Origin of the sequence: Acidovorax sp. HMWF029 (assembly GCF_003060895.1) — a bacterium.
Taxonomy (GTDB): domain Bacteria; phylum Pseudomonadota; class Gammaproteobacteria; order Burkholderiales; family Burkholderiaceae_C; genus Acidovorax.
The window spans coordinates 1-44,444 of record NZ_QAIH01000151.1 but is presented as its reverse complement, the minus strand read 5'-3'; the positions used below and the strand labels follow the sequence as shown (position 1 = coordinate 44,444).

45 protein-coding genes are annotated in these 44,444 nt (G+C 65.7%); 27 read left to right on the top strand and 18 right to left on the bottom strand.

Annotation, left to right across the window (positions count from 1 at the left end):
• The first annotated feature begins 248 nt into the window (after window positions 1-248).
• Window positions 249-1,397: an ABC transporter substrate-binding protein gene (locus DBR12_RS10465; protein WP_108617186.1), complete on the top strand. Its 1,149-nt coding sequence runs from the start codon at window positions 249-251 to the stop codon at window positions 1,395-1,397.
• Window positions 1,398-1,445: 48 nt separating this feature from the next.
• On the opposite strand, the gene argE is transcribed toward DBR12_RS10465, so the two are convergent.
• Window positions 1,446-2,603: an acetylornithine deacetylase gene (gene argE / locus DBR12_RS10460; RefSeq protein WP_108617185.1), complete on the bottom strand. Its 1,158-nt coding sequence runs from the start codon at window positions 2,601-2,603 to the stop codon at window positions 1,446-1,448.
• Between the two features lie 77 nt (window positions 2,604-2,680).
• On the opposite strand from argE, the gene DBR12_RS10455 reads away from it, so the two are divergent.
• The 4 genes from DBR12_RS10455 to DBR12_RS10440 all read left to right on the top strand — a co-directional run bounded on the left by DBR12_RS10455 (window position 2,681) and on the right by DBR12_RS10440 (window position 8,157).
• Window positions 2,681-3,892 (top strand): M20 aminoacylase family protein, encoded by a 1,212-nt coding sequence (locus DBR12_RS10455; protein ID WP_108617184.1) that lies wholly within the window; start codon window positions 2,681-2,683, stop codon window positions 3,890-3,892.
• A 102-nt stretch (window positions 3,893-3,994) separates the two neighbouring features.
• Window positions 3,995-5,092, top strand: a complete 1,098-nt coding sequence (locus tag DBR12_RS10450) for a M14 family metallopeptidase (protein ID WP_108617183.1) — start codon at window positions 3,995-3,997, stop codon at window positions 5,090-5,092.
• Window positions 5,093-5,249: 157 nt separating this feature from the next.
• Window positions 5,250-6,305 (top strand): helix-turn-helix transcriptional regulator, encoded by a 1,056-nt coding sequence (locus tag DBR12_RS10445; RefSeq protein ID WP_108617182.1) that lies wholly within the window; start codon window positions 5,250-5,252, stop codon window positions 6,303-6,305.
• Between the two features lie 214 nt (window positions 6,306-6,519).
• On the top strand, window positions 6,520-8,157 hold the full coding sequence (locus tag DBR12_RS10440) for a tannase/feruloyl esterase family alpha/beta hydrolase (protein WP_108617181.1): 1,638 nt from the start codon (window positions 6,520-6,522) through the stop codon (window positions 8,155-8,157).
• 738 nt (window positions 8,158-8,895) lie between these two features.
• Here DBR12_RS10440 and DBR12_RS10435 read toward each other — a convergent pair.
• The gene (locus tag DBR12_RS10435) at window positions 8,896-10,530 is read right to left on the bottom strand and encodes a wax ester/triacylglycerol synthase family O-acyltransferase (RefSeq protein WP_108617180.1); all 1,635 of its coding nucleotides are present in this window, start codon (window positions 10,528-10,530) and stop codon (window positions 8,896-8,898) included.
• Window positions 10,531-10,679: 149 nt separating this feature from the next.
• Here DBR12_RS10435 and DBR12_RS10430 point away from each other — a divergent pair, with 149 nt between their 5' ends.
• The gene (locus DBR12_RS10430) at window positions 10,680-10,934 is read left to right on the top strand and encodes an acyl-CoA-binding protein (protein WP_108617179.1); all 255 of its coding nucleotides are present in this window, start codon (window positions 10,680-10,682) and stop codon (window positions 10,932-10,934) included.
• Window positions 10,935-11,002: 68 nt separating this feature from the next.
• Here DBR12_RS10430 and DBR12_RS10425 read toward each other — a convergent pair whose 3' ends face one another.
• Window positions 11,003-11,923, bottom strand: a complete 921-nt coding sequence (locus DBR12_RS10425; RefSeq protein WP_108617178.1) for a hydroxymethylglutaryl-CoA lyase — start codon at window positions 11,921-11,923, stop codon at window positions 11,003-11,005.
• A gap of 201 nt (window positions 11,924-12,124) precedes the next feature.
• Between DBR12_RS10425 and DBR12_RS10420 the strand changes: the two genes are divergently transcribed.
• Window positions 12,125-13,189, top strand: a complete 1,065-nt coding sequence (locus DBR12_RS10420) for an ornithine cyclodeaminase (protein WP_108617177.1) — start codon at window positions 12,125-12,127, stop codon at window positions 13,187-13,189.
• Window positions 13,190-13,210: 21 nt separating this feature from the next.
• Here the strand turns inward: DBR12_RS10420 and DBR12_RS10415 are convergent, their stop codons facing one another.
• The 3 genes from DBR12_RS10415 to DBR12_RS10405 are packed head-to-tail and all read right to left on the bottom strand — an operon-like array spanning window position 13,211 to window position 15,506.
• Window positions 13,211-13,915: a nitroreductase gene (locus DBR12_RS10415; RefSeq protein ID WP_108617176.1), complete on the bottom strand. Its 705-nt coding sequence runs from the start codon at window positions 13,913-13,915 to the stop codon at window positions 13,211-13,213.
• Between the two features lie 17 nt (window positions 13,916-13,932).
• Entirely contained in the window at window positions 13,933-14,340 is a 408-nt protein-coding gene (locus tag DBR12_RS10410; RefSeq protein ID WP_108617175.1) for a polyhydroxyalkanoic acid system family protein, read from the bottom strand.
• Window positions 14,341-14,351: 11 nt separating this feature from the next.
• The gene (locus DBR12_RS10405) at window positions 14,352-15,506 is read right to left on the bottom strand and encodes an aminopeptidase (RefSeq protein ID WP_108617174.1); all 1,155 of its coding nucleotides are present in this window, start codon (window positions 15,504-15,506) and stop codon (window positions 14,352-14,354) included.
• 80 nt (window positions 15,507-15,586) lie between these two features.
• Between DBR12_RS10405 and DBR12_RS10400 the strand changes: the two genes are divergently transcribed.
• A complete protein-coding gene (locus tag DBR12_RS10400; RefSeq protein WP_108617173.1) occupies window positions 15,587-16,252 on the top strand; it encodes a DNA-3-methyladenine glycosylase I in 666 nt (221 codons plus the stop codon).
• Window positions 16,253-16,272: 20 nt separating this feature from the next.
• Here the strand turns inward: DBR12_RS10400 and DBR12_RS10395 are convergent, their stop codons facing one another.
• The 5 genes from DBR12_RS10395 to phnF are packed head-to-tail and all read right to left on the bottom strand — an operon-like array spanning window position 16,273 to window position 20,062.
• Window positions 16,273-17,472, bottom strand: coding sequence for an MFS transporter (locus tag DBR12_RS10395; RefSeq protein ID WP_108617172.1), 1,200 nt, complete (start codon window positions 17,470-17,472; stop codon window positions 16,273-16,275).
• A 39-nt stretch (window positions 17,473-17,511) separates the two neighbouring features.
• Window positions 17,512-17,934 carry an arsenate reductase (glutaredoxin) gene (gene arsC, locus DBR12_RS10390; RefSeq protein WP_108617171.1) on the bottom strand — a complete coding sequence of 141 codons (423 nt, stop codon included), beginning with the start codon at window positions 17,932-17,934 and terminating at the stop codon, window positions 17,512-17,514.
• A 28-nt stretch (window positions 17,935-17,962) separates the two neighbouring features.
• Window positions 17,963-18,568 carry a phosphonate metabolism protein/1,5-bisphosphokinase (PRPP-forming) PhnN gene (gene phnN / locus DBR12_RS10385; protein WP_108617170.1) on the bottom strand — a complete coding sequence of 202 codons (606 nt, stop codon included), beginning with the start codon at window positions 18,566-18,568 and terminating at the stop codon, window positions 17,963-17,965.
• Window positions 18,565-19,293: a DUF1045 domain-containing protein gene (locus tag DBR12_RS10380; RefSeq protein ID WP_108617169.1), complete on the bottom strand. Its 729-nt coding sequence runs from the start codon at window positions 19,291-19,293 to the stop codon at window positions 18,565-18,567. The genes phnN and DBR12_RS10380 overlap by 4 nt, the downstream gene beginning before the upstream one ends.
• A complete protein-coding gene (gene phnF, locus DBR12_RS10375) occupies window positions 19,280-20,062 on the bottom strand; it encodes a phosphonate metabolism transcriptional regulator PhnF (RefSeq protein ID WP_108617168.1) in 783 nt (260 codons plus the stop codon). Before phnF ends, DBR12_RS10380 begins: the two co-directional genes overlap by 14 nt.
• A 75-nt stretch (window positions 20,063-20,137) precedes the next feature.
• Between phnF and phnG the strand changes: the two genes are divergently transcribed.
• The 12 genes from phnG (at window position 20,138) to DBR12_RS10315 (ending at window position 29,807) form a co-directional block, all read left to right on the top strand.
• Window positions 20,138-20,650 carry a phosphonate C-P lyase system protein PhnG gene (gene phnG / locus DBR12_RS10370; RefSeq protein ID WP_108617167.1) on the top strand — a complete coding sequence of 171 codons (513 nt, stop codon included), beginning with the start codon at window positions 20,138-20,140 and terminating at the stop codon, window positions 20,648-20,650.
• A complete protein-coding gene (phnH, locus tag DBR12_RS10365; protein ID WP_108617166.1) occupies window positions 20,647-21,288 on the top strand; it encodes a phosphonate C-P lyase system protein PhnH in 642 nt (213 codons plus the stop codon). Before phnG ends, phnH begins: the two co-directional genes overlap by 4 nt.
• Window positions 21,289-21,290: 2 nt before the next feature.
• The gene (locus DBR12_RS10360; RefSeq protein WP_108617165.1) at window positions 21,291-22,400 is read left to right on the top strand and encodes a carbon-phosphorus lyase complex subunit PhnI; all 1,110 of its coding nucleotides are present in this window, start codon (window positions 21,291-21,293) and stop codon (window positions 22,398-22,400) included.
• Window positions 22,397-23,317, top strand: a complete 921-nt coding sequence (locus tag DBR12_RS10355; protein WP_108617164.1) for an alpha-D-ribose 1-methylphosphonate 5-phosphate C-P-lyase PhnJ — start codon at window positions 22,397-22,399, stop codon at window positions 23,315-23,317. The genes DBR12_RS10360 and DBR12_RS10355 overlap by 4 nt, the downstream gene beginning before the upstream one ends.
• Window positions 23,314-23,775 (top strand): GNAT family N-acetyltransferase, encoded by a 462-nt coding sequence (locus tag DBR12_RS10350; RefSeq protein WP_108617163.1) that lies wholly within the window; start codon window positions 23,314-23,316, stop codon window positions 23,773-23,775. The genes DBR12_RS10355 and DBR12_RS10350 overlap by 4 nt, the downstream gene beginning before the upstream one ends.
• Window positions 23,772-24,560 carry a phosphonate C-P lyase system protein PhnK gene (phnK, locus tag DBR12_RS10345; RefSeq protein WP_108617162.1) on the top strand — a complete coding sequence of 263 codons (789 nt, stop codon included), beginning with the start codon at window positions 23,772-23,774 and terminating at the stop codon, window positions 24,558-24,560. Before DBR12_RS10350 ends, phnK begins: the two co-directional genes overlap by 4 nt.
• Window positions 24,557-25,288: a phosphonate C-P lyase system protein PhnL gene (gene phnL, locus DBR12_RS10340; protein WP_108617161.1), complete on the top strand. Its 732-nt coding sequence runs from the start codon at window positions 24,557-24,559 to the stop codon at window positions 25,286-25,288. The genes phnK and phnL overlap by 4 nt, the downstream gene beginning before the upstream one ends.
• A complete protein-coding gene (locus DBR12_RS10335; protein WP_108617160.1) occupies window positions 25,285-26,439 on the top strand; it encodes an alpha-D-ribose 1-methylphosphonate 5-triphosphate diphosphatase in 1,155 nt (384 codons plus the stop codon). The genes phnL and DBR12_RS10335 overlap by 4 nt, the downstream gene beginning before the upstream one ends.
• A gap of 122 nt (window positions 26,440-26,561) precedes the next feature.
• Window positions 26,562-27,422 carry a phosphonate ABC transporter ATP-binding protein gene (phnC, locus tag DBR12_RS10330; protein WP_108617159.1) on the top strand — a complete coding sequence of 287 codons (861 nt, stop codon included), beginning with the start codon at window positions 26,562-26,564 and terminating at the stop codon, window positions 27,420-27,422.
• A 40-nt stretch (window positions 27,423-27,462) separates the two neighbouring features.
• Complete coding sequence (phnD, locus tag DBR12_RS10325) at window positions 27,463-28,407, top strand: phosphonate ABC transporter substrate-binding protein (protein WP_108617158.1); 945 nt, start codon at window positions 27,463-27,465, stop codon at window positions 28,405-28,407.
• A 33-nt stretch (window positions 28,408-28,440) separates the two neighbouring features.
• Entirely contained in the window at window positions 28,441-29,247 is an 807-nt protein-coding gene (gene phnE, locus DBR12_RS10320) for a phosphonate ABC transporter, permease protein PhnE (RefSeq protein WP_108617157.1), read from the top strand.
• Between the two features lie 17 nt (window positions 29,248-29,264).
• Window positions 29,265-29,807, top strand: a complete 543-nt coding sequence (locus tag DBR12_RS10315; protein ID WP_108617156.1) for a phosphonate degradation HD-domain oxygenase — start codon at window positions 29,265-29,267, stop codon at window positions 29,805-29,807.
• 126 nt (window positions 29,808-29,933) lie between these two features.
• Here the strand turns inward: DBR12_RS10315 and DBR12_RS10310 are convergent, their stop codons facing one another.
• The 3 genes from DBR12_RS10310 to DBR12_RS10300 all read right to left on the bottom strand — a co-directional run bounded on the left by DBR12_RS10310 (window position 29,934) and on the right by DBR12_RS10300 (window position 32,920).
• Window positions 29,934-30,800, bottom strand: coding sequence for a VOC family protein (locus tag DBR12_RS10310; RefSeq protein ID WP_108617155.1), 867 nt, complete (start codon window positions 30,798-30,800; stop codon window positions 29,934-29,936).
• A gap of 41 nt (window positions 30,801-30,841) precedes the next feature.
• Entirely contained in the window at window positions 30,842-31,888 is a 1,047-nt protein-coding gene (locus DBR12_RS10305) for a tripartite tricarboxylate transporter substrate binding protein (protein WP_158274990.1), read from the bottom strand.
• A gap of 111 nt (window positions 31,889-31,999) precedes the next feature.
• The gene (locus tag DBR12_RS10300; protein ID WP_158274989.1) at window positions 32,000-32,920 is read right to left on the bottom strand and encodes a LysR family transcriptional regulator; all 921 of its coding nucleotides are present in this window, start codon (window positions 32,918-32,920) and stop codon (window positions 32,000-32,002) included.
• 82 nt (window positions 32,921-33,002) lie between these two features.
• Between DBR12_RS10300 and DBR12_RS10295 the strand changes: the two genes are divergently transcribed.
• From DBR12_RS10295 to DBR12_RS10270, 6 genes are read left to right on the top strand one after another with little or no spacing between them, the layout of a single operon-like run.
• The gene (locus DBR12_RS10295; protein ID WP_108617152.1) at window positions 33,003-35,171 is read left to right on the top strand and encodes a xanthine dehydrogenase family protein molybdopterin-binding subunit; all 2,169 of its coding nucleotides are present in this window, start codon (window positions 33,003-33,005) and stop codon (window positions 35,169-35,171) included.
• Between the two features lie 12 nt (window positions 35,172-35,183).
• On the top strand, window positions 35,184-36,164 hold the full coding sequence (locus DBR12_RS10290) for a dihydrodipicolinate synthase family protein (protein ID WP_108617151.1): 981 nt from the start codon (window positions 35,184-35,186) through the stop codon (window positions 36,162-36,164).
• 13 nt (window positions 36,165-36,177) lie between these two features.
• On the top strand, window positions 36,178-36,681 hold the full coding sequence (locus tag DBR12_RS10285; protein ID WP_108617150.1) for a (2Fe-2S)-binding protein: 504 nt from the start codon (window positions 36,178-36,180) through the stop codon (window positions 36,679-36,681).
• Window positions 36,678-38,105: an FAD binding domain-containing protein gene (locus DBR12_RS10280; RefSeq protein ID WP_108617149.1), complete on the top strand. Its 1,428-nt coding sequence runs from the start codon at window positions 36,678-36,680 to the stop codon at window positions 38,103-38,105. Before DBR12_RS10285 ends, DBR12_RS10280 begins: the two co-directional genes overlap by 4 nt.
• 8 nt (window positions 38,106-38,113) lie before the next feature.
• Window positions 38,114-38,722, top strand: coding sequence for a 3-hydroxyanthranilate 3,4-dioxygenase (locus tag DBR12_RS10275; RefSeq protein ID WP_108617148.1), 609 nt, complete (start codon window positions 38,114-38,116; stop codon window positions 38,720-38,722).
• On the top strand, window positions 38,719-39,546 hold the full coding sequence (locus tag DBR12_RS10270; protein ID WP_369861472.1) for an aspartate dehydrogenase: 828 nt from the start codon (window positions 38,719-38,721) through the stop codon (window positions 39,544-39,546). The genes DBR12_RS10275 and DBR12_RS10270 overlap by 4 nt, the downstream gene beginning before the upstream one ends.
• A 173-nt stretch (window positions 39,547-39,719) precedes the next feature.
• On the opposite strand, the gene DBR12_RS10265 is transcribed toward DBR12_RS10270, so the two are convergent.
• Window positions 39,720-40,178, bottom strand: a complete 459-nt coding sequence (locus DBR12_RS10265; RefSeq protein ID WP_108617190.1) for an Lrp/AsnC family transcriptional regulator — start codon at window positions 40,176-40,178, stop codon at window positions 39,720-39,722.
• A gap of 97 nt (window positions 40,179-40,275) precedes the next feature.
• Between DBR12_RS10265 and DBR12_RS10260 the strand changes: the two genes are divergently transcribed.
• A complete protein-coding gene (locus DBR12_RS10260) occupies window positions 40,276-41,244 on the top strand; it encodes an EamA family transporter (RefSeq protein WP_108617147.1) in 969 nt (322 codons plus the stop codon).
• Here the strand turns inward: DBR12_RS10260 and DBR12_RS10255 are convergent.
• From DBR12_RS10255 to DBR12_RS10245, 3 genes are all read right to left on the bottom strand, one after another.
• A complete protein-coding gene (locus DBR12_RS10255) occupies window positions 41,189-41,587 on the bottom strand; it encodes a RidA family protein (protein WP_055400021.1) in 399 nt (132 codons plus the stop codon). The genes DBR12_RS10260 and DBR12_RS10255 overlap by 56 nt on opposite strands.
• Before the next feature lie 2 nt (window positions 41,588-41,589).
• The gene (locus tag DBR12_RS10250) at window positions 41,590-43,266 is read right to left on the bottom strand and encodes an AMP-binding protein (RefSeq protein WP_108617146.1); all 1,677 of its coding nucleotides are present in this window, start codon (window positions 43,264-43,266) and stop codon (window positions 41,590-41,592) included.
• Window positions 43,267-43,270: 4 nt separating this feature from the next.
• A partial coding sequence (locus DBR12_RS10245; RefSeq protein ID WP_108617145.1) for an acyl-CoA dehydrogenase family protein occupies window positions 43,271-44,444 on the bottom strand: 1,174 nt, incomplete at its 5' end.

The following is a 44,444-nucleotide window of genomic DNA, read 5'->3' as shown; positions in this document are numbered from 1 at the left end:
GTGTTCGTCCACCGTGGTCAGCAGCGCGCAGGTGTCGGGGCAGTCGTGCGGGCAGGCGCCGCGCACCTGAATGGGGGTGGTTTGAATAGGATTGGCGGCGGAAGGCGTGGACATATGCGGGCTGATCGTTAAACTGCCATCGGGGTTGGAACCGGCGTGCATACCCTTGGAGCCGGGCCATAGAGGCTGCCTACCGGCAGCGCAGAGGGATCGCCCTCGATTCACAGCAGAGAGAGCAGGATTTCACCATGAAGCAAATGGCACTGGGGCGCAGACAGTTTTCCGTGGGCCTGGGGGCGGCTGCGCTGGGGGGCTTTCACCTGGCCAGGGCGCAGGGCGAAGGCCGCATCGTGCTGGGCCAGTCGGCGGCCTTCACCGGCCCGGCGGCACAGCTGGGCGTGCAGTTCAACCAGGGCGCCAGGCTGTTCTTCGACCAGCTCAATGCCCAGGGCGGCGTGGGCAAACGCATGGTCGAGATCCGCACGCTGGACGATGGCTACGAGCCCGACCGCTGCGCCGAGAACACCAGGAAGCTGATTGCCGACGACGTGTTTGCACTGTTTGGCTACATAGGCACCCCCACCAGCCTGGCGGCATTGCCGCTGTTCAACCAGGCCAAGGTGCCATTTTTTGGGCCCTTCACCGGGGCCGAGGCGCTGCGCCAGCCGTTCAACCGGCTCATCTTCCATGTGCGTGCCTCTTACTACGACGAAACCGCGCTCATCGTGCGCCAGCTCACCAACCTGGGGCTCAAGAAGATTGCGGTGTTCCACCAGAACGATGCCTACGGCAAGGCCGGGCTGGACGGGGTGACGAAGGCCCTCACCGAACTCAAGCTCACCCCCGTGGCCACGGCCACGGTGGAGCGCAACTCGGTGGACGTGAAGGCGGCCGTGGACAAGCTCGTGCCCGCCATGCCCGACGCCATCGTGCAGATCACGGCCTATGCCTCGGCTGCCGCGTTCGTGCGTGCGGCGCGCAAGGCGGGGTTTGGCGGCACGTTCTACAACGTGTCGTTTGTGGGCACGCAGGCGCTGGCCGACGAGCTGGGCAAGGACGGCGCCGGTGTGGTGGTGTCGCAGGTCGTGCCCTCGCCCTACCAGCCTTCGCGCCAGATCACGCGCGAGTTTCTGGAGGCCATCAAGAAAGGTGGCGACAAGGTGCAGGCCAATTACTCCAGCATGGAAGGTTACGTGGCCGCCCGTGTGTTCACCGAGGGCCTGCGCCAGGCCCAGGCCAGCGGCAAGGTCACGCGCGAGAGCTTCATCACCGGCACCGAGTCCATTGGCAGCCAGGTGATCTCGGGCTTTCCGGTGTCGTTCAGCGCCACCAGCCACGCGGCGTCGAAGTTTGTGGAGATGTCGATGCTGACCGGGGATGGCCGGGTCAGGACCTGACCCCGGTCCGGCGACTGGCGCTCGCAGGCCCCCGTCGCTCAGACGCGATCAGCCCAGCGTGCGCGTTCGTGCCAGCCCTTGCATGAACGCCTCGCAACGGCCCAATTGTTCCAGGCTCACATATTCGTCGGGCTGGTGTGCTTGCTGGATGCTGCCGGGGCCGCACACCACGGTGGAGATGCCCGCGTTCTTGAACAGGCCTGCCTCGGTACCAAAGGCCACCAGGGTGGTGCCTTTTTCGCCCGACAGCTCTTGTGCCAGGCGCGTCACCGGGTCGTCCTTGCTGCCCAGGAAGCTCGGGATTTCGCAAATCGTCTCGAACTCGAAGCCCGCTGCGGGCGCCACCTTCTTCATCGCAGGCTCCAGCGACTTGGCGTAGGCCACCACCTCGGACTGCATCTGCGCCGCGTTGGCCGTGGGCAGGTCGCGGAACTCGTAGCGGAACTCGGCGTCGCGCGGCACCACGTTGTCGGCAATGCCGCCATGGAACTGGCCCACGCTGCTGGTCGAAAACGGCACGTCAAAACCCTCGAAGCGGGGCTCGTTCTTCTCAAAGTCTTCCGCCATGTCGCGCACACGCCCCACCACGCGGGCGGCCATCTCGATGGCGTTGACCGAGTGGGGTGTGAGGGAGGAATGCGCCTCTTTGCCACGCACGCAGCACTTGTAGCGGTACACGCCCTTGTGCGCAATGGCGGGGATCATGCTGGTGGGTTCTCCCACGATACAGGCCAGGGGCTTGATGCTCGCGTCGCGCAGGTCGGCGATCAGCTCCTTCACGCCAAAGCAGCCGACCTCTTCGTCGTAGCTGAATGCCAGGTGGATGGCGAAAGGTGCTTCGCTGTTCAGGAACTGCTCGGCGTGCGACACGGCAATGCCGATGAAGGCTTTCATGTCGGCGCTGCCGCGCCCGTACAGGTTGCCTTCCTTGACCAGAGCGCTGAGAGGGTCCATGGTCCAGTCCTGGCCGTCCCACGGCACGGTGTCGGTGTGGCCTGAGAGGATCACACCCGCTGACTTGCCTTCGCCCAGCGTAGCAAAGAGGTTGGCCTTGGTCTTGTCCGCGTTGAAGGTCAGGCGGCTTTTCACGCCGAGCTTGGCCAGGTGGTCTCGGATGAAATGGATCAGTTCCAGGTTGGAGTGGTGGCTGACGGTGTTCATGCGCACCAGGGTTTGCGCAAGTTCGAGGGCGTGGGCAGAAATCATGGCGTGGCTAGCGAATAACCCGGGTTGGCACCTGTGTTGCTCCCGGGCTAGACTGTGAGATCGTAAGGACACATATCATGAACGTTATTGACTCCATCGTCACCCAGGCCGCCAGTATTGCAGCGGTGCGCCGGGACATTCACGCCCACCCCGAGCTGTGCTTTGAAGAAGTGCGCACCGCCGATGTGGTGGCGGGCAAGCTCACCGAATGGGGCATTCCCATCCACCGCGGCATGGGCACCACGGGCGTGGTGGGCATCGTGAAGGGGCGCGATGGTGGCGCCAATGGCCGTGCGATTGGCCTGCGCGCCGACATCGACGCGCTGCCCATGCAGGAGTTCAACACCTTCGCCCATGCCAGCCAACACCCGGGCAAGATGCACGCCTGTGGCCACGACGGCCATGTGGCCATGCTGCTGGCTGCAGCCCAGCACTTTGCCAAGCACCGCAATTTCGACGGCACCGTGTACCTGATCTTCCAGCCAGCGGAGGAGGGCGGCGGCGGTGCGCGCGAGATGATCAAGGACGGCCTGTTCGAGCAGTTCCCCATGGAGGCCGTGTACGGCATGCACAACTGGCCCGGCATGCCTGTGGGCCAGTTTGCCGTGAGCCCCGGCCCGGTGATGGCGTCGAGCAACGAGTTCAAGGTCACCATCCGGGGCAAGGGCAGCCATGCCGCGCTGCCGCACAACGGCATCGACCCGGTGCCGATTGCCTGCCAGATGGTGCAGGCCTTCCAGACCATCATCACCCGCAACAAGAAGCCGGTGGATGCGGGCGTAATTTCGGTCACCATGATCCACGCTGGCGAAGCCACCAACGTGGTGCCCGACAGCTGCGAGTTGCAGGGCACGGTGCGCACCTTCACGCTCGAGGTGCTGGACCTGATCGAAAAACGCATGCAGCAGATTGCCGAGCACACCTGCGCCGCCCATGACGCCGTGTGTGAATTCGAGTTTGTGCGCAACTACCCGCCTACCGTCAACTCGGCCCCCGAGGCCGAATTTGCGCGCCAGGTCATGGTCAGCATCGTGGGCGAATCCAACGTGCTGGCGCAGGAGCCCACCATGGGTGCCGAAGACTTCGCCTTCATGCTGCAGGCCAAACCTGGCGCCTACTGCTTCATCGCCAACGGCGACGGCGCCCACCGCGAGATGGGCCACGGCGGCGGCCCCTGCATGCTGCACAACCCCAGCTACGACTTCAACGACGACCTGATCCCGCTGGGCGCGACTTATTGGGTCAAGCTGGCCGAAGCCTGGCTGGCCCAGCCCGCCCGAGCCGCGTGAGCGGCTTGCTGGTGCGCTGACTACCCTGTCTTACACGCCCCGGGCGCCCATGGTGCGTCCCCGGGCTTCTTTCTTGTTGAATCTCTCCGAAAGCCCTTGTCCATGATCGGTATTGCTCACGCCTTTTCGCCCAGTTATGCGGAGGCCCGCACGAAGTTTCTGGAGGCCGCCGCCGCAGCTGGCCTGCCCATCGAATCGCACGCCCACCCGCTCAAGGGCCGTGACGGTGAAGACCTGGCGATGGATGTGGTGCGCGACGGCCCGGCGGATGCCAAAAAGCTGCTCATCGTGAGCAGCGCCTGCCATGGTGTGGAAGGCTATTGCGGCAGCGGCGTGCAGGTGTTTGCGCTGCACGATCAGGAGTGGCGGGACAAGGCGCATGCGGCGGGCGTGGCCACGCTTTACGTCCATGCACTCAACCCGTATGGCTTCTCGCATGTGCGCCGCTTCACGCACGAGAACGTGGACCTGAACCGCAACTTCCAGGACTTTTCAAAGCCCCTGCCCGTGAACACTGCCTACCGCGAGGTGCAGCCCCTGCTGCTGCCCGAGCAATGGCCCCCGGGCCCCGAGAACTTGGCCGCTGTGCAGCAGTACATCTCTACCAAGGGCGAGGCCGCGTGGCAAGCCGCCATCTCGCAGGGGCAGCACGAGTTTCCGCAAGGCATCTTCTTTGGTGGCACCGAGCCCACCTGGAGCAACCGCACGCTGCGCCAGGTGCTGCGCCAGCACGGTGCAGGCGCATCGCACATTGCCTGGATCGACCTGCACACCGGGCTGGGCCCCAGCGGCCATGGCGAACGCATCTACGCCGGCAATGACGACGCCGTGGCCGTGGCCCGTGCGCGCGCCTGGTGGGACGGCGGTGGCGCCACGCCGGTCACGTCGATCTACGACGGCTCGTCCACCTCGGCCTTCCTCACCGGGCTGATGTGGACCGCGATCTACGACGAGTGCCCCCATGCCGAGTACACCGGCATCGCCATGGAGTACGGCACTGTGCCCGTGCTCGACGTGATGAACGCCATTCGCGCGGAGCAGTGGCTTAACCTGCACCCCGAGACGCCCGCTGACAAGGCCGCACAGATCAAGGCGCAGATGCTGGCTGCCTTCTATACCGACACCGATGTGTGGAAGGGCCAGATCGTCAGCCAGGCACGGCAGTCGATGTTCCAGGCGGTGGATGGATTGGTGGGTTGAAGGGCTGAAAATCCATATATAAATGGCCGTTTCCGCGCTTCTATAAAGGATTGTTAGCTCCTTAAATCATAGTAATTGTCTACCGGGGCACGCGGTGCATGGGGCAGGTGGCTGCGACGCTGCAGCTACCATCGCCCCAAAAAAACCAGGAGACACCATGGCCTTGGCAGCCCAGGCACCCCATGCCCCCCAGGCGGCGTCAGCCGACCCGCTGCGCGCACTCAGCCGCAGCCTGCTGCGGTTGTCCGTACAGGCCCAGCAGGCACCTCCGCAAGACCTGCTGCACCAGGCGCTGCAGACGCTGCGCGGGCTAGTGCCTTTTGATTCGGCCTGGTGGGGCGAGGTGTCGGCGGGCGAGCCTGGTGGCGAGGTAGACGGCGGTTTCAGCCAGGGCGTCCATGCGCAAGGGGCGCCGCGCAACTGGCTGCACGGCAGCATCGGCTTGGCCCGGGGTTTTGCCGACGAATGGAATGCCCTGTCGGCGGTGGACGACTTTGCGCAGCAGTCCATTAGCCGGTTGGGAGAGGTGATACGCGAGCGCGATGTGGCGGGCGCGTTGCCCGAAAACCCGCAGGTGATGGCCTTCGCCGAGCGCCATGGCCTGTACCACTGCATGGCCCTCACGGCCGAGCTGCCGCACAGCGGACTGATGTTTTTTGTCTCGGTCTATCGCCCGCGCACGCGCACTGAATTCACCGATGCCGAAACCGTCCTGTTCGGCGAGTTTGTGGTGCACCTGCTTCAGCACTGGCACCACCGGCTGCAGCGGCTGCAAAACGATTCGCCCCGCCGCCCGTGGGACAGCTTTGCGCTCGCTCAGCCCACGGGCGAGCTGCTGTTTTCTGGCCTGCGGATCAGCCAGGCCTTGCGTGCGGCCTGCCCGCAGTGGACCGGCACCCGCCTGCCCGCTGCCGTGGTGCAGGCCCTGCCCGGCGCGCCCTGTACCCTGGCCTTGGGCAAAGCCTGCCGCCTGCGACTGGAGCCCTGCGGCCCGCTGGTGGCGCTGAGCATGGCTTCGGATCGCCACAAGCAGCCTCTTGCCCCGCGCGAGCTGAGCGCCGCCATGCTCTACGCCCAGGGGCAGTCGTACAAAGACATTGCCGCTACGTTGGGCCTCACACCCGCCACGGTGCGCACCTACCTGCGCACCGCCTACGCAGCCCTGGGTGTGCGTAACAAGCTGGAGCTGGTGGCCGCGCTGCGCAACACGTAGCGCGCAGTGCGTGCAGGGCACGCATTCGGCCTGCACGCCCTCATGGCGCCTGCTGCCGCGTTGGCTTGGTAGTTTCCCGCCCCCTCTGCATTTGCAGAGGCTGCAGTGGCGCCTTCTTTTTCTATCGTTCGCGTCGGAGCCAAGGGGTTTCGGCGCACACCTTGCCGCCAATCCAGGGCTCCTGAAAAAAACACCACCACAGGAGACTTTCCGCATGTTCCCGACACCTTCCTATGCCGCGCTGGCGCCCACCGATCGTGCCGCGCGCACCGCCGGGCGATGGGCCACCCGCTCCCTGAGCGGTCTGGGCACCATTGCCGCCATCGCGCTGACCGCATGCGGCGGCAACGATGCCCCCGCGCCCCTGGCCAGTAAGCCGCTGGCCGAAGCCTGCGCCGCCTACACTTCAACCGCCTTGCCCCATGGCGCCAAGATAACGCGCACCGAACTGCGCAAGGCCGAGGGCACGCTGCCTGATGTCTGCATCGTGCGCGGTCAGATCGTGTCGTCGCCCGACTCCACCATCCAGTGGGCGGTAGAGCTGCCCACGCTGGCGCAGTGGAATGGCAAGACACTCACCATCGGCGGCGGTGGGCTCGATGGCTTTATTCCCACCGATGACCCGTGGTACCAGCAATTGGTCGGCCCATCGGCCAACCCGTATGTGAAGATCAGTTCTGACTCTGGCCACCAGAGCCGGGGCTTTGAATGGGCCAAGAACGATGTGGCGCTGCGCAACCATGCGTTCGATGCCAACCACTTCGTGCTCGAAGTGGGCACGGCGATCGCGACGGAGTTCTACGGAAAGCGCCCGGTGCGGCGCTACCACATGGGCCATTCCAACGGCGGGCGATCGGGCCTGATCTCCACGCAAAAGTACCCGCAGGACTACGATGGCGTGGTGGCCATGGAGCCCGCCATCAGCCAGCAGGCGCACCAGGTCAACCTGGGGCCCAACGTGATCCAGCACATCTTCAAGAGCCGTGACAACTGGCTCAGCCCCGCCAAGGTGGCGCTGTATGCCAAGGCAGAAACGGCAGCCTGCGACGGTCTGGATGGCCTCAAGGACGGGATCATCGGCAACGTCGAGGCCTGCAATTACGTGCCCACCGACCTGCTGTGCAAAGGTGCCGACAGCGACAGCTGCCTGACGGCTGGACAGGTTGAGACCATCCGCCGTATCTACAGTGACCATAAGACCCCTGTGACTCTGTCGCGCGGTGCCGTGGGTTACCCGCGTTTTGGTCGGGGTGGCGCTGCCACATCGGACTGGGAGTCGTACATGTTCGGCCCCAGCTTCGAGGCGCGCGAATCCTTCAACCACATGGCCGTGACCGAGGCTGCGCGCGTGGTCGAGGGCAACCCCACGGCCGACATCTTGCGCCACGACCCCACCCAGTACGCCGCGCAGTACCTGCGCCTGGCGCAGATGATCGACGGCATCGACCCCGATATCTCTGCTTTTGCCGACAAGGGCGGCAAGCTGCTGATCTGGTATGGCCTGTCGGACACCTGCGTGTCGTTGTACCGCACCGCCGAGTATTTCGATACGGTGAAGCAGCGCCTGGGCGCAAGCAAGGTGCAAGGCTTTGCCCGCATGCTCACCTCGCCCTCGGTGGGGCACAACCTGGACGGCCCCGGCACCGATCCGCTGTCGATGGACCTGCTGGCCGCGTTGGATGCCTGGGTAGAAAAGGGCAACGCGCCTGACAAGTTGATCGCCACACAGTTTGCACCTGGCACCCGCACGCCCATAGCCCAGCGCCCGGTGTGCGAGTTTCCGAAATTCCCGCGCTACAACGGAACGGGCGACGTGAGCAAGGCAGAGAGCTTTACCTGCTCGGCGACCTGAATAGTCAGCCCGGGCAAGGGGGCTGTAAGGTGCGCCCCCCCTTGCCTGCGATGGTCTCGGATGACAACCCCGGCGTCCCCTCCATCTGCACTGATCTGTCCGCGCTGGTGATGTAGGGAGGCTGGGGCTGTGCAGTGTCGCGGTTGCACGCTATGGATGTGTCCCGAAAAAGTGCTTGGGGGCCCAGTAGTCCCGCTATCGGGTGATCAGACCGAGCAGGTTGGCGCGAGCGACCGCGTGCTTGCGGCTGCCACCGTGGATGGGTGTGGCTGGGACGATGGTGTCGCCTTGCCCTGCGACTGGTTCAACACGGCGACGAAGCGGTCCATGCCCGCTGCAGCGGCCAAGCTTACGGCATCATCCAGGGCCAAGCGCGCATGGCATGGGCATGTTGATTTCCACGCAGAAGTGACCCACGAAGTCGTCATCCCCTGGACCCGCTGTGGCGCATCGGTCAACTGCTCACTGACCGGGCTTTTGACGGCCTGCTCTTCAAAGCTTTGGGTATCAAGGCCATGATGAAACCAAAGTCGTGACAGCGTCAGAGATATGGCCGCAAAGAGACGTTTCTCCCGTCCCTGTGAAGCGCCGGGTTGTGGTTGAGACGTTCACAAGGGCTGCAATGATTGGCCTGTGCTTGCAGCGGGCGATGGCCGATCGATCTTCTGGTGCCGGATCGCCCCGTGTTGTGCATGCGCGGGCCCTCCGCTGAAGTCGCCGCCATCGTGGTCCGTGGGGCTATGTTCCCCAAGGCAGCATCAGCGTAAGCAGCGACAGCTGGTCGAACTCGGGCGCAAACGCGTCGATGATCTGCTGCGGCTCCGGGCACAACGTGGTGTCGGTGATCACGCCAAACTGCACGCCGCCGCCGTAGCTCAGGATGGAGACCCCCAGGCCGATGTCGCCCGACTGCGGCACCCAGAACATGCATTGCGTGACGCGCGAGCCACACAGCGTGAGCTGCTCCTTGGGGCCGGGTACGTTGGTCATCACCGCCGTGGTCTTGCGACCAAAGAGGTTGAGCAGTGCGTCCTGCGCGGGCTTGATCATCAGGCCTGCCACGGCCAGCATGGCAAACGCCAGGATGGGCTGGGTGCTGCCCTTGAGCGCGTTCATGCGCCTGCGCACTTCGTACACGCGCTCGACAGGGTTGGCCACGCCAATCGGCAGCACCAGAGGCACCAGGCCAAAGCGGTTGCCCAGTTTCCATGCCTCTTCCATGGGGCGCAGATTCACCGGGATCATGGCGCGAATCTCCTGGCCCGTGGGGTCGTCGCCTTGGCTGCGCAGGTAGCCGCCGATGGCGCCGGCCACGCAGGACAGCAGCACATCGTTGATGGAGCAGTTGAGTGCCTTGCCGATGGCCTTGACCTCCTCCAGCGGGATGGGGGGGCACCAGGCCACGCGCTTGGCGCTGCCCGGCTGGCCCTTCAGGCGCGTGGGTGAGTCGTCCGGCATGAGTGCCAGCGCGGCCGCGTCGCTCACCAGCTGGTAGGCCACACGCGCCATGTCCATGGTACCGGCCAGCCCGTGGTGCATCGCTTTTTCCGGGTCGCCCAGCATCTGCAACGACTTCGCGGCGCTGTCACCCGCCAGGTCCAGAGCCTTTACGGTGAGGCCGGTAAAGGGCTTGATGAGTGCGTCGGCAATCCAGTCCTCGGCTGTCGCACCATCCTTGCCTGCGCGGGGTTTGCGCTTGGGGGGCTCGGAGCCGCCATCGACCAGTGACATGGTTACCGATATGAGCGCTATGCCGTCGGCAATGCAGTGGTGGATGCGCACGATGAGCGCACTGCCCTTCTCTCCGTCGTCGCCCACAAAGTCTTCGATCAGGTGCATTTGCCACAGCGGTCGGCGGGTGTCGAGCGGCTGCATGGCGAGCTCGCCTACCCGATCCTGCAGTGCGCGCTGCATGCTGTGGCCTTTTTTGTGGAGTAACTTCTCGCGCAACACATGGGCAGCGATGTCAAAGTTTCGGTCCTCTACCCAGGTGGCGCCTGCCGCGTCTTCCAGCACACGCTGGCGAAAGCGCGGGTACTGCAGCAGGCGCTGCTGCACGCGCTCACACAGGGCCTCCCAGGTGATACCGGGCGAGAGGGTCCACACGCCGTTGATCATCATCAGGTTGCTGGCCGAGTCCATGCGCAGCCAGGCAGTATCGACCTTGCTCATGCGTTCGCCCGACAGGCCCAGCATGCCGGTGGCGGCGCGGCGCACGTTTTTCTGCACCACCGTGGCGGCTTTGCGGGCTGCGGGGGGCAAGGCCTGGGCGGCCTTGCGTGCAACCTTGGGTGCCTGGGCGCGCACTGTGCGCAATGGGTTCTGGTCACTGCCAGGCGCGGCTTTGCTGGGGGCTGGGATGCGGGTCACCATCAGATGTACACCTATTGTTTGATTTTTTGGGGGCTTGCCTCTATGGATTGAGCGGCCCCGGGCCATGCTCAGCCCGTAAGATACAACGCAGCAAACCGTTGCCGACACCGTTCTTTCCCTTCCCCCAACATTTCAAGGAGCACACCGACATGGCCGACCTCAACGCCACCTTCGAAGCCGCCGTGGCCAATTCCAAGAACCTGAGCGAGCGTCCCGACAACGCCACGCTGCTCAAGATCTACGCGCTGTACAAGCAGGCCACTGCAGGCGACAACACCGAGAAGAAGCCTAGCTTCTCCGACATGGTGGGCCGCGCCAAGTGGGACGCCTGGGAAAAGCTCAAGGGCACGGCCGCCGACGAGGCCAAGCAGCAGTACGTGGATCTGATCACTTCCCTGAGCTGATACGGCGGTGACCCCAAAGAAAAAGGCGACCTCGGTCGCCTTTTTCTTTGAGCCGCAGGAAGGGCTGTCTAACGTTGAACCCACCCCTTGGGCAGCCCCGCTTCGGGCGTCATTCCATAGACCGGCTCGCCCGGTAGCCCCGCCAACAGCGGCGCACGTGCAGCCATCAACAGTTCCAGGTTCACACCCGTGGTGATGCCCATGGCCTCGAACATGAACACCAGGTCTTCCGTCACCACATTGCCCGAGGCGCCCGGCGCATAGGGGCAACCGCCCAGGCCGCCCAGCGACGCATCAAACGTGCGCACCCCCACGTCGTAGGCCGCCAGGCAATTGGCCAGGCCCAGGCCCCGCGTGTTGTGCATGTGGGCGGCCCCAGCCTTGGCACCCAGTTCGGCGCGCAGGCGCGTGAACAGGCGGCGCACCTGCGCCGGGTTGGCCATGCCGGTGGTGTCCGACAAGCCCACTTCGTCCGCGCCTGCCTTGGCGCACAAACCAGCCAGCCAGATCACGTCGTCCTCGGGCACCTCGCCTTGCAGCGTGCAGCCAAAGGCGGTGGACAGTCCCACCTCCACCAGCACGCCGGGCGCCTGCGTGTCGCGCAGTTGTGCAACGGCGCGCACCTCTTCGACCATGGCCTCGCGTGTCTTGCGCACATTGGCCAGCGAATGGGCGGCACTTGCCGACACCGGCAGGGTGACCTTGTGCACCCCGGCCGCCAGCGCCGCCTCAGCGCCGCGCAGGTTGGGCGCCAGGGCCATCACGGTGATGCCGGGGTGGGTGAGGGCGTGGCGCACCACCTCGGCCACGTCGGCCATCTGGGGCAACAGGCGTGCGGGCACGAACGAGCCCACTTCGATCTCGCGCAGCCCGGCAGCTACCAGAGTGTCGATCCAGCGCAGTTTGTCGGCGGTGGGCATGGTGGCTTTCACGGACTGCAGGCCGTCGCGCGGGCCGACTTCGCTGATGAGGATTTCTGGGGGCATCATGGTGCGGGGCGAATGAAGCCGCAGAGGATAGCGCGCGAGCTGCGCCGTGCGCAGCCTTGGAGGTTTTGAACAAAGTGGCAATTTTGGCTGCCATACCGGCAAATCGCCCTGCAATACGAGGCGGTTTGGGCGATTCCTATTGTTTTTGCGCTTCGGGACACTGCCAGGAGGCGCATTCAATCGCATCCGGAGACAAACACCATGGCTGCCCCGCATCACTTTTCCACCCTGTACCTCAGCGCACCCGATGTCATCGACATGGTGCAGCGCAAAGGCGTCGAGGCTTGCCTGCGCGGCATTGCCGACTACATCCAGGCCGACTTTCTGCGCTGGGGCGCGTTCGACAAATCCGCACGTGCGGCCAGCCACTCGCGCGACGGCGTGATCGAACTCATGCCCATTGCCGATGACCAGACCTATGCGTTCAAGTACGTCAACGGCCACCCCAAGAACACGCGCAGGGGCCTGCCGACGGTGATGGCGTTTGGCGTGCTGGCCGATGTGGCCACGGGCGCGCCGCTGCTGTTGAGCGAACTCACGCTCACCACCGCCCTTCGCACCGCCGCCATGTCGGCAGTGGCAGCGCGTGCCCTGGCCCGCCCCGGTGCTCGCACCATGGCACTGATCGGCAACGGCGCACAGAGCGAATTCCAGGCGCTGGCGTTTCACCACCTGCTCGGTATAACCACCGTGCGGCTGTTCGACACCGACCCGGCTGCGACCGCCAAGTTGCAGGCCAACCTGCACGGTACGACGGGCCTGCGCACCGTGGCCTGCACCAGCACGGCCGAGGCTGTGCGCAGTGCCGACATCGTGACCACCGTGACGGCCGACAAGACCAACGCCACAATCCTCACCCCCGACATGCTCGCGCCCGGCATGCACATCAACGCGGTGGGCGGCGACTGCCCCGGCAAGACGGAGTTGCATGCCGACGTGCTGCGCCAGGCCCAGGTGTTTGTGGAATACGCACCGCAGACGCGCATCGAAGGCGACATCCAGCAGCTGCCGCCTGACTTTGCGGTGACCGAGCTGTGGGAGGTGCTGGCAGGCCGGCACGGCGGGCGCGCCAGCGATACCGCAGTGACGGTGTTCGACTCCGTGGGGTTTGCGCTGGAGGACTTTTCTGCGCTGCGCTTCTTGCGCGATACGGCCACCGGGCTGGGCGTTGGCCAACCCATCGAACTCATTCCGAAGATGTCAGACCCCAAGAACCTGTTCGGGCTGCTGGGCACGCGCAACCCTTTGCTGCGCGCTGCTGCCTGACGTCTGTCCTGTCACACCTTCTCAGTCTCGCCACACCACACTGCTGGCCGGATCAGCGCGTGTGGTGCGGAAATGGTTGGCCGGGTGCGCGGGGGCGACCATGCCAAAAGAGATGCCGCAGACGATGCTGCGGTCCTCGCCAATGCCCAGCACCTCGCGCAGCACGCTGGGGTAGGACGCAAGTGCCGCCTGCGCGATGGAGCCCACGCCCAGGCTGTGCGCGGCGAGCATGAAATTGCTCACGTAGGCGCCGCAGTCCACCGCGCCGTACACACCCAGTGCCTCGTCGCTGGTGACGATGGCCACATGGGGTGCGCCGAACATGGTGAAGTTCTGCGCCGCCTGTTGGGCCGAGGCTTCGCGGTCGCCCTTGGCAATGCCCAGGGCCTCGTACAGGCCCCAGCCGCATTCACGCCGCCGCTCCTGGTACACCCCCCGGTATTCGCGCGGCCAGGGCAGGTCGGGCGCAGGGGCGGCGGCGGCCATGTGGGCTTCCAGGGCACTGCGCAGGCGCTCCAGTGTGGCGCCGCTGGCAATGGTGAGCTGCCAGGGCTGCGCGTTGCACCACGAGGCCGTGCGCTGCGCGGTGGCCAGGATGGCTTCGATGGTGCTGCGCGGCAGTGGATCGGGCAGAAAGGCGCGACAGCTGTAGCGGGTGTGGAGCAGCGTGGAGAGGGTGTCAAACGCCGGGCTGTAGGCGGTAGCCTCGTTCGTGGGGGATGTCATGGCGGTGGCCCGGACGGCTAGGCCTTCTTGGTCTTGGCTGCGGGCTTGGCCGATGCTTTGGGGGCTGGCTTGCTGGCATCCGCGTCTGCCGCCTGTTTCTTCTTGTCGGCTGCGGGCTTCTTGGCGCCGGGGCGAGGGGCATTGAGCAGTGCGTCCAGTTGTTCGCCAATCTCGGCCTCGATGCGGTCCTTGAAGGCGCCCAGCAAAAAGCCCAGCTGGGCCTTCATCTCGAACTGGTGGGCATCCACCAGCAGCGTGCCTTTCACGCCCGTGCGGGTGAAGGTCAGCAGGTCTTCGGTGTCACCTTCTTCGTAGGTGCATTCCATATCGAACTTCTCTTCGGCTTTTTCAGCCCAGGAAAAGGCCACTTTGCGGGCCTCCTTGAAGCCCAGGTGGTGGTCGCGATGGATGTGGATGTCAGGCATGGGTTGTCTCCTTAGGGCTTCTTCTCGGAAGGTTGCAGTGCGCGCAAGGCCTCGTGGCGTTGTGGCTGGGGCTGCTGAGTCAGTTGTCGTACGGCATCATAAAACCGGGGCCAGTCGCTGCCCTCGCGTTCGAACAGAGCTTCGAACGCAGGCACCAGTTCGTCGTAGGCGGCCTGGGCGGCAAAGCTGGCGTTGTTGGCCTGAGCCACCCAGCGGTCGTACCCCGCCACCTGGGCGGTGGTGATCTGGGGTGCGGCGGCGCCCTGTGGCTGCAGCCAGCGTTCGCGCAGCGCGGCATAGTCCGCCCGAAAACGCTGCATCGCTTCGATTTTGATAGCTGTTAGCCCTTTGCCGTCGCGCGCAGAGGCCTCTTTTTGTTCATAAATGGTAGCCAGATGGGCGCGTGTGGTGCGTGTCAGGGTGCGGAAGGCGCCGCGCCGTGCCTCGCTGGTGGCATAGGCCTCGCGCGCGGCGGGGGTGGACTGCGTGGCTAGCCACTGCGCCACGCCGATGCGCTCGACCGCCGTGGCAAAGGATTCGTTGAAGAGGGTGTCGTCCTTGGCATAAACCACCTGGTGCGCCAGCTCGTGGAACAGCAGGCGCACAAAGTCGCCCTCGGGCCAGGCGATGAAGGTGGACAGCAGCGGATCGCCCCCCGCCCAGTTCATGTAGCCCAGCGTGGAGTAGGCGGGCACGCCGTATACCTCCACCTCCAGGCCCTGTGCCGCCAGCTCGGCGGCCTCGGCCTGGGCCGCAGCTTCGGTGAAGTAGCCCCGGTAGCCGATGCAGCCCGTCACCGGGAAGCACCAGGTGTGCAGTGTCAGCGAATAGGGCGGTGCGGCCACCACGTTCCACACGGCGGCGGGGCGTTTCAGGTCGGCATAGCGGCGGTAGCTGGCGTTGTCGGGCAGGCCAAGTTCGGTCACTGCAAAGGCCCGCGCGCGCTGCGCCAGCCGCAGGCGATCGCGCAGGGCGGGCGAGATGTCTGGGCGCGCTACCCAGGCGTCGATGGGCTCTGCAGCGTGCATGATCTGCAGGTGCCCGCGCAGCGATTGCCAGTAGTAGCCCAACGCGTTGGAGGGGCCTGTGGTGCTGGCGCAGCCAGCCAGGGCAAGGCAGGTGAGCAGGGTGGGCACGGCTCGCAGGCGGGTGATAGGCTGGCGCATGCGGGCAGTTTATGGGCAGATCAGGCCACGCGCTGACGAGTTGACGGACTGTCAGCAGTCTGGTCGCAGCCGTTTCTAGAATGCTGCGCATGACCGCTGAAACAACCCCCGACCTGCCTGAAGGCCTGTTCGCCGACGAAGCCGGTTGCCCACGCTGCACCTGGTGCCAGGCCACGCCGCTCTACCGCCACTACCACGATACCGAGTGGGGCTTTCCGGTGGCAGACGAGCGAAGGCTGTTCGAGAAGATCTGCCTGGAGGGCTTCCAGTCGGGCCTGAGCTGGCTCACCATCCTGAACAAGCGCGAGGGCTTCCGCGCCGCGTTCGCGAACTTCGACGCCGAGCAGGTCGCAGCCTTCGGCCCCGCCGATGTTGAGCGCCTGGTGCAGGACGCGGCCATCGTGCGCCACCGGGGCAAGATCGAATCCACCATCAACAACGCGCAGCGTGTGCTGGAGCTCAAGCGCGAGTTCGGCTCGCTGGCGCACTATGCCTGGCGCTACGAACCTGCCGCAGCCGACCGGCCCGAGCGCATCACGCGCGAAGTGGCGCGCACCCTGTCCACGTCGCCCGCGTCGATTGCCATGTCCAAGGACCTGAAAAAGCGGGGCTGGAGCTTTGTGGGCCCGACCACGGTGTATGCCTTCATGCAGGCCATGGGTCTGGTCAATGACCACCTGGAAGGCTGCCACTCGCGCCCCGCAGCGCTCGCGGCGCGCAAGGCGTTTGTGGTGCCGCGAGGCTGATCGATTGGTCGATTGATCGGTCAGTTCCGCGCCACGGGCCGCAGCAGCCACAGTGCAGCCAGCGCAGCTAGGCCCAGCAATGTGGTGAGCCAAAGGGCGGCTGCCCCGGTGCCATCCAGCAGCATGCCAAACAGCACCGGCGCAAAAGCCTGCGCCACGCGGGCAGGCACCATCATCAGGCCCTGGCGAGCGCCGTAACCCGCAGGCCCAAACAACACCAGAGGCAGCGTGCCCTTGGCAATGGTCAGGATGCCGTTGCCCGCACCATGCAGCACGGTGAACACTGCCGCCGCAGGCCCTCCCGCCACCATCAACAGGGCCGCGCCCACGGGGTGCGCGGCCGCAGCCAGCTGGGCCGACAGCAGCGGGTGCAGACGGCGCAGAAAGCCAAACTCCAGCAGCCGCGCTGCCACTTGCGCAGGCCCCACCAGCGCGGCCAGGGCCACTGCGGCCTGCAGTGATGTGCCGCTGGCCTGCAGCAGGCGCGGCAGGTGGGCCGCCATGGCGGTGCTGGTGAACCAGGTGACGGCGAAAACAAAGGATAGCAGTACGGTGGTGCGCAGTGCCTGGTCTGGAGCGGGTGATTCCGTTGTGGCTTGCGGTGCTTTGGAGGCTTGGGGTGCGGCCTCTGGTGTGGCTGGGGCATTCTTTTCGGGCGCGATGCGCGGTAGCCAGCTGTTGAGTGGCACCCCCACCAGCAGGTGCAGTGCCGCCCAGCCCGCACACGCGCTGCGCCAGCCCCACTGCGTCTCCATCCAGGCCGACAGCGGCCAGCCCACAGTGCTGGCAAACCCCGCAATCAACGTGATGCCGGTGATGGCGCCGCGCGCGCCCTGGCCATACAGCCGCACCAGCGTGGCAAACGCCGCCTCGTACAGGCCCGAACCCATGGCCACGCCCATCAGCACCCAGGCGGCAAACAGTCCCACCGGGCCCTGCGCCAGTGCCATGCCTGCGAGGCTGGCGGCAAACAGCAGGTTGGTACACACCAGCACCGGCCGGCCACCATGGCGGTCAATGGCCCGTCCAGCGAACGGCCCCAGCAGGGCCGACACGATGAGCGCCACCGAAAACGCAGCGAACACGGTGGGCGTGGCCAAGCCCAGGTCGCGCGCCATGGGCGCGGCCAGCATGGCGGGCAGGTAATAGGAGGAAGCCCAGGCCAGGGTCTGGGCTGTGCCCAGGCGCGCCACGGCCCAGCGTTGCGAGGCAGCGCTCATGCGGCGCCGTGCGCTACGGCTCCGGGGTGTGCGGTTGCCTCAGACACTCTGGCCTTGCTTGTTGACGACCACTTCGCCATCCTCTTTGGTGAAGGCGCCTTGTTGGGGCGCAGGCAGGATGTCCAGCACCTTCTCGGACGGGCGGCACAGCCGCGTGCCCAGGGGCGTGACCACGATGGGGCGGTTGATGAGGATGGGGTGCTGCAGCATCGCGTCGATGAACTGCGCGTCGGTGACGCCAGGTGCGTTCAGTTGCAATTCGCTGAAGACCGCTTCTTTGGTGCGCACGGCATTGATCACCGGCTCGCCCGTGGCGGCAATCAGCGCCACCAGCGTGGTGCGGTTGGGTGGGTTTTTGAGGTATTCAATGACCTCGGGCTCCACGCCGCTGTTGCGGATCATGGCTAGCGTGTTGCGGGACGTGCCGCATTTGGGGTTGTGATAGATGGTGATGGCGGTCATGGTGGCTATGGTGATCGCTGTGTATGTTTTACAAACAGGCAGGTTGTTGGCTTGAAAGTTTGCCACTGTGCAGCGGCCAGCCCGGCAAATGCTCTAGCGTGTTCAACAGTTGCTGGCCTGCATCGCTCAGCGTGCCATCGTTGTGCACCTCCAGGTTGGCTGCACCCGGGGGCGGTGTGTACGCCAGCGCGCGCTGCACCCGGGCCTCCACCTCATCACAGGTCTCGCGGCCCCGCGATAGCAGTCGCTGGCGCAGCACCTGGGGGCTGGCGGTAATGTGCACCGCGACGAGGTCAGGGAACAGCGCCAGTGCCTCAGGCAGGTAGGCGCGCGAGCCGTTGAGCAGCACCCAGTGGCCTTGGGCCAGCGGCGCCAGTTGCGCATGCCGCACGCCATAGCCCAGGCCGTTGGCCTCCCAGTGCAGGGCAAAGGCCTGTTCACAGCGCAACGCAACAAACGCTTCGGGCGACACACTTTCATGCGCTTCGCCGCCCGGCATGGCGGAGCGGCTGATGGTGCGCTGCGCCCAGTGCACGGGGCATGGGGTGGGCAGGTGTGCCCGCAACCACTCCAGCAAGCTGTCCTTGCCCGCACCCGAGGGGCCCATGCAATAGATCAGGCGGCCTGGTGTCATGCGCCCATCTCCAGATGGTCCAGCAGCACAAAGTCCGCGCCGGGCGTGGGCTCAGCAAACAGGGCCAGGCTGTTGAACTTGAGGGTGGGCAGGTCTGAGAAGAACTCCTGCGCGGCATCGAACACCAGGGCCTGCGTCTGGGCGTCCACCTGCGCCATGCTGCCGGTGAGCGACATGTGAAATCGGAACTCGTCCAGCACAAACGGGTAGCCCCATTGCTGCAGCAGTGCGTCCTGTCGGGCGGTGAGCCCGGCCGCGCGGCGCCGGGCGAGGTCGGCGTTGGACAAGGGTGCGGCCAAGGGCTGCAGTGCCGTCACGCAGGTGGCGGCGGTCTCCTGAATCTGTGCATTGGCGGGGTGCAACGCCGGGGGCACCAGCGCCAGGAAGTCGTCGATGCGCTGCACCTTTAGCGGCGGCAGTACGAAAGGTTCCAGCCCGCGCGCCACAGCCTGCACGGCCTGGTGCAGCGTGATCCAGTCGGTGCCGGGCGCCAGGGCAAACGGTGCCTTGAGCGTGGCGTGCCAGCCATAGCGGCGGGGCGCTGCTGTCAGGCGTTGCAGGTCGTCCGCCGTAACGCCTTCAATGGCGAGCTGCTGCAGGGGCTGAAGCAGTGCGGCGCAGCGCCCCAGCCAGTGGCTACCTGCCAGCCAGCCCAGGCTGCCAGGGTTGGGTGCGAAATAGACCGCATAGCGGTGGTGGGTGGGTGGCTTTTCAGGCGTGTTCATCGTGGTCAATGGTCAGTTTTACGCGGTCGCCCGCAAACCAGGCGCGGGCCCATTCGATGGGCGTTCCTGCCAGGTCCACGTTCAGGCTCTCTACCTGCAGCACCGGGCGCGACGTGGGCTGGCGCAGTTGTGCAGCCACTTCGGCGCTTGGCAGCTCGGCGGTGATGCGGCTTTCGCTGCGTGTGTAGTCGGCCACGCCGTGGGCAGTGAAGCCTGCGGTGATGGAGCCCGTTTCGCGCACCACGGCTGCCAGGTTCTCGAAGCGGGGCAGGGGAAAGTAGCGCTCGCTGATGTGCAGGGGCTGGCCCTCGGCGTCGCCCCGCACGCGCAGCGCCAGCAGCGGGCTGCGCGCGGGTACCTGCAACGCCTTGGCCATAGCAGCCGTGGCCCGTGTGGTCTGCGCCTGCAGCACCACCAGGCTGCCGCGCAGCCCCGCCTGCGCCAGGCCCTGCTGGTGGCGCGTGCGCTTGCCCAGCACCAGGTCCACCGCGAAGTCTTCCACATAGGTACCGCTGCCCTGCGTGATGCGCACCAGCCCCTGGCTGCACAGGCTGGCGAGCGAGCGGCGGATGGTGTGGCGGTTCACGCCGAACTGCTCGGCCAGCGCGTGTTCCGAGGGCAGGCGCTGGCCGGGCGGATAGACGCCGCTGCCAATGGCCTCGGCCAACTCGGCGGCAATGCGCGTCCAGAAGCTGTCGCGCGCGGGGCGCAAGGACGGCGCGGGCGGGGCCTGCAAGGCAGGCGATAGAGAGGTGGTGCTGGCTGTCATGAAACCTACATGCGCGCTCTTTAAGCTCGCGCCAGTTGTTCAATTTGTCTATACAACTTTCAGGGTACCACTTCCATGTTTCAAGCCTTTGACAACCCGGGGCCGGACCGCCCCCTGGCCCGCGCGCAGTGGATGGCGCTGCTGGCTCGGGCGCCGCTGGGGCTGCTCGAATCTGCCTTGCACGAGCAAGCCACGAGCCCTGCGCGCTGGCTGCGCGCGCCCGAGACCGGTCTGATGATGGTGCAGGGCCGTGCCGGTGGCACGGGCGAGCGCTTCAATCTGGGCGAGGTCTCCGTAACCCGCTGTGCGTTGCGTGTGGCGAACCCATCGGACGCCGGTGACGCCACGGTGGGCGTGGCCTATGTGCTGGGCCGCTCGCACCGCCAGGTGCAGCTAGCCGCGCTCGCCGATGCGCTGCTGCAAGACCCCGCGCAGCAACCGGTGCTGGACGCCCAACTACTGGAGCCCATCCGCGCCTACCTGCGCCACACCCAGGCCGAGCGCCAGGCACGCGCCGCCAGCACCAAGGTGGACTTTTTCACTGTGGCGCGCGAGAGCGGTTCCGACAACGAGGAGGAGGCCGAATGAGCACGACCCCTTTGGCATCTTTGGGTGCCGGATTCTCGAATGAAGCCTTTGGCAGCCAGGCAGTGTTCCGCGCCGTGCTGCAGGCGCTGTCGCACCCCGGCTGCACGGTGGCGGTAGAACACGACGCGCAGACCCCGGCTGTGGGGCATGCCGCATCGGCTGCCGTGCTGCTGGCGCTGCTCGACAGCGACTGCACTTTGTGGCTCTCGCCACGCTTGGCGGACAGTGATGTGGGGGGGTGGCTGCGCTTCCACACGGGCTGTACTTTGGTGGCCGACGCCGCGCTCGCCCGATTTGTGTGGGTGGCGCAGGGCGATTCCCTGCCTGCGCTGCACAGCCTGAACCAGGGCAGTGACATCTACCCCGACCAGTCGGCGACCTGCGTGGTGGACGTGGCGCGTAGCGCCGCAACCACTGCAGACACCCATGGGGCATGGCAGTTGCGCGGACCAGGCATCCAGGATGTGGCGGCATTGCAGGTGGACGGTTTGCCTGACGATTTTGAGGCCCAGTGGGCAGCCAACCACGCCGTGTTCCCGTGTGGTGTGGATGTGTTGTTGGGAACGGCGGGCCACATCGTGGGGTTGCCGCGCACAACGCGTGCGACGCGCGGTGTAGATGCCCTTCAGGAGGTCTGAGCATGTACGTGGCCGTCAAGGGCGGAGAAGCCGCCATTCTCAACAGCTACCAGTTGCTGGCGCGCCAGCGCCGGGGTGATACCGCACAGCCTGAACTGTCGGTGGCGCAGATCCGCCAACAGCTCAAGCTGGCGGTAGATCGCGTCATGACGGAGGGCTCTGTTTACGACCCTGAGCTCGCGGCCCTGGCCATCAAGCAGGCGTCGGGCGATCTGGTCGAAGCCATCTTTTTGCTGCGTGCCTACCGCGCTACGCTGCCGCGCCTGGGTACCACCTGCCCGCTGGACACCAGCCGCATGGCGCTGGACCGGCGCATTTCCGCCACGTTCAAGGACCTGCCGGGCGGCCAGGTGCTGGGCCCGACCTACGACTACACGCAGCGCCTGCTGGACTTCAAACTTCTGGCCGAGGGCTATGGGATGGACCAGGCCAGCACTGCCGCAGCGCCGTCCGCAACACCGCCAAGCCCTACACCGCGTGTGGTGGACCTGCTCAACCAGGAAGGGCTGATCGAAACCCGCCCTGTGCCCCCGGGTGACCCGGCGCCCATGGACCTGACCCGCGAGCCGCTGCGTTTTCCGGCCAGCCGGGCTACGCGGTTGCAGAACTTGGCGAGGGGGGACGAGGGCTTTTTGCTTGCCATGGCGTATTCCACGCAGCGCGGCTATTCGCACTCGCACCCCTTCGTGGGCGAAGTGCGCCTGGGCACGGTGGCGGTGGAGATCGAACCCGAAGAGCTGGGCTTTGCCATCGACATCGGCGACATCGAGATCACCGAGTGCGAGATGGTGAACCAGTTTGCAGGCAGCAAGAGCCAGCCACCACAGTTCACGCGCGGCTACGGGCTGGCGTTTGGCCACAGTGAGCGCAAGGCCATGGCCATGAGCCTGGTGGATCGTGCCCTGCGCGCCGATGAGTTGGGTGAGCCGGTGGAGTCTCCCGCGCAGATGCAGGAGTTTGTGCTGGGCCACAGCGACAGCCTGGAGGCATCGGGCTTCGTGCAGCACCTGAAGCTGCCGCACTACGTGGACTTTCAGTCCGAGCTGGAGCTGGTGCGCAAGATGCGCGCCACAGCGCCAGCCACCACCGCAGAACCGGGAGACGCCACATGAATGCACCTATGGAATCCGCCGTGATGGGCCTACCCGCTGACGCCGCGCCGGTGGACGGCCACTTCAACTTTGCCTACCTGGACGAGCGCACCAAGCGCATGATCCGCCGCGCCATTCTCAAGGCCGTGGCCATCCCCGGCTACCAGGTGCCGTTCGGCTCGCGCGAGATGCCACTGCCCTATGGCTGGGGCACAGGTGGCATCCAGGTCACAGCGTCCATCATCGGCCCGCAGGACTGCCTCAAGGTCATCGACCAGGGCTCGGACGACACCGTCAACGCTGTCAACATTCGCCGCTTCTTTGAGCGCACCACGGCGGTGGCCACCACCACCCGCACCAGAGAGGCCACGCTGATCCAGACGCGCCATCGAATCCCCGAGACGCCGCTGGCCGAAGGCCAGGTCATCGTCTACCAGGTGCCGGTGCCCGAGCCCATGCAACGCCTGGAGCCGCGCGAGACCGAGACCCGCACGCTGCACGGCTTGGCCGAGTACGGGCTCATGCACGTCAAGCTCTATGAAGACATCGCGCGCTACGGCCACATTGCCACTACTTACGACTACCCAGTGCTGGTCAACGGCCGGTATGTGATGGCGCCATCGCCCATCCCCAAGTTCGACAACCCCAAGATGCACATGAACCCTGCACTGCAGCTGTTTGGTGCGGGCCGAGAAAAGCGCATTTACGCCGTGCCGCCCTATACATCGGTAGAGAGTCTGGGATTTGAGGACCATCCGTTTGAGGTGCAGCGTTGGGACGCCGCGTGTGCGCTGTGCGGAGCCACCGATAGTTTTCTGGACGAGGTCATCACCGACGACCAGGGCGGGCGCATGCATGTGTGTTCCGACTCGGACTACTGCCAGGAGCGCCAGGCGCGGCAGGCCGAACCTGCGATGGTGGAAGGCGGCGCCGCATGAGCACCGTGCACATTCGCGAAGCCCAGCGTGCCGACCTGGAGAGCGTGCTGGTGCTGTACGCCGCCATTGAAGACAGCCCCGAAGATGTGCTGACCCTGGAAGAAGCGCAGGCCGTGTGGGCCCAGTTTTCCCGCTACCCCAGCTACCGCCTGTGGGTGGCCTGTGACCCTGCGCAGCGCGGCGCCGTGGTGGGCACCTATGCGCTGCTCGTCATGCACAACCTGGCGCACCGGGGCACGCCCTCGGCCATCGTGGAAGACGTGGTGGTGGCGCAGGACCAGCAGGGCCGTGGCATTGGCCGCCAGATGATGGCCCATGCGATGCAGCAGGCCCGCGAGGCCGGTTGCTACAAGCTCGCGCTCTCGTCCAACGCCCGCCGTGCGGGCGCTCATGCCTTTTATGAATCCCTGGGCTTTGCGCAGCATGGCCTGAGCTTTGTCGTCGAGACCCTCACATGAACCACCCCGAACCTACCGCGCCGCTGCTGAGCGTGCGCAATGTCAGCAAGCGCTATGGCGACCGCGTGGCGCTGCACGGCGCGTCCTTTGACCTGTGGCCTGGCGAGGTGCTGGCCGTGGTGGGCGAGTCGGGCTCCGGCAAGTCCACGCTGCTCAATGCCATTGCAGCGCGCAGCGCCCCTGACGAAGGCACGGTGCAGTTCCGCCAGCGCAGTGGTGAGCTGCAGGACATCTATGCCATGACCGAAGCCCAGCAGCGCCTGCTGGCCCGCACCGACTGGGGCTTTGTGCACCAGAACGCGGCCGACGGCTTACGCATGGATGTATCTGCCGGTGCCAACGTGGGCGAGCGTCTGATGGGATTGGGCGAGCGCCACTACGGTCGCTTGCGCGCCACGGCCATGGAATGGCTGCAGCGCGTGGAGATCGACGCTGCGCGCATCGACGATGCGCCGCGCACCTTCTCGGGCGGTATGCGTCAGCGTCTGCAGATTGCCCGCAACCTGGTCACCCAGCCGCGCCTGGTTTTCATGGATGAACCGACCTCCGGCCTCGATGTATCGGTGCAGGCGCGCCTCCTGGACCTGCTGCGGCAGCTGACGCGGCAGATGCAGCTTGCGGCCATTGTGGTCACGCACGACCTGGCAGTGGCGCGTCTGCTGGCGCACCGCATGGTGGTCATGCAGCGCGGCCGGGTGGTCGAAGCGGGCCTGACCGACCAGGTGCTCGATGACCCGCAACACCCCTACACCCAGCTTCTTGTTTCTTCGGTACTGCAGCCATGAACCCACCTTCCATTGCGCCCATTCTTCAGATGCAAGGGGTGGCCAAGCGCTTCACCTTGCACCACCAGAGCGGCATCGAACTGCCCGTGCTCGCCCGGGTGGATCTGGCCGTCCAGCCCGGTGAATGTGTGGTGCTTGACGGCCCCTCAGGCATGGGAAAAAGCACGCTGCTCAAGATGATCTACGCCAACTACCGCGCCAATGCGGGCAGCATCACCGTGCGCTCGGTCGACGGCGCCGTGGTGGACGTGACCCAGGCCACTCCGCGAACGCTGGTGCAGCTTCGGCGTGACACCGTGGGGTATGTGAGTCAGTTCCTGCGGGTCATTCCGCGCGTATCGGCCCTGGATGTGGTGGCTGAGCCGCTGGCCGAAGACGCGGGCGACGACCCTGCGGGCATCGAGGCCGCGCGCGAGGCCGCCCGCCAGTGGCTGACCCGCCTGCGCATCCCCGAGCGGCTGTGGCATCTGCCGCCCGCCACGTTCTCCGGCGGTGAGCAGCAGCGCATCAACATCGCCCGCAACATGATCAAGCCCAAGCCGCTGCTGTTGCTGGACGAGCCCACTGCATCGCTCGACGCGGCCAACACCGAGACCGTGATCACCATGATCCACGAAGCCGTGGCGCGCGGCGCAGCCCTGGTGGGCATCTTTCACGACGCGCAGGTGGGCGCCGCCGTGGCCACACGCCGCGTGAATGTGGGCGACTTTCGGGGAGCATCGGCATGACCGCGACCGTGTTCAAGAACGCCCGCATGGTGCTTCCGGGAGAAGTGGTGTTGGGAAGTCTGCATGTGGATGCTGGGCGCATCGCGTCGGTGGACGGTGGTGGCACATCGGCCCTGCGGGGCATTGACCTGGATGGTGACTACCTGCTGCCCGGATTGGTGGAAATTCACACCGACAACTTCGAGCGACACCTGATGCCGCGCCCCAAGGTGCAGTGGGCCGAGATGCCCGCATTGCTGGCGCACGACGCCGAGATTGCTGCCGCAGGCATCACCACGGTGCTGGACGCGCTGGGCGTGGGCGAGGCCGACGTGGACAGTCTGCGCGGCAGCGCCTGGAACCGCGTGCTCGACACCATCGACACCTGCACCGAGCGCAACCTGCTGCGTGCTGACCACCACCTGCATGTGCGCTGTGAGCTGCCCGCGCCCAACACCATCGATCTGTTCGAGCCGTTCCACGGCCACCCACGCTTGTCGCTGATCTCGCTGATGGACCACACCCCGGGCCAGCGCCAGTGGGAGAACATCGAGCAGGCGCGCACCTACTACACCGGCAAGAAGGGCTGGAGTGCTGAGAAGTTCGAGCGCCAGGTGGCGCATGCCGCCACGCTGCAGGCGCAGTACGCCGAGCCGCACCGCGCGTACTTTGTTCAGTATTGCCGCACGCACGGCATCTCGCTGGCGAGCCACGACGACACCACGGTGGCGCATGTGGAACAGGCCCATGCCGAAGGGGCTGCGATGTCGGAGTTCCCCACCACGCTGGCGGCTGCTCGGGCCGCGCACGAGCGCGGGCTGCTCACAGTGATGGGCGCGCCCAATGTGGTGCGCGGTGGTTCGCACTCGGGCAATGTGGCGGCATCCGATCTGGCGCGCCGGGGGCTGCTGGACATCCTCTCGTCCGACTATGTACCCGGCAGCCTGCTCAGCGCGGTGATGCGTCTGGTGCAGGAAGACATCCTGCCGCTTCCACAGGCGGTGGCCACCGTCACCCGCAACCCCGCCAAGGCGGCGGGCATGGCGGATCGGGGGGCGCTGGCCCCGAGCCTGCGTGCAGACTTGGTGCAGGTGCACATGGCCGAACTGCCCGATGGCGGCCGCCAAGCCGTGGTGCGCGGTGTTTGGCGCGAAGGTCATCGTGTGCTGTAAACGCCTGCAGATCGCTCACTGCTCTCTGATTGACATCCAAACTTCTCTCAACTGTCAAAGCACTGTCACGCGTGACAACCACACTTCGGTTGTCTAGACGACTTAACCCTCAGGAGGCTGCCATGACTGCCGCACTGCACATCCATCAACTGAACAAGCACTTCGCGAATGGCAAACACGCACTGCGCGATATCAACCTCACCGTGCAGAGCGGTGAGATGGTGGCGCTGATTGGAGCATCTGGCTCCGGCAAGTCCACCTTGCTGCGCCACGTGGCGGGCTTGGTGGTGGCGGACGCAGCCAGCGATTCGCTGATCGAGGTGGATGGCCGCTGCGTGCAACAGGGTGGGCGCATCCACAGCGACATCCGCAAGGTGCGTTCGCAGGTGGGTTTTGTGTTCCAGCAATTCAATCTGGTGGACCGGTTGCCGGTGCTGATGAATGTGCTGGTGGGCCTGCTGCATCGCACGCCCCGCTGGCGCGGCTGGCTGCGCATGTTCAAGCCGCACGAGCGCGCGCTGGCACTCGAAGCCCTGGGCCGCGTGGGCATTGCTGAGTGCCATGCACAAAGGGCCTCTACCTTGTCCGGCGGGCAGCAGCAGCGCGCGGCCATTGCGCGCACGCTGGTGCAGGGCGCCAAGGTGGTGCTGGCCGATGAACCCATTGCCTCCCTCGACCCGGAGTCCTCGCGCAAGGTCATGGACATCCTGGCTCGCATCAACCGCGAGGACCGTTGCACCGTCATTGTTTCGCTGCACCAGGTGGATGTGGCCATCAAATACTGCCCGCGTGTGGTCGCATTGCACCACGGTCAGGTGGTGTACGACGGCCCCTCGGCAGCACTCACTCCTGCACTGCTGCGCGGCCTGTATGGAGTGCACGCCGACGAGATTCTGGCGGACGCCATGCCTTTGCATCCGGTGGCAGCGCCGGTTGCTGCGCCAACCCCTCAGTGGGCACCTGCCATGGTTCGCGCTGCCTGAGCAGGCAGCGATTCATTGTTTTCCATTTCGGAGTTTCCACATGTTCAAGAAGCTGTTTACCGCTATCGCACTGGGCCTGGGTCTTTCTGGTGCCTACGCCCAGGACATCAATTTCGGCATCATCTCCACGGAGGCGACGCAGAACCTCAAAGCCGACTGGCAGCCGCTGCTGGATGACATGGCCAAGCAAACGGGCTTCAAGATCCGCGCCTTCTTTGCGCCGGACTACGCCGGCATCATTGAAGGCATGCGCTTCAACAAGGTACAGGTGGCTTGGCTGGGCAACAAGTCGGCCATGGAGGCGGTGGACCGCGCCAATGGCGAGGTGTTCGCGCAGATGGTCAACGCCGATGGCACCCAGGGCTACTACTCACACCTCATCGTGCACAAGGACAGCCCTTACAACACGCTTGACGATGTACTCAAGAATGGTAAATCGCTGAGCTTTGGCAATGGTGATCCCAACTCGACCTCGGGCTTTCTGGTGCCCGGCTACTACGCCTTTGCGCAGAACAAGGTCGATGTGAAAACGCATTTCAAGATCGTGCGCAGCGCCAACCACGAGACCAATGCCCTGGCCGTGGCCAACAAGCAGGTGGATGTAGCCACCAACAACAGCGAAAACCTCGACAAGATCAAGGAACGCCAGCCTGAGAAGTTCAAGGACATCAAGATCGTCTGGACCTCGCCGCTGATTGCGCTGGACCCTTTGGTTATGCACAAGGAAATGCCTGAGGCCACCAAAGCCAAGATCAAGGACTTTTTCTACAACTACGCCAAGACCGATGCACGCGAAAAAGAGATCGTGATGAAGATCTCCAAGCTCTCGGGCTTCAAGCCATCGACCAACGCACAGCTCATGCCCATCCGTCAGCTCGACCTGTTTGGCAAGCGCAACAGGATCGAAGCTGACACCACGCTGGCTGATGCCGACAAGAAGACCCGCCTGGCAGAAATTGACCAGCAATTGGCGTCGCTGAAGTAAGCCGCTCGTTTTTATCGCAGCCCAGGTGTCCCCATGTCTTCTGCTCTGAATCCCTCGCTGGCCACGCTGGCCAGCAGCACGGCGCCCAAACGCAGCCTTGTCTGGTACCTGTCCTGGGGCATTCTGCTCGTGTTGCTGGCGGCATCCTGGAAGGGCGCCGACATGCGCCCGCTTGACCTGCTGAGCGATTCGGGCAACATGGCCCGTTACGCTGCGGAGTTCTTTCCGCCCAATTTCTCGCAGTGGCAGCTCTATGTGCAGGAGATGCTGGTCACGCTGCAGATCGCGCTCTGGGGTACAGCCCTGGCAGTGGTTACCGCCGTGCCGCTGGCGCTGCTGGCCTCGTCCAACATCGTTCCCTGGTGGGTGTACCAGCCTGTGCGCCGCGTGCTCGACGCGTTCCGCGCCATCAACGAAATGGTGTTCGCCATGCTGTTCGTGGTGGCCGTAGGTCTGGGTCCATTTGCGGGAGTCTTGGCACTGTGGATCCACACCTCGGGCACTCTGGCCAAGCTGTTTTCCGAGGCGGTGGAGGCGATTGACCCGCAGCCCGTGGAAGGCATCCGCTCCACCGGTGCGAGTGCACTGCACGAAATCATCTACGGCGTGATTCCGCAGGTCATGCCGCTGTGGATCTCGTACACGCTGTACCGTTTTGAGGCCAACGTGCGATCGGCCTCTGTGGTGGGCATGGTGGGCGCCGGGGGCATTGGGGTGGTGCTGTGGGAAATCATCCGGGGCTTCCAATACGCCGAGACCTGTGCAGTCATGCTCATCATCGTGGTCACCGTGAGTGTCATCGACCTGGTATCGGCGCGCATCCGCAAGTCCCTGGTCTAAGTTCTGAGGAGCTCCCCATGGCCTTGAGCCTTGAAGATATCACCCACTTGCTCGCTACCCGGGGCGTGAACCAGTACGGCCGCGAGGCGGTCAGCCAGCTGGAGCATGCGCTGCAGTGCGCACAGTGGGCCGAAAAATCGGGTGAAACCCCAGCCACCGTTGTCGCTGCGCTGCTGCACGACCTGGGGCACCTGTTGGCCCCAGGGGGCGACACAGCCGAGCAGGACGACCTGCACCAATACATCGCCATTCCGTTCTTGCGCGGCCTGCTGCCCGCCGCGGTGCTGGAGCCCATCCGCCTGCATGTGGATGCCAAGCGCTACCTTTGCACCATGGAGCCAGGGTATTTGGAGACGCTGTCGCCTGCTTCGCAGCACAGCCTGGAGTTGCAGGGGGGCGCTTTTGGCCTGGTCGAATGCGCCAGATTCGTTGAGCAGGCATTTGCACAGGAAGCTATCCGCCTGCGCCGCTACGACGACCTGGCCAAGGTGCCCGGCAGGGCCACGCCGCCGCTGCCGCACTACCTGGCGCTGATGGAGCGCGTTGTCGCTGTGGGCTGAGCGAAGGATATAGCGGTGCGTCATGCGCACGCGCGTCCGTTGCTACACCCAGGCGACGATATGCAGTGAGCGCTTTAACATTGCAAGGCGAGGCCACTGCCGTTAGTGGTTGCAAGTAGGCCCGTGTCAGCGGAACTCCGCAATGTCGGGCACTGAGCCCCACATGCAGAACGAAGTGGGGTGGAACGGGAACTGGCGCGGCAGCGCATCCGGGTCGGTGACTGTGCGTACGCCGCTCGAAAACTCGTAGACCATGCCGTCCGGACCCTCGAAGTAGAGGAACATTGCGCCCGAGGTCGGGTGCTTGCCTGGGCCGAAAACCACGCGCACGCCTCGCGACTGCAGCAAATACCAGGCGCGCATCAGATCATCAATGGACGCCACCTGGTGGTTGATGTGCTGAACGCCCGCATAGCCCGAAGGGAACAGCGCAATCTTGTGATGCACCTCGTCGATGCGCAATAAGGGGGCTGTGCCGATGCGGTCGCTGACCTTGGCGTTGAGCACCGTGGTCCAGAAGCTCTCGTCGCGCGCCGGGTTGGTGCTGCGCAGCCCCACATGCGAAAAACCGGTGTTGCCTGTATCCCGCGTCGGGAAAAAGCGCACACCGCTGTGGAAGGGCGAGACCGCCAGTTCGATGGCGTTGCCGCTCGGGTCTTTGAAGCCGATGAAGGCCCGCACGCGACGCTGCTCGCACTCGTCCGCGCTGCCCTCGTGCACTGCGTGGCCCAAGCGTTCGAGCTCGCCTGCTGCGGACTGCAGCGCGTCCATGGATGCCACCTCGAAACCGGTGGTGTGGTCCGCAGGGTCACCTTCGAAGTAGACCAGCGTTTGCTCGCGCGCATCGCTGCGAAAGCCTACCGCCCTGCCGTGCCGCAGTGGCCCGTAGCGCTGTCCTTCCCGCAAGCCCAGGATGTCGCTGGCATAGCGGCAGGCGCCGTCGAGGTCACGCGTGCCCAGGCGCACGTAGCTGATGTCCTTGAGTGCAATCATCTTCTTTCCGCCTCCGTCTTGTGTGGTGCCAGCGGCGCGTGCTAGTCCAGCTTCAGTTTGGCCTCTGCGATCACGCGGCCCCATAGCTGTGTCTCCCGGGCGATGTACTCGCCGAATTCGTCGGGCTTTTGATCCAGCCGGTTGTAGCCCAGCGTGCGGTAGCGGTCGGTCAGGTCCGGCGTGTCCAGTATCTCGGTGATGTCTGTTGCAATCCTCTCGCGCAGGGGCTTGGGTGTGCTGCGAGGAGCGAACAGGCCGAACCAGGCATTGGCCACGAAGGCCTTGGCCTGTGCGGATGACGCCATGCCGGGCACTCCAGGCGCAAAGGGCGAGGGTTGCGGCGCGGCCACGCCCACGAAGCGAATACGGCCTGACTTCTCCATGGGCCCGGCACTGGCGATACTGCCGAGCGCCCATTGCACCTCGCCGGTGGCCACGGCAGCGAACAGCTGCGGGATTTCCTTGTAGGGCACATGGGTCATGCGTGTGTTGGTGGCGGCCAGGAGACGCAGCGCGCCCAGGTGCCCAGGACTGCCCAGCCCCCACGATCCATAGGTGACGCGGTCTGGCGCAGTGAGGGCGGCCTGCACGATGTCGTCGATCGATTTGAAAGGGCTGTCCTTCGCCACGGCTACGAAGAAGTCGGTTTGCAGCGTCGGGCGGATCGGGGCAAAGTCGCGCAGCGGATCGTAGGGCAGGCGGCTGTACAGGTGCACATTGGAGGTCAGCATGGTGCTGTCCAGGTGGATCAGCTCATGGCCGTCCGAGGTGGCGCTGCGCGTAGCATTGAAGGCCACTACGCCATTGCCACCGGGCTTGTTGTCGACGATGACCGGCTGGCCCCAGCGGCGCGAAAGCTGTTCGGCCACCAGTCGCAGCGAGACATCGGGCCCGCTACCGGTCGAGGCCGCAGTGGTGATCTTTACAGGCTTGGAGGGCCAGGTGTTTGCCACGGCGGGCGTTGTGTGCAGCCATGCAGCAGTGCTGGCGAGGCTCCATGCCATCACCTGGCGGCGGGACAGCGGTGATGGCGATGAAAGCGGGGTGTGTGCAGGAGTGACCAGGCAGGGGCCGCAAAGGGTTTTCATGGATCGGTTTCCTTGGTGAGGCGTTCGAAAGGGGGGCAACGCCATACTTTTGTACTGGTGCGTTGCTGTGCTGAACAGAGGCAACACCAGCAAAACCGACCGATAAACCGCCTAAATCGTGGTCTGGTCCGCGTATTTTGTGAACAGCTTCAAGAATGCTTCAGCGGCCATTGAAAATGGCCGTGCGCGGGTGCACAGCGCGACGATTTCGCGTGTCACCACCGGGTCTGTCAGCGGCACCGAGACCACGCGCTGCCCATCGGCGCGTGACAGGCTATAGGCCGGTAGCACCGAGACACCGAGGCCGGCTGCTACCAGGCCCACAGCGGTCTGGATGTTGGCTACCTCGAACGCAGGCTTGAGCCGCAGCGTGAGCTGGCCCAGGGTCTGGTCGGCCAGCCGTCGCAGGCCGGTGTTCGAGGTCAGCAGGATCAGGCTCTGGTCCGTAAGGTCGCCCCAGCTGGCCTCGCGGCGCTCGGCCAGCGGGTGGTCTGGGCTGCAGGCCAGCACCAGCGTGTCCTTGTAGAGCACCTGCGAGAGCAGGTCAGTGGAGGCCAGGTCCGCCGTGCAGATGCCGAAGTCCGATTTGCCTTCGCGCACATGCGCCACGACCTGGTCCACGGGCGCGTCCACCAGGGTCACCGTGACGTTCGGGAACTGCTCGCGAAAGCGTGCGATGACCTCGGGCACCAGACTGGCCGCTAGCAGCGGCGAGGTCACGACCGAGAGCCGCTCGCTCTTGCGCCGCTTGCTTTCTTGCAGCGTCTGCAGGCCCGAATCAAGTGCGAAGAACACATCGCGCACCGTGGGCAAGAATTGGCGGCCAGCCTCAGTCATCTCGATGCGGCGCGTGGTGCGCTCGAACAGGCGCACACCGAGTTCTTCCTCCAGCGTGCGCACAAGCATCGACAGCGCCGAGATGGTCAGGTGCATGCGTGCCGCCGCTCGGGTCATGGTGCCTTCATGCGCGACGAGCCAGAAGGCTCGCAACTGCCGCAGGCTCAGGTTGGAGGGGTTGTCCAGGAGATCCATGGCGCGATTGTGTCGCCAAACTTCAAAGTCTTTCAAAATAATGCGATTGCCCGGCGAGGGGGGCATCGGTCTAATCCGACCCATGCTGAACTGCGCTTTCCAACCCCTTCGCCGCGAAGACCCGGCCCTGCTCACGGGCCGTGGGCAGTACGCTGGCGACGTTGTGGTCGAGGGCGTTCTGCATGCGGTGTTTGTACGCTCTCCGCTGGCGCACGGCCGGTTGCGTTTCATCGCGACTGAAGCTGCCGCAGAGTCTGAGGGTGTCGTGGCGGTGCTTACCGCCGCAAACTTGCTGGGCCCGGAGGATGCAGGGCGCACGGTCCATATGCCTCCACCCAACCCGTTGCTGCCCTTGGCCAGCGTGCCGCTGATCGAGCCGCTGGCGCGCGGCGAGGTGGTCTATGTCGGCCAGCCCGTGGTTCTGGTGCTCGCCCGTTCGCTGGCCCAGGCACAGCAGGCTGCATCGTATGTGCAGATCGATATCGAGCCGCTGGTTCCCGTGCCGGACTTTGAGGGCACCAGTCCCGTGACCGAGGTGGAGCACCACTTCGAAGCTGAGGACGTGGGCACCCACGTTGTTGCCAGCGAAGCCAGCGCTGCGCTGGAGGTGCCGCGCGTGCTGGCCCTGACGATGGAGCCGCGCGGCATGCTCGCGCACTGGCACTGGCACGGGCAAGGTGGTGCCGATGCTGCAACAGGCCGCCTCACAGTCCATCTGGGAACGCAATCGCCGTCCCGGGCACAGGCTGACATTGCTGCCGCGCTGGACTGGGATGAAGCGCGCGTGCGCATCATCACCGGCAATGTGGGCGGGGCATTCGGGGCTAAGTCCTCGTTGTGCCCGGAGGATCTGGCCATCCCGCTGGCCGCGCGCCGGCTGGGTGCATCGGTGCGCTGGACATCGACGCGCTCGGACGAGTTCACGTCCGGTATGCATGGTCGTGGCGCGCGCCTGGCAGGCCGGCTGTCCGTCACGGCACAAGGGCGTTTTGCGGCGCTGCAGGCTGTGCTGCATTTCACGCTCGGTGCCTGGCTACCGTTCTCGGCCGTCGTTCCGCTGCGCAACACTGCGCGCATCTTGCCCGGGCCCTACCGTGTGGCGCGGCTCGACGTGCAGGGCCGTGCCGGCTTGGCGCACACGGCGCCAGTCACGATCTACCGCGGCGCGGGGCGGCCCGAGGCCGCGCTGCTGATGGAAACACTGGTCGAGCAGGCCGCGCGTGCAGCGGGCATCGACCCCGTGGAGTTGCGTCGGCGCAACCTGCTGGAGGCGGCGGACATGCCTTACACCACGCCCACCGGCGAGGTGTTCGACAGCGGCGACTACCGGCGTGCGCTGGAGCTGGCCTGCGAGCGCTTCGGCTACGAAGAACAGCGAGAGCGGCAGCGCCAGCGCCGTGCCGATGGCGAGGTGGTTGGCATCGGGCTGGCGCTCTATGTGGAGCCCTGTGGTGTGGGCTGGGAGTCGGCGCGCGTGGATTGGCACGCAGACGGCCGCGTGACCGTAGCCACGGGATCACCCGCGCAGGGCCAGGGCCATGGCACTACCTATGCGCGCATTGCTGCCCAGACGCTGGGCCTGGATGAGCAGGACATCACCGTGGTGTATGGTGACACGGCGCTGTGTCCGCCCGGCGTGGGCGCGCTGGCCAGCCGCAGCACTGCGATCGCAGGCAGCGCCATCGTGCAGTCCTGCCGCGATCTGCTGGCCAGGCGTGCGATGGGCGAGACATTGCCGCTGTCGTCTTCGGGTCGCTTCACAGCGGGCGAGGCTTGGAGCTACGGCTGCGTGATTGCCCGCATGGCGGTCGACCGCGACACCGGCCGCCCGACCATTGAGCAGATCACCTGGGCCGATGATGCGGGCCACATTGTTCACCCGGAGCTGGCCAAGGGCCAACTGATCGGTGGCCTGGCCCAGGGCCTGGGCCAGGCGATGCTGGAGCGCCTGGTCTATGACGGCGCAGGCCAAGTCGTGACGGGCTCGCTCATGGACTATGCAGCGCCACGCGCCGACGACATGCCGTCTGCCATCGACATCGAGAGCTTTTTCATACCCAGTCCGCACAACCTGCTGGGAGCCAAAGGCGTGGGCGAGGCCGGCTGCATCGGCGTGCCGGCTGCGTTGATGAACGCGGCGCGCGATGCGCTGGCGCCGCTGGGCGAATACCCGCTGCAGTTTCCCCTCACCGCCGAACAGTTCTGGCGTGCGATGAGCGGCCGGATGCCCTGCACCGAACCCATATCTTGAAAGGAAAACACCATGGACTACAAGAAGTCTGAAGCCAAGGAATACGCCCGCGAACATTTTGTCGGGGTCTGGGCGGCCAACCTCACCCCCTTCGACGAGGCGCTGCGCATCGACGAGAAGGCGCTGCGCCAGAATATGGACCACTGGATCCGCGACCTCAAACTCGGAGGTCTTTTCATCGCGGGCAAGCAGGCCGAGTTCTTCGCCATGTCGGTGGAGGAGCGCAAGCGCCTGATCACTCTGTCGGTCGAGGCTGCACAGGCCGCGGGCAACCGTGGTGGCATCGGCCGCTGCGGAATCATCACCTCGTGCTCGGACACCAACCTCGACGTGGTGCTCGACCTGGCGCGCTATTCGGCCCAGGCCGGTGCCGACTATGTGATCGTGCACAGCCCGGTGCTGCACTTCGGCGCCGACACGGAAGAGACGATCTACGAGTATTACCGCTATCTCTCTGAGCAGCTCGATATCGGCATCGCCATGTGGAATCACCCGGACTGCGGCTACACCATGAGCCCCGAGCTGTGCAACCGCATCGCCGACTTGCCCAACATCGTGGCCATCAAGTACAGCGCCGACCGCGCCCGCTACAAGCGCCTGACCGAACTGGCTGGCCACAAGATCCAGGTGAGCAACCCCTCCGAGGAGGACTGGCTGGAGAACATCATCGAGCTCAACTGGAAGCTCTACCTGTGCTCGACACCGCCTTTCTTGCTGCAGACCAAGGTTGACCAGCGCATGAACGAGTACACACGCCTCGCCTTTGCCGGCCAGCATGAACAAGCGCGGAAGGTACGCGACAGCCTGGAGCCTGTGCGCGCCGCGTTCCGCGCAAGCAAGCCGGCCGGCAAGCCGCAGGCGCACGGCAAGGCCTGGCAGGAACTGCTGGGCCAGCACGGCGGCCCGGTGCGCCGGCCGCTGCTGAACATGACCGAGGCCGAACTGGCCGCCACGCGTGAAGCCTTTGCGGGTTGCGGCCTGCGCCTGGCCTGATGCGCGCCGCTGTATGAGCCACTGCATCCCGATCCAGTTGCAGGTCAATGGCCATGCCTGCAGCGTGCAGGTGGAAGCCAACACCTTGCTGGTGGATTGCCTGCGGGGCCCTCTGGCCTTGCGCGGTACCCACCAGGGCTGCGACACGGCCCAGTGCGGTGCCTGCACGGTGCAGGTGGATGGCCGGGCTGTGAAGTCGTGCAATGTGCTGGCCCTGCAGGTGCAGGGCCGTGCCGTGCGCACCGTCGAGGGCCTGGCCCCGGCACCCGATCGGCTGCACCCCATGCAGCAGGCCTTTAGCCGGCACCATGCGCTGCAGTGCGGCTTCTGCACGCCGGGCTTTCTGATGCGCGCGGTGGCCCTGGCCGATGAGCCCGAGGCCGCGGAGGAGTCCATTGACCCGCACTGGGTGCGCCATTCCCTGGGTGGCAACCTGTGCCGCTGCACGGGCTACGAGGGCATCGTGAAGGCGGTTTGCGAGGGACTGGTCGCCATGCGCGGAACGGAGCCGGCATGAACAAACTGGATTTCCATCGACCCGCTTCGCTGGCCGAGGCGCTTGCGCTGATGCCTGCGTCTGGGGATGGCGGCCAGGCCTGGCTGGCTGGCGGCCAGTCGCTGCTGGCCGCGATGAAGCTGGGCATGGCCAAGCCGTCGTTGCTGGTCGATTTGCAGGATGTACCGGGCTTGTGCGACATCCGCGTGGAAACCGGGCCGGACGGTGCGCCTGCGCTCTGGATCGGCGCCATGGCCACGCACGCCAGCGTGGCTGCCAGCGAGACCGTGCGCACCTTCGTGCCCGGCTTGGCGGCCCTGGCCGGTGGCATCGCCGATGCGCAGGTGCGCGCCATGGGCACCATCGGCGGCTCGCTCGCGCACAACGACCCGGCGGCCTGCTGGCCGGCGGGCGTCCTGGCAGCGGGTGCCACCATCGTCACCTCGCAGCGCGAGATCGTGGCGGATGCCTATTTCCAGGGCCTGTACACCACGGCGCTGGAAGCAGGCGAGCTGATTGTCGGCGTGCGCTTTCCCCGGCTGCAGGGCCTGCACTACCTCAAGTTTGAGCAGCCTGCCTCGCGCTTCGCGCTGGTCGGCTTGGCCGTGGCGCATAGCGGGGCGGGCCAGGTGCGCGTGGCTGTGACCGGGCTGGGTATGGGCATCGTGCGCTGGCCCGGGGCTGAGCAAGCTCTTTGCGGGCACTTTGGCCTGCCTGCCTTGTCCGCCATCGCTCCAGAGAGCCTGCAGGCGCTGGGCGACCTGCATGCTTCGGGCGCCTACCGCTGCCACCTGGCAGGTGTACTGGTTCGGCGCTGCGTGGCCGCCCTCACGGGCGAGGCGCTGCCGCGCCCTGCGCCACTGGAACCATCGGCTGTAGGGCCGGTGCCAGCCCCACCAGACACCGAAGCAACGCCGAAAGATGGCTTCGGTGGCCGCCAGTTGCTGGCGGCGCCGCCGCCCCAGGTCTGGCAGGCGATCCTCGATGCACAGAACCTGCAGGCCAGTATTCCCGGCTGCGAAGCACTGGTGCAGCGCAGCCCCACCGCGTATGAGGCCACGGTCAAGGTCGGCCTGGGACCGCTGTCGGTGCGCTTCCAGAGCGATGTCACGCTGCGCGACCTGCAGCCGCCGCATGCGCTGACCATGGTCTTCGTGGGCCAGGCCGGCGCACTGGGCTGTGGCCAGGGAACGGCGCGTGTGCGCTTCGAGCCCACCGGCGACGGCGGCACGATGCTGCACTGGTGGGTGCAGGTGCAGCTCAGCGGGCGCTTGGCGCAGTTCGGCAACCGGCTGGTCGAGGCCAGCTCGCGCAAGCTCAGCGAAGAGTTCTTCGAGCGTTTTGGCAGGGTGCTGGGCGTGCCTGCCGGTCACCTGCCTCCTCCTTCACCGTGGCACAGGCTGCAGCGCCTGCTGGCGCGGTGGTTTTCCCTGTTTCGAAAGTGAGTATCCCCATGCCCTACCAACCGGCCGAGCTGGCCTACGACCACTACAGCCAACCCCTCAACTTCCAGCAATGGCTCGATGCCCACGGCGCGCAATTGAAGCCGCCTGTGGGTAACCAGCAGATCTGGAAGAACGCCGACCTGGTCTGCACCGTGGTCGGTGGGCCCAACGAGCGCACCGACTTCCATGACGACCCCTATGAGGAGTATTTCCATCAGTTCAAGGGCAACGCTTCGCTGCTGATCGCTGACCGTGGCCAATTCGAGCGCGTGCATCTGCGCGAGGGAGACATCTTCCTGCTACCTGCTCACGTGCGCCATTCGCCACAACGCCCAGAGCCGGGCAGCCTTTGCACGGTGGTTGAGCGCAGCCGGCCCCTGGGCTCGATCGACGCCTTTGAGTGGTATTGCGCCGCCTGTGGCAGCCTGGTAGTGCGCAGCGAGCTACAGCTTCAAAGCATCGTCGATGACCTGCCGCGCGCCTACACCGCGTTCTACGACTCCGCGCCCATCGAGCGCACCTGTGCGCATTGCGGCGAGGTGCACCCAGGCCGTGACTGGCGCAGCTGGCACGCGCGCTGCGCCGAGCGCTTTCCAAAAACGGCGGCGTTGGCATGATGCTGCCGCACGCACCATTGCTGCTCGCTGTGGTCGGCTTTGGCGCCATCGGCCAGGCCCTGGTGCAGGCGCTGGTGGGCGATGACCGTGTGCGCCTGGCGCAGGTCATCGTGTCCCCGGCCTCCATTGCGGTCGCTCAGGCGGCATGCGCGGTGCTTGCACCGGATGTTCGCGTAGCCAGCACGCTGGATCTCGGGCCGGGACACCGCCCCGATCTCGTGGTTGAATGCGCAGGCCATGCAGCGGTGTTGGCCCATGTGGTGCCCGCGCTGCAGGCTGGTGTTCCCTGCGCCATGGCCTCGGTAGGTGCTTTGCATGACACAGGCCTGCTTGCACGGCTCGAGGCGGCGACCCGTGAGGGCGGCACACGGCTGCAGCTGGTGTCCGGTGCCATCGGCGCCATCGACGCATTGGCTGCAGCGCACTACGGCGGGCTCGACGACGTGGTCTACGTAGGGCGCAAGCCACCGCTGAGCTGGGCGGGCACGCCGGCCGAGCTGGCATTCGACCTGGCGCGGTTGGCTGCGCCCCAGGTGGTCTTTCGCGGTAGCGCGCGCCAGGCGGCTGCCCAGTTTCCGAAGAACGCCAACGTGGCCGCTACGGTGTCGCTGGCCGGGCTGGGGTTGGACCGCACCCAGGTGGAGCTGGTGGCAGACCCGGGCGTGGTGCGCAATGTGCACACCGTCATCGCGCGCGGAGCCTTCGGTCGGCTTGAGCTACAGATGGAGAACCTGCCGCTCGCGGCCAACCCCAAGACCTCGGCGCTGACCGTCTACAGCTTGGTGCGCGCAGTGCGCAATGCCGTGCCGGGCATCGCCATCTGACACATCAGGTGTCCGTGGCTCTCTGTTTCGTGGTGTCGGTGACAGAGACCCCCTGGACCATGAAAGTTAATTCACATTAAGCGCTGCCCCGCCGCGCAGGGCCCCCCCCCTTCCGGTTCGCGCAGCGAGTCGCGAGAGGGGTGAAGGCGCAAATAACCCCAGAAGGCTTGGTCTCAGCCAGCCTTGTCGTTCATCCAGTTCAGGTCCAGTGGCCGGTCTTCAAACTCGGTGTTGAGCACCACGGTGCTGGTGGTGCGGGCCACGCCCGCGATGGCCTTGATCTCGTAGATCACGTCTTCCAGCGCGCGGGCATGCGTGGTGCGGATCTTGGCCAGAAAGTCGTATTCGCCCGCCACGCTGTGCAGTTCTTCCACCTGGGGCATGGCGCGCAGGCGCGGCGCCACATCGCGGCAGTGGATGCCGCCATCGTTGCGGATCGCCACAAACGCGGTGAAGTTCAGCCCCACGCGCTCCGGGTCCACGCTGATCGAAAACCGGCGGATCACGCCCTTGTCCAGCAGCTTCTTCACGCGCTCGTGCACAGCGGCGGTAGACAGCCCGACTTCAGCCCCCACGTCGGCGTACGAACGTCGGCCGTCCGCGCCCAATGCCGAAATAATTCTGGCGTCCATGTCATCTGTCTGAATATTTGCTTGCATAGCCGCTCAATTTTGGTAAAAATTCCGAAAACCTCGCGGTTTCCATAAATTATTCGGTCAGGTGAAGAATATGCCGGCAATTTTCAATGCGCAAGCCCGCACACAGCGCAAAGGGGCGGTGGCCCTGGCACTGCTGTTGGTCTACATCGTCTGGGGCACTACCTATTTCGCCATTGGTATTGCGCTGCAGAGCATGCCGCCACTGCTGATGAATGCGATCCGCTTCCTGTGTGCAGGGGGGGTGATGCTGCTGATTGCGCTGTGGCAAGGCCATGCATTGCCCACGTGGGTGCAATGGCGCAACTCGGCGGTGGTGGGTGGCTGCATGGTGTTTCTGGCCATGAATCTGATGGGTTTTGCGCAAAAGCTCGGCATCGGCTCGGGCCTGATGGCCACGGTGGTCACCACCATGCCCATGTGGTTGGCTTTGTGGTCGCGCTGGGGCGGCGAGCGCGTGCCGTTCACCAGCTGGATCGGCCTGGCGCTGGGCGTGGTGGGCGCACTGCTGCTGGCGCTGGAGAGCGATTTTTCAGCCACCTGGCTCGGTGCGCTGCTGGCCTTTGGTGCTCCGCTGTGCTGGAGCGTGGGCTCGTATGCGTCGCGCAAGCTGTCGCTACCCGCGCCCGCAATGGCATCGGCCGCGCAGTGGTTTGCGGGGGGCGCCATGGGGCTGGTGGTGGCGTTGTGGTTTGAGCCTTTGAGCGCCCTGGGCCAGGTCACTGCCAAGTCGTGGGCGGCATGGGTGTACCTGCTGGTGTTTGGCACGCTGATAGCGCTCAACGCGTATCTGTGGCTGCTGCAGAACACCTCCGCAGCGCTGGCAGGCAGCTATTCGTTCGTGAACCCTGCGGTGGCTTTGCTGGTGGGCGTGGCGCTGGGGGGCGAGCTGCTCACGGGCTGGGTGTTTGCCGCGCTGCCGTTGATTGGGGCGGCGCTGGCGTTCATTCTGTACGGGCAAGCGCTGCAGCGGTGGCTGGAAAAGCTCAGTCCGGGATTACAGCGGTTGCTTCAATCTCGATCTTCGCGCGCTCTTCCATGAGCCCCGCAACCTGCACACACGCCATGGCCGGAAAGTTCTTGCCCAGCACCTCACGGTAGACCGCGCCCAGCTCCTTCAATCGGCTGTTGTATTCGTTGCGGTCGGTCACATACCAGGTCAGCCGCACCAGATGCTCGGGGCCTGCGCCGCCAGCCTCCAGCACCGCCCGCACGTTCAGCAGCGTCTGCCTCGTCTGGTCGATGAAGTCGTCGCTCTCAAACTGCTGCTGCGCGTTCCAGCCGATCTGGCCGCCGGTAAAGACCATGGTGCCGCGTGCGGCCACGCCGTTGGCGTAGCCCTTGGGGGTGACCCAGCCTTCGGGCTGCAAAAGGGTGTTTTTCATCGTCATGTTGTTTTTGTGGAAGTGGGTGATGCGGCGGAGGGTGATGCAGCCGCACCCTGGCGCAGCTTGAAGCGCTGCAGCTTGCCGGTTTCGGTGCGCGGCAGGGCCGCCACAAACTCCACCACGCGCGGGTATTTGAACGGGGCGATGGTGGCTTTCACATGGTCCTGCAAGGTCTTGACCATGGCGGCATCGCCCGTGTGGCCAGGCTTCAAAACGCAGATGGCCTTCACCACCATGCCGCGCTCCTCGTCGGGCACACCGATCACGCCGCATTCGGCCACGGCGGGGTGGCGCAGCAGCGCGTCTTCCACCTCGGGGCCGCCCACGTTGTAGCCGGCGGTGATGATCATGTCGTCGTCGCGCGCCTGGTAGAAGAAGTAGCCGTCCGCGTCCTGCGTGAACGCATCGCCGGGGTAGTTCCAGCCGTCCTTCACGTACTTGGCCTGGCGCGGGTCGTCGAGGTATTTGCAGCCCGTGGGGCCGATCACCGCGAGCTTGCCCACCGTGCCGCGCGGTACCTCGTTGCCGTCGTCGTCCACCACCTTGGCGGTGTAGCCGGGCACCACCTTGCCGATGGCGCCGCGCCTGCTTTCTCCGCCGGGCGAAGAGATGAAGATGTGGAACATTTCGGTGGCGCCAATGCCGTCCGTCATGTCGAGCCCCGTTGCCTCCTTCCACAACTGGCGAGTGGCATCGGGCAGGCCCTCGCCAGCGCTCACGCTGGTGCGCAGTTGGGGCAGGCCGATCTGCCTGGCAAAGGGCGCCATCTGCCGGTAGAACGTGGGCGCGGTGTAGCAGATGGTCACGCCCGCTTCGCGCATCAGCCGCACCATGGTTTCGGGCGTGTAGGGCTGGTCGGGGAAGTACACGCTGGCTCCGGCCCACATTGGAAACACCAGCAAGCCGCCCAGGCCAAAGGTGAACGCCAGCGGCGGCGATCCCGCCACGATGTCGTCGGGCTTGGCGCGCAGCACATGGCGCGGCCAGGCCTCGCAGCCCGCCAGCACATCGCGGTGCGTGTGCACGGCGGCCTTGGGGGCGCCTGTGGTGCCTGAGGTGAAGGCCATCAGCGCGATGTCGTCCGCCGATGTGGGGCAGGGCGGCGTGGTGCCGGGCTTGCCCTGTGCGCGCTGCAGCAGGTCGGCCGCATCGGGCGCGGTGTGGAAGGGCACGATGGTGGTCAGCACCGGGTGCTGCGCCTGCGCCGTCTGCAGCTCCGCCAGCAGGCGGCCATCGCACAGCGCCAGCGTGGGCTGGGCGCGGTCGATGATGCTGCCCAGCTCCACCGCCCGCAGCAGCGGCATGGTCGCCACCGCAATCAGACCGGCATAGACGGTGCCCAGCCAGGCCAGCGCCATCTCCACCGTGTTGCCGCCGCGCAGCAGCACGCGGTTGCCGGGCACGAGGCCGTGGTCCTGCGTCAGCACCTCGGCAATGCGTGCGGCCTCGGTGCGGGCGTCGCGGTAGGTGTACGTGCGCAGCGGGCCGCGCAGCAGGGGGCGGTCGATGTGGCCCGCGCGCTCTGCCTGGTCAAACAAGGCCTGCACCAGGTTGGCTTGGGTTGCGATCTGCAGCTCGGGCAGGTCGTAGCGCAGGGTGGGCCAGGCCGCAGGCGCTGGCAGCCGGTCGTGCACGAAGTGGTCGGGTTGGGCGGAGGGATTGGAAGAGGCTTTCATGCGATCACTCCTGCAAAGCGGCCTTGCCGATGATGAGCTGCTGCACTTCGGTCGCGCCTTCGTAGATGCGCAGCGAGCGGATGTCGCGGTACAGCGATTCGACCTTGCTGCCCACTTCCACACCGCGCCCGCCGTGCAACTGCAGCGCCATGTCGATGACACGCTGGGCGTTTTCGGTGGCGGTCATTTTTGCCATGGCCGCTTCGGCCGTCACGCGCGCCTGGCCTGTGTCACGCAACCACGCAGCGCGGTAGGTGAGCAGCGCTGCGCTGTCCACCAGCGCGGCCATCTCGCCGATCTTGGCTTGGGTGAGCTGAAAGTCCGCGAGCGTCTGGCCGAACATGCGGCGCAGGCGGGCGTGGTGCACGGCCTCGGCCAGTGCGCGGCGTGCCATGCCCAGGGCGGCGGCGGCGACGGATGCGCGAAAGATGTCGAGCGTGCGCATCGCGAGCTTGAAGCCGCCGTTTTCTTCGCCCAGCAGCGCCGTGGCGGGCACGTTGCAATCGGTGAACTGCAGCGTAGCCAGTGGGTGCGGTGCCATTACGTGGATGTGGCGCGAGGCGTCGAGGCCCGGCGTGTTGGCATCCACGATGAAGGCGCTGATGCCGCGCGTTCCACCCGCCGGGTCGGTCTTGGCGAACACGCAGTAGAAGTCTGCGATGCCACCATTGCTGATCCAGGTCTTGGTTCCGGTCAGGAAATAGGAGGTTTTTTGGCCGTTTCCGCCTGATGGGTAAGTACTTTTAGCTATTGTTTTCATAGCACCCACATCCGAGCCTGCCTCAGGCTCGGAGAGCGCAAAGGCCGCAATCAGCTCACCGCGCGCCACGCCCTGCAGGTAGTGCGCCTGCTGTGCGGGGCTGCCTGCCAGCGTGATGGCGCCGCTGCCCAGGCCCTGCATCGCAAATGCAAAGTCCGCCAGCGGCGAGTGGTAGGCCAGCGTCTCGCGCAGCAGCACCAGCGCGCGCGAGTCGAGCGCGGGCAGCGCGCCGCCGTGGGCCGCAGGCACGCAGTAGCGCAGCCAGCCGCCTGCGCCCAGGCGGCGCACCCAGTTGCGGCAGGCGGCGCGGTCGTCGGTTTCATCGACCTCTTGCGCAGCCGCCCAGGGCACCAGGCCCTCGGCCAGCGCGCGGTGGGCGTCATCAAAAAAGGGCAGGGCCAGGTGCGCGGTGGAGGGC

Bases quoted from the DNA above. Each gene is read 5' to 3' on its own strand.
- DBR12_RS10295 (WP_108617152.1), top strand. From the start codon at position 33,003: ATGCTGAACTGCGCTTTCCAACCCCTTCGCCGCGAAGACCCGGCCCTG.
- phnH (WP_108617166.1), top strand. From the start codon at position 20,647: ATGAGCACGACCCCTTTGGCATCTTTGGGTGCCGGATTCTCGAATGAA.
- DBR12_RS10275 (WP_108617148.1), top strand. From the start codon at position 38,114: ATGCCCTACCAACCGGCCGAGCTGGCCTACGACCACTACAGCCAACCC.
- phnK (WP_108617162.1), top strand. From the start codon at position 23,772: ATGAACCACCCCGAACCTACCGCGCCGCTGCTGAGCGTGCGCAATGTC.
- phnD (WP_108617158.1), top strand. From the start codon at position 27,463: ATGTTCAAGAAGCTGTTTACCGCTATCGCACTGGGCCTGGGTCTTTCT.
- DBR12_RS10315 (WP_108617156.1), top strand. From the start codon at position 29,265: ATGGCCTTGAGCCTTGAAGATATCACCCACTTGCTCGCTACCCGGGGC.
- argE (WP_108617185.1), bottom strand. From the start codon at position 2,603: ATGATTTCTGCCCACGCCCTCGAACTTGCGCAAACCCTGGTGCGCATG.
- DBR12_RS10250 (WP_108617146.1), bottom strand. From the start codon at position 43,266: ATGAAAGCCTCTTCCAATCCCTCCGCCCAACCCGACCACTTCGTGCAC.
- DBR12_RS10335 (WP_108617160.1), top strand. From the start codon at position 25,285: ATGACCGCGACCGTGTTCAAGAACGCCCGCATGGTGCTTCCGGGAGAA.
- DBR12_RS10415 (WP_108617176.1), bottom strand. From the start codon at position 13,915: ATGACATCCCCCACGAACGAGGCTACCGCCTACAGCCCGGCGTTTGAC.
- DBR12_RS10310 (WP_108617155.1), bottom strand. From the start codon at position 30,800: ATGATTGCACTCAAGGACATCAGCTACGTGCGCCTGGGCACGCGTGAC.
- DBR12_RS10305 (WP_158274990.1), bottom strand. From the start codon at position 31,888: ATGAAAACCCTTTGCGGCCCCTGCCTGGTCACTCCTGCACACACCCCG.
- DBR12_RS10290 (WP_108617151.1), top strand. From the start codon at position 35,184: ATGGACTACAAGAAGTCTGAAGCCAAGGAATACGCCCGCGAACATTTT.
- DBR12_RS10425 (WP_108617178.1), bottom strand. From the start codon at position 11,923: ATGATGCCCCCAGAAATCCTCATCAGCGAAGTCGGCCCGCGCGACGGC.
- phnL (WP_108617161.1), top strand. From the start codon at position 24,557: ATGAACCCACCTTCCATTGCGCCCATTCTTCAGATGCAAGGGGTGGCC.
- DBR12_RS10435 (WP_108617180.1), bottom strand. From the start codon at position 10,530: ATGGTGACCCGCATCCCAGCCCCCAGCAAAGCCGCGCCTGGCAGTGAC.
- DBR12_RS10440 (WP_108617181.1), top strand. From the start codon at position 6,520: ATGTTCCCGACACCTTCCTATGCCGCGCTGGCGCCCACCGATCGTGCC.
- DBR12_RS10410 (WP_108617175.1), bottom strand. From the start codon at position 14,340: ATGCCTGACATCCACATCCATCGCGACCACCACCTGGGCTTCAAGGAG.
- DBR12_RS10395 (WP_108617172.1), bottom strand. From the start codon at position 17,472: ATGAGCGCTGCCTCGCAACGCTGGGCCGTGGCGCGCCTGGGCACAGCC.
- DBR12_RS10450 (WP_108617183.1), top strand. From the start codon at position 3,995: ATGATCGGTATTGCTCACGCCTTTTCGCCCAGTTATGCGGAGGCCCGC.
- DBR12_RS10285 (WP_108617150.1), top strand. From the start codon at position 36,178: ATGAGCCACTGCATCCCGATCCAGTTGCAGGTCAATGGCCATGCCTGC.
- phnC (WP_108617159.1), top strand. From the start codon at position 26,562: ATGACTGCCGCACTGCACATCCATCAACTGAACAAGCACTTCGCGAAT.
- phnN (WP_108617170.1), bottom strand. From the start codon at position 18,568: ATGACACCAGGCCGCCTGATCTATTGCATGGGCCCCTCGGGTGCGGGC.
- DBR12_RS10405 (WP_108617174.1), bottom strand. From the start codon at position 15,506: ATGCGCCAGCCTATCACCCGCCTGCGAGCCGTGCCCACCCTGCTCACC.
- DBR12_RS10430 (WP_108617179.1), top strand. From the start codon at position 10,680: ATGGCCGACCTCAACGCCACCTTCGAAGCCGCCGTGGCCAATTCCAAG.
- DBR12_RS10280 (WP_108617149.1), top strand. From the start codon at position 36,678: ATGAACAAACTGGATTTCCATCGACCCGCTTCGCTGGCCGAGGCGCTT.
- DBR12_RS10445 (WP_108617182.1), top strand. From the start codon at position 5,250: ATGGCCTTGGCAGCCCAGGCACCCCATGCCCCCCAGGCGGCGTCAGCC.
- DBR12_RS10265 (WP_108617190.1), bottom strand. From the start codon at position 40,178: ATGGACGCCAGAATTATTTCGGCATTGGGCGCGGACGGCCGACGTTCG.
- DBR12_RS10455 (WP_108617184.1), top strand. From the start codon at position 2,681: ATGAACGTTATTGACTCCATCGTCACCCAGGCCGCCAGTATTGCAGCG.
- DBR12_RS10270 (WP_369861472.1), top strand. From the start codon at position 38,719: ATGATGCTGCCGCACGCACCATTGCTGCTCGCTGTGGTCGGCTTTGGC.
- DBR12_RS10400 (WP_108617173.1), top strand. From the start codon at position 15,587: ATGCTGCGCATGACCGCTGAAACAACCCCCGACCTGCCTGAAGGCCTG.
- DBR12_RS10380 (WP_108617169.1), bottom strand. From the start codon at position 19,293: ATGAACACGCCTGAAAAGCCACCCACCCACCACCGCTATGCGGTCTAT.
- DBR12_RS10465 (WP_108617186.1), top strand. From the start codon at position 249: ATGAAGCAAATGGCACTGGGGCGCAGACAGTTTTCCGTGGGCCTGGGG.
- DBR12_RS10255 (WP_055400021.1), bottom strand. From the start codon at position 41,587: ATGAAAAACACCCTTTTGCAGCCCGAAGGCTGGGTCACCCCCAAGGGC.
- DBR12_RS10360 (WP_108617165.1), top strand. From the start codon at position 21,291: ATGTACGTGGCCGTCAAGGGCGGAGAAGCCGCCATTCTCAACAGCTAC.
- DBR12_RS10355 (WP_108617164.1), top strand. From the start codon at position 22,397: ATGAATGCACCTATGGAATCCGCCGTGATGGGCCTACCCGCTGACGCC.
- phnE (WP_108617157.1), top strand. From the start codon at position 28,441: ATGTCTTCTGCTCTGAATCCCTCGCTGGCCACGCTGGCCAGCAGCACG.
- phnF (WP_108617168.1), bottom strand. From the start codon at position 20,062: ATGACAGCCAGCACCACCTCTCTATCGCCTGCCTTGCAGGCCCCGCCC.
- DBR12_RS10350 (WP_108617163.1), top strand. From the start codon at position 23,314: ATGAGCACCGTGCACATTCGCGAAGCCCAGCGTGCCGACCTGGAGAGC.
- DBR12_RS10420 (WP_108617177.1), top strand. From the start codon at position 12,125: ATGGCTGCCCCGCATCACTTTTCCACCCTGTACCTCAGCGCACCCGAT.
- phnG (WP_108617167.1), top strand. From the start codon at position 20,138: ATGTTTCAAGCCTTTGACAACCCGGGGCCGGACCGCCCCCTGGCCCGC.
- arsC (WP_108617171.1), bottom strand. From the start codon at position 17,934: ATGACCGCCATCACCATCTATCACAACCCCAAATGCGGCACGTCCCGC.
- DBR12_RS10300 (WP_158274989.1), bottom strand. From the start codon at position 32,920: ATGGATCTCCTGGACAACCCCTCCAACCTGAGCCTGCGGCAGTTGCGA.
- DBR12_RS10260 (WP_108617147.1), top strand. From the start codon at position 40,276: ATGCCGGCAATTTTCAATGCGCAAGCCCGCACACAGCGCAAAGGGGCG.